Below are 57,671 nucleotides of genomic sequence, written 5' to 3' on the forward strand. Positions count from 1 at the left end.
GGGCCATTAAGAGATGAACCAGCCTACACAAATATAAAAGAAGTGACGGAATCATCCCGTTTAATATACAATGATCAAAAACTGTATTTTATTGGTATCCCTACTTATTTATTAAATAAGCAAAATGATCTCGGATCCGACTGGCATCCCTCCTATCGGGGGCAGCTAAAGATGACGGCACATATTATTCCTACTTTATCCAATATCCTTAATTGGGATTATGACGATTCAGAATTTAGAAATCCGGTTTTAGATATAAACATCCGTAAATCAAAATAGCTTTTGACCTCGATTATATATCGATCCGTAATAGTTGCCTACATTATCAATTCGGCACCCGATAGTCAAAGTCAATTGGTTGCTGCCCTGTTTTAAATGAAAAACATAAAGGTACACGCGCATAAAATGTGATGCCCGAATTGGTTGGCGACACTGAGCTATCCGGTCAATATTACAAAAAAGGCAAGACTTATGAATATTATTTTACTTCCCAAACGCATTTTATGCGGGATATAAAAGCCAATGGAACCCGGGATAAAAATATTAATCCGCGTTTTTATCAGATCTACTCCTTTCCATAAATACGTGCAAAAAGCTAAACTCAAAGGAAAAAACTTAGAATCCCAAACATTTAGTTTTACTACTTTAAAGATGGACGGACCTTAAACATATACATGACCGTATAAAAAGAGTATTGTTCCAAAACGGTCGAAATAGCATTGGTCTGTTACCCTTTCCAATCTTTCCACAGCCAAAAATGTACCATCTGAAATATTCATCGGCAATTTATTTTCTACATAAGCGTTTAAATAAATATCTTTGAACTTTTGTTTGAATTTAATTGGCACAGACAGCGATGAACACTTTGTTTAAATATATTTTTATTTTTCTGTTGGCTGCAAGCTCACAACTCTCTGCTCAAACAGTAAGCATTGTATCTGATAACGCTACGGCCTCTGGCAATGCAGCGTATCCACAAAAAGATACCTTATTTTTTTATGCAGATATAGCATCGGCCACTTTAAGCGTTGCTCCGATTAGTGGAAGTAATGTTACCTATACCTGGGACAAATACGAAAACGGTGGCTGGACTGAAGTGATGACAATAAATGTTCCTGATTTTCCGGCTGTTATCAATGAGGGTGCATACCGGGTTACTGTTAATAATAACGGCGTGTTTGTGGGTCAGGATGTTTGTTGGACTTTTGAACCCAGAATACTAACGCTCGAAGTAGATACTATTTTTAGCGACTGTACCCACATACAGCTCACTACCAACACCACTACCAAACCACTCAATTACCTTAATCCGGCTAACGGAAATCCATACACCGTTAACTACGAGCTTGCCTATGAATGGTCCTCGGAGCCGGCAGGTGATGCAAATACTTATACGGAAGCACAACCAACGATGGAGGCTCCCGTAGAACCAATAACATACGCTGCTACAGCAATAGCATTTAATGGGGCACACAGTTTGGAGGCTAATTTCGTTTATGATGATCCGAAAGCCGTTGAAGCCAATTTTACATTTAACGTAACGGATAGGGAAAATAAGAACGAATTGCCTATTAATACTAAGTTTACTGGAATCACAGAATATACGGGCTCTTCCGAGATTTTGGTATTTATCAATGATTCGTCAAAAGGCCTAAATAAAAGTTACACCATTGACTTCAATACTAATACCGAAGGAGGTGAAGAAAAGCCCACTGAAAACGATTTGATTGAGATTACTTTTGATAAGCTTGGAGAATACTATATGGATGTAAGCGTAAAAAACGACCTCAGCGGATGTACAGACCTAACACCTTTAGGCCCCATAAAAATTGAGGAGATTTACCTGGGCATACCCAACGTTTTTACACCAGATGGCGATGGTATCAACGATGAGTTTATGGCTGTATATTCTTCGATAAAAGAGTTTAAGCTAATTGTGTTTAACCGTTGGGGACGGAAGGTTTTTCAAACCACAGATCCGGGTGAGGCCTGGGACGGTAAAATTGGCGGCAAAGACGCTGCCGAAGGGGTTTACTTTTATGTAGTTACAGCCAAAGGCTACAACAAAGGCGAAGAACGAAAATACGAAGGCCCTGTACATTTATTAAGGGGTAATTAGTACCGGTCGGTCTGCATTTTATACGCCTAAACAATGTACTATTTTGCACCATTGACCTAGCTAAATATAAAAAGCCCCGTTATTTCGTGCATAGCGGGGCTTATTTTTTTATCGCAAATTTTTATTTTTTCACTACTTTTTTTGTCTGGATATTTCCTTCTGCATCTGTTATTTTTACAATATAAATTCCTTTGGCCAGATTATTTGTTGGAATCACCAGCTTATCTGTGCTGTTGCCTTTGGTTTGCGACATCAACTGACCAACTGAATTGATTACTTCAACCAAAACTATTCCGGAATCACTAATCCTTAAACTATTTGCGAAAGGGTTAGGATAAACCAAAGTTGAAGCTGCATTATTCGAACCCATTCCGGTAGCATTGTCCTCGGTAACGCTAAAATCGTCCCAATAAGTAATCGCATCCCTGTAGGTGCGCACTTCCAGATATAAAAAAGCGGCACTTGCAGGTGCAGCAACCGTAGTACTGTATTCCGCCCACTGCCCAAAAGTAGGGAAATACCCATTGTTAGGTCCTTGAAGCTGATCTTCCGTAGCTTCGTCCTTAATGGTAGTTTTTTCACTATCTGCCCATTTGGCCCATATTCTGGAATCTGTTCCATCGGCTTCTATGGTGTAGTACCAGATGCTAACAACGTAGGTTTCCCCTCCTGTTACAGGTAAGTATTGACCAAGGTCTTTTATTCCGCCTGTATGCTTGGCGCTATAGGTTCCGGAATGCACAATGGTGGTTTCCTGCGTTACATTTTCAACATGATCCCAATTCAAGGGTGTAGTCTCATCGTCCCAGGTTTCAAAACCTCCGTTTACAACAAGGTTTTGGGCAATAGAGCCGACAGAAAATAGTACGGCAAGCAAAAGTAAAGTTTGTTTCATGATAAAAGGTTTTAGTAAATGAGTAAAAAAATAACCTCGTCGGATGATAGACAAAGTGACGGGTTAAATATTATGTATCCTCAATTTACAAATAAATTTCCATAAAATAAACTCTCATAGGTTTTTTTGTGTAAAATATAAGCACCCCCTTACATATTACAAATTTCGCATATGAAATATTGATTGTTAGGTTATTGTGAATGTGTTTGCTTTGTCCCCTATATACTTTTGACTTAACCAATAATACCAATATTTTAGAACAACCCTCCATGATGTATAAAGGGCACTATGCTTTTTAAGATTCATTATATGATTACTAACTGAATAGATAACCCCTATCTATTATTAAGCTTTAAACGAATTTTGCAGGCAGCAACACTATCGCCACAAAGCGTACAATAGCTCCGCCTGCCATTATTTTTTATGCCGCCATAAAGTCTTTTTTAATCCCATGCTGTTTATATCAATACGTCATTAAATTAGTGGGTATATGAAATTACCCAATACTACCTAAGGTTCTCGGAGAAATACCCAAACACTCAAGTTAAACTCCATTTTCCATACTTCACAAGCCTTGTTGCTAATGTTATTTGTTTTCGCGTCACTGAAAAACATCCATACTTTGGGTGGCTGGCAATAAAAAAAGCCGGCGCTAACCGACTTCTGAATAATAATTGGGATTATATTTTACCGCTCTTCGTATTGCTTTTGATAATAACTTTCGTAGCTGCCGTCGGTAATATTGTTCATCCATGTTTCATTGGCCAGATACCAATCGATGGTTTTTTCTATTCCCTCTTCAAACTGCAACGACGGTTCCCAGCCTAATTCCTTCATTAGCTTGGATGAGTCTATAGCGTAACGCATGTCGTGGCCGGCGCGGTCTTTAACGTAGGTAATCAGGCCGGCGCAGGTGCCCTCGGGCCTATCCAACTTACGATCCAGCACTTCGCACATTTTTTTTATTAAATCGATATTTGTCCATTCATTGATCCCACCAATATTGTAGGTCTCGCCATTTTTACCTTGATGGAATATAAGGTCGATGGCTCGTGCATGATCAATTACATAGAGCCAATCGCGTACATTTTCGCCCTTGCCATATATAGGGATAGGCTTCATTTTTTTTATATTATTAATAGCCAGCGGAATAAGCTTCTCCGGAAACTGATTCGGACCATAATTATTGGAACAGTTGGAAATAACAACAGGCATTCCATAGGTATGATAATAGGCCCTTACAAGGTGGTCGCTACTGGCTTTTGAGGAGGAATAGGGGCTGCGCGGATCATAGGGCGTTGTTTCAGTAAAAAGCCCCGTTGCACCCAACGAGCCATACACCTCATCGGTACTAATATGGTAAAACAGTTTTCCTTCGTAGTTGCCGTGCCACTGTGCTTTGGCCGCATTTAATAGATTTACCGTGCCCAGAATATTGGTACGTATAAACGAAAGCGGATCTGATATAGAACGATCTACATGACTCTCTGCCGCCAGATGAATGATGGCATCAAATTGATATTCATCAAAAAGTTTATTTATCATATCCTCTTCTACGATATCGCCCTTAATAAAAGTATAGTTGGGTGCGTTCTCTATATCTTTTAGGTTTTCCAGATTACCGGCATAGGTAAGTGCATCCAGATTGTAAATATGGTATTTGGGATATTGCTGAACAAACAGTCGAACCACGTGCGAACCAATAAAACCGGCACCTCCCGTTATAAGAATTTTTTTCATATTAGTATGTTTTTTAAAAAAGTAGGCGTATTTGCTCTTATCTACTGCAATATATCATTAATGCCGATAAAAAAAAAAGGCTACCCATAATGGTGCAGCCTTAAATAAAAAATGCTAATGAGTACTTTTCGACGCTTGATAATTATTTTATTCCACGGATATTCTTCTCCCATTTCCAGGCCGAGGCAAGTGTTTCTTCCAGGGTTTTTTCGGCTTTCCAACCCAACTCTTTATTTCCATACGAGGTATCGGCCCAAATTTTTTCGATGTCGCCTTCCCGACGGCCTACAATCTTATACTTAACATCCACACCGGTCACTTCTATAAACGTTTTTACCAACTGCATCACGGAGTATCCTTCGCCGGTGCCAACGTTAAAATATTCGTAGTTGGCTTTATTTTTATTTTGCAACATACGGTTGATTGCTACCACATGGGCTTTTGATAGATCCACAACATTGATATAATCGCGTATAGCCGTTCCATCCGGCGTGTCGTAGTCGTCGCCAAAAATACTAAGCTCATCGCGCAGGCCAGCCGCCGTTTGGGTGATAAAAGGTAACAGGTTATTGGGCACACCTACAGGCAGCTCACCGATTAACGCCGATTCATGTGCGCCAACCGGGTTAAAGTAGCGCAAAGCAATACTATTGATATCTTTGTTTACCCTGGCAAAATCACGCAATATATCTTCGGCAATGGCCTTGGTGTTTCCGTAGGGCGATTCTGCCTCTTTACGCGGTGTTGATTCCGTAACGGGCAATTTATCCGGCTGGCCGTAAACCGTGCACGAAGAAGAAAAAACCATATGGGCAACTCCATATTTTTTCATTCCTGCCAACAGATTCATTAATGAGTTCAAGTTATTACGATAATATTCAAGCGGTTTTTGAACAGACTCGCCCACCGCTTTATATGCTGCAAAATGAATGATGGCTTCAATGTTACTATATTGCTTAAAGAAGTTGTCGGTTAAAGCACTATCCGACAGGTCAAATTTTTCGAATGCCGGTTTTATCCCCGTAATTTTCTCGATATTATCCAACACTTCTATCTGCGAATTGGATAAATCATCAACGATAACCACATCGAAACCCGAATTTTGTAATTCAACAACTGTATGCGAACCTATGTAACCTGTGCCGCCGGTAACTAATATTTGCTTGCTCATATCCGAAATTAAAAAAGTATAACTTATTATTATTGTGTGCGTAAAATTAACAAATAAACGGCTAATTCAAATATTTATTTTCACAAGCAATTTGTTAATATGCTGTTGTTAAAAGAATTAAACAGGTGGGTACTAGTAGGTATTAACAACTTATCAACATGCTGTTAATATTTGTATGGCCTGTTGTTATGCAAGCCACCTTTTTTTTGCTAATTTTGTTTTATGCTTGACTTAGGAAAAAACATAAACGACTTACTTTACAGCTACGACTGTGTAATAGTTCCGGGCTTAGGAGGCTTTGTTGCAAATCACAAAAATGCTACAGTAAACGAAAAAACCGGTGTTTTCAGCCCACCACGCAGAGAAATTGGTTTTAACAAAAGCCTGGCTCATAACGATGGTTTGCTAATAAGCCATATGGCCAGCTCACAGCGGATAAGTTTTGAGGATTGCAATAAGCGCCTGGCCAAGCACGTAAGTATTTTAAAATATCAGCTTAGTAAAGGCGAGTGTATTGACATAGGCAATGCCGGAGAACTTAAAAATGACGCCTTGGGCAATACCATTTTTATTCCCAAGCACGAGGAGTCTTTTTGCAGAGATTCTTTCGGTTTGTCCACCTATCAATTTAAAACTTTAGATCAGGTAAAGGCGCAAAACGAAAGCTCGCGCCGATGGGTTTGGCGAACCTTACAAACCAAAAACGCACGTCAGATAGCCGCAAGTGTTACCTTGATATTAGGAATGCTGATGGTAACACCCGAATTTGGTAACCAAACACAACAAAGTACTTTTACCGATTTATTTCCAAAAACAGAATACACCATAGCGCATCCAAAAGTAGATGCTACCGTCATCAAAGAAGCTGTAGAGGACTTAAATAAAACAGTGCAAAGCCACAACTCCGAAACAGAAGAAGTACTGCCTATAAGCGCGGAGTTAAAAAACAATTATTTTATTATTGGCGCCAGTTTTAAAGAAGAACATCAAGCGCAAAAGTTCCTGAATAAATTAGCCCGCAGAGGCATTGAGGGAGCCGAAATAATAGCGGCGAACAATCGCTATCGTGTTTCGTTAGAAGGATTCAGCGACAAAGAAATGGCAATTAAAGCCCTGGAGAATCATCGTAAAACGAATGGTTTTAATTCAGCATGGCTGCTAAAACATTGATACAAATAGCTAGTTAATTGTTTTATTATAATCGCAATACTAAAAAAAAATGCTGACCTTAAAAGGTCAGCATTTTTTATTTTATCAATTTCTGTTCAATCATATACTCTGCTATTTGAACTGCATTTAAGGCAGCACCTTTTTTTATCTGATCGCTTACGCACCAAAATGCTATCCCGTTGGGGTTGGAGATATCTTTACGAATACGTCCCACAAAAACATCATTTTCGCCTGCCAGTTCAAATGGCATGGGGTATTCATTGGCTTGGGGATTATCCATTACGGTTATTCCCTTAAACCTTTCACATTCGGCACGGAACTCTTCGGGCGAAACAGGCTTTTCCGTCTCCGCCCATATAGACTCCGAATGGGCCCTCATCACAGGCACACGCACTGTAGTCGCACTTACCTGGATATCGGAATTCATTATTTTACGGGTCTCATGGTACATTTTCATTTCTTCTTTGGTATATCCATTTTCCGTAAAAACATCGATATGCGGAATAACATTAAACAACAGCTGATGTGCAAACTTTTCTACTGTAAGCTCTTTGTTAGCCGCAAAATCTTTTGCCTGCTGTTCTAATTCGGCCATGGCCGAAGCACCAGCTCCGCTTGCGGATTGATAGGACGAAACATGCACCCTTTTTATATGGGATAGATTTTCAAGCGCTTTTAAAACCACCACCATCTGAATAGTTGTACAATTGGCATTGGCTATAATGTTTCGGGGTGCATTTTTACACTCCTCGGCATTTACCTCGGGCACTACCAAGGGTACATCGTCGTCCAATCGAAAGGCACTCGAGTTGTCAATCATGATGGCACCGTACTTAGTAATGGTTGGGGCAAACTCCTTTGAAATGCCACCCCCGGCAGAAACCAACGCTATATCAATATCTTTAAAATCGTCGTTATGTTTTAACTCCTTAACCTTAATTTCTTTTCCCTTAAAGGTATATACCTTACCTGCACTACGCTCCGAACCAAATAATACCAATTCGCTTAGCGGGAAATCACGTTCATCCAGAACTTTCAGAAACTCCTGTCCTACTGCCCCACTGGCACCTACGACTGCTACTTTCATCGAACTTAATAATTTAATAATTAATAAATAATTCACCTCATGTCAAACAATTTAGTTAAATTGTTTACTGATGGTAATTATGACATTTGTCATGCAAAAATATTCAAAATACTCCAATCCTCATGCTATGCACCGATATTTTTTATTTTTCTTTTTAATTAGCGCCAACCTCTCCGCTCAGTTTACCGAAAACTGGGACGACAGTAGTTTTTCTACTCCCCTTGTTTGGCAGGGCGATTTGGACAAATATACCATTAATACGGTGGAACACCAACTGCTGCTAACAGCTCCTTCAGCAACTTCGGAGGCATATATTAGTACTCCCAGCACCGCCCTGATAGATGCAGCATGGGAGTTTACCGTGCATATGGATTTTAACCCTTCGGGCTCAAACTATGCCCAACTATTTTTAGCCTGTAACCAAGCCACCTACAACGATAAAATGGAAGGCTATTACGTTATGGTGGGCGATACCGAAGACGAGGTATCGCTATGGAAACGGGAAGCCGGCAATAACCTGAAAATAATAGATGGCAGAGATAAAATTTTAGATAGCCCATCGGTTACCGTCACCATAAAAGTGCAGCGCAACTCAGTTGGTAATTGGCAGTTACACACAAGGCGCGAGGGCGAGGATTTTACCCTGGAGGGTGAGGTGTTGGACAATAGCATAAGCACGTCCAATTACTTTGGTATTTATTGCCGATACACTTCTACACGCAGCGATAAATTTTCATTCGGTCCGGTTTCTGTTTTGGGTGCAGCTTTTGTTGATACCGTTAAACCACTGGTAACATCACATCAATTGCTTGCCGCCAATCAAATCAGCCTGCTTTTTAACGAGCACCTCGATTCATCTTCCATCTCAAACGGCAAATTTGCGATTGAACCCGATGGGATACATCCCGATAAGGTGGTAAGTAACAACCGTAGGGTGAATGTTTTTTTTAATGCTTACTTGCAAGATACAGATGCGGGACTGCTAAGCGTTAAAGACATCAGAGACAAATCGGGTAACATAATGAATGACACCTCTTTAACCTATCGTTTTAAAAGAATAAAATTACTCCACTCCAAGGTGTTGGATCCCAACAACCTGCAACTCTATTTTAATAAAAATATAGATGCTTCGCTTACAAATATTGCGATAGCAGAAAGCGAATTGAATTTTTCGACTCCTCTATTTGTTAAAGATTCTACTCTACTAATCAGGAGCAACAAGCCCATGTTGCCCCATCAGATTTATACCGTAAAGCTAACCGGCATACTGGCATCTTTTGGCGATATAATTAAGGATACCACCCTAAATATCACCTATCGCCCTGCCCATCGCTTCGATATTATATTTACCGAATTGATGCCCGACGAAACACCTAACGTGGGGCTGTTCCATTCGGAATATATCGAAATATATAACCGGAGAGACTATCCTATTAATTTAGATGGCATGAAGCTAATAATTAACGATAAGGAATCCGTATTGCCCAACTATCTACTTTCTCCCGGTGCGTATGCAATAATTATCAATCAAAAACACCTGGACAATTGGCCAGCGGATCTCCCCGTAATCCCCATCAAAAGCCTGCCTGTATTGACCAACAGCGCAGGTACATTGATCCTCCATCATGCCAACAATCTGGTAAGCGATGTGATACAATATCCCATCGTTATGGACGATGGCGGCTTTAAGGCGAGCGGAGGATGGTCTATTGAGCGCAAGGATCTTAATAACCATCAGCCCGACTATAACTGGGGCTATGCCATGCATTTGGATGGGGGCACCCCCGGAACGGAAAATTCAATTCATGCCCAAAATCCGGATACGATACCTCCCCGGATTAGTTACCTATCCTATATTGATGCGCATACTTTTAAAATTGTTTTTAACGAGGCATTAAAAAACACCGATACTTTTGCACCTTCCATTATTCAGGTTGAACAGGCCACCGTTTCCGAGATAATTGTTGACCCTATTTTTATAAATAGCATAGAATTTTCGTTGGAGGAAGATATACCGGCAGGACAAATTTTTGAAGCCGGTTTTTCCAAAGCAATTAGCGATTTTGCAGGCAATACACTAAATAATAGTGTTAAAGATCAAAAGCTTTGGCTGCGTCTTGGCGTACCCGAAACAATAGACAGTTTTGACATCTGTATAAATGAGGTTTTATTTAACCCACAGCCCGACGATGTTGACTTTGTAGAACTTTATAACCGGTCGGACAAAACACTCAATAGGAGCGACATCTATTTGGCAACACTTAGCCATTCTACTTCGGATATACTTATACCCGATAAACTGAAGCGAATAAACAATAAAAACAGTTTATTCTTCCCCAACGATTACTTGGTAGTTAGTTCAGATATAAAAAAAACCGAAGCCAAGCATGTACAAACCAACTCAACCATGCTTAACCAGGCCAGCCTCCCTGCGATGGGCAACGACGAAGGCAGCATAGCCATAGCCCAAAACAATGGACTTATTATTGATTATTTTATTTATAGCAGCGATATGCACTTTGAATTACTGCGCAACAAGGAGGGGGTTTCGTTGGAGCGTGTAAGCCCTAACGCCCCCTCCAATAATTACCATAATTGGCACTCGGCTTCGCAGCATAGCGCCTATGCCACACCAACGCAGCAGAATTCGCAATATTCCGATTACGCACCAAAAGATAATGGAGATTGGGTATCGTTAGAAAAGGAGGCGTTTAGTCCGAACGCAGATGGAACAGATGACTTTTTAAGAATAAATTATAGCTTGGGCGAACCGGGCTGGACCGGTACGATAAGTATATACAATCGCTACGGCCGTGTTATTAAAACTGTTGTTAGCAACCAATTATTGGGTGTACAGGGTTTTTTTATCTGGGACGGCACAAACCACAACCATCAAAAAGCCGATATGGGCATATATATCGTTTATGCCGATTTTTTTTCGACCTCGGGTAAAAGAAAACAACGCAAAATCGCCACCGTTTTAACGGCAGGAAGAAAGAAATAAGCTAAAACAACGAAAGCCCCCAGGTTGAAATTTAAGCAACTGAAGGCTTTCGTTAATGCTGTTATAAGATGAGCTTATTACACCAAAAATATCTTATTTTCCTTACATTCCTTACGCATGCTCTCGGGCCAAATACTCGCTTGTATTTCGCCAATATGGGCCTTGCGCAAAAAGAACATGCAAAGGCGCGACTGACCAATACCACCGCCGATGGACAAGGGAAGTTCGCCATTCAATAAACGCTTATGAAAAAGAAGTTCTTTCCGCTCAGTACAATTTTCTATTTGCAACTGCCTGGCTAGTACTTCCGGACTCACGCGGATACCCATTGACGACAATTCAAAAGAGTTTTCGAGGATTGGGTTCCACACTAAAATGTCGCCATTAAGGCCATGGTACTTATCGCCTGTTGGGGTACTCCAATCGTCGTAATCCGGAGCTCGGCCATCATGTTTTTCGCCATTACTTAAAGGATGACCAATACCAATAATAAAAACAGCTCCATACTTTTTGGCTATGGCGTCTTCACGCTCCTTGGGGCTCAAGTCCGGATACGCATCAAGTAAGTCCTGAGCCTGCACAAACTTTATTTTTTCCGGTAGAACAGGTTTAATCTGCGGATAACGTTCATATACCACAAACTCAGTTCGTTTTAACACCTCAAATATTTTTTTAACGATATATTTAAGAAAATCCAGGTTATAATCATCGCTTCCCATACTCCGTTCCCAGTCCCATTGATCTACGTAAAGCGAATGTATATTATCCAGCTCCTCATCGGGGCGGATGGCATTCATATCGGTATAAAGGCCATATCCTTCTTCAATATCATAATCGGCCAGTGCCATGCGTTTCCACTTGGCCAGGGAGTGAACCACCTCGGCCGTTTGATCATTAAACTCCTTTATGGGAAAAGCAACAGGACGTTCGGTTCCATTCAGGTCGTCGTTAATACCGGTTCCCTTCATCACAAACAACGGAGCCGTTACACGTCGCAACCTCAGCTCGGCCGACAGCGCTGTTTGAAAATGATCCTTAATCGTTTTTATCGCATGTTCCGTTTGTTTCAGATCCAAAGGAGACTCATAGTTCTTTGGAATAAATAATTTAGCCATTATGATATGATTATATTTTGATTTGCTTCACAAAGATATACAATACTATCAATTAGAAACAACATTAGGGTGAAATATTTACAATTTATAACGATTCCTTGTGGTATAAGTAGGATTTTACTTTTAATTAACCATTACTAATAACAATATGATGAAAATTAAACAATTATTTATTCGCTTAAGCGTTTTACCAAATCAATAAAATCTTGATTCAATCGTGCGACTCCCTTTGTGGTAATTACCATTCGCGGAACATCATCGTTTATCAGCTCCCCATTTTTGTTGAGGAACATATAGTGTGGATACGCATACACATTGAATTTACCCTTCGCCTCCTGTTTTTGTTCCCTGGAAAAAAAATAGTGATCGCCTGTCATATCTAACTTATTGATATAGTAATCAAATTCCTTTTTTGGCGAAAGCGTGCATAAATAAACGGTTTGCACCTTATACTTTTCAAAAATCTTATCCATGCCCAATGCCTTTTTGTGCTTAATATCGTATAGGCAAGCACCACACCAAGCGCCCCATAAGTCGATAAACACAACACTACCTAAATGGTCTTTTCTAATTTTATCGATTAACGCCGTAAATGAAATAAATTCTTCGTGGTGAATTCTGATATCGGTTTTCTTAAGGCCTGACATTTTTAAAAAATCATTACTTTCATTAAGCAGCGTGGCACGTATAGTTTCATTGTAATTTAATGCAACCGGATATTTTTTCATCACTTTAAAAAAATGCCAAGAATCTAAGCTTTTCATTTTTTATAGATATCTTATTTCTTTCGAAATGTGCCAGATACAAAGTCCCAAAATAGGTTTGCGCATCAGTTTTGGCATTGGCAATGTAGTCCTCTATCTTTTGGGTTGAGTTTATTTCAGGGAACGAACCCCCATCTTTTTTACCTAATTCGTACACATAGTTGTCCAATGCAAAATTAGACTTTGAATGGGTTTTTACCCATGCGCTTAAATTATCGTTTGCGCCGGAGCAGTCTATCGCCAGATTTATGGTATCGCCAGGAAACACGGGTAACACAATGGATTGCCCATGCCAACCGATATTGGCAAGCGTTGGATAATCGACTTGCGCTGAATATGAAAATTCACCCTTACTGCTAAATAGGTCGATTTTATATCCATAACTGAATGGCGAAACCGGCGCTAAGATGTGGCAATATACACGATAGTAATCGATATTCCGGAATTCTTCGTAGTTTTTAAAATTGATTTTGATGAATGCGTTATCCTGCGCGCAGAGGGTATTTGCCATCAGGAGGAGGAGGAGGCTAATGGAAGTGGCGACTTTCATAATCACTGTTTAAGTGTAGAGTACGTACTAAAATACTAAAAATTAACGGTATATATAATCTGTTTTTTGTATGCGCCATTACAGTAGTGCGTACTGCAGTAATAACACCGTCCAATAGGTCTTTGATAGCCAACAAAAATAGCGTACGTTAAAGGGAAGTCATTTTTATGTTATGCATACCATCTTCACAAAAATAATAAGATATAGACATCACCCCTCAATCAATCCTTTAACCAGGCTCACGTTTCTCCTGCTCTTGCCGTTATCCAACTTAGTTTTGTGCAATGCGGATTGGCCAATCCCACCCCCTAATAATCTCTGAAATACTGTATTCACTTTATTGATTAGCCAAAAAATAAATACCCGATAATAATGGAAGCAATAATGCCTACAAAGTCAGCAATCAGGCCGCATCCTATGGCATGCCGGGTGTGTTTGATACCTACCGAGCCAAAATACACGGCAATCACATAAAAGGTAGTGTCGGTGGCACCTTGCACGGTAGAGGCTAACTTAGAGGCAAAAGAATCTACCCCAAAGGTTTCAAAGCTTTCTATCATCATGCCGCGAGCTCCACTACCGCTTAGGGGTTTCATAAAAGCGGTAGGCAAGGCATCTACAAAGCGGGTGTCCATACCCAGTTGTGCCACCGTCCATTTAATGCCATCGGTAATATAATCCAGTGCGCCCACTTCGCGGAACACGCCCACCGCTACTAAAATGGCAATTAAAAATGGAATTATGCGGATAGCTATCTGAAAACCCTCCTTGGCTCCTTCTACAAAGGCATCGTAAACATTAACCTTTTTAAAAGTGGCCATACCAATAAACAGAATCATAATAGAAAAGAGTATGACGTTGCTGCCCACATTCGATACCACTTTAACCTGCTCTTTGTCCATGAGCGACACTCCGTAAATAGCGCCCAACACCAATAAAGTCATGCCCCCAAGGTAGGCGATGATGACGGGGTGTGCCAGCCTGATTTTTTGCACATACGATACGGCCAACAAACCGGCGAGGGTAGAAAAAAACGTAGCCAGCAGAATAGGGAGGAAAATATCGGCAGGATTGGCGGCACCATATTGTGCACGATACACCATGATGCTAATGGGGATTAGGGTAAGGCCCGAAGTATTGAGCACCAGAAACATGATTTGGGCATTGGAGGCATCATCCTTCTTTTTATTTTCGGCCTGCAACTGATCCATGGCTTTTAGCCCCATGGGTGTAGCTGCATTATCGAGTCCCAGCATATTGGCCGAAAGGTTCATTATCATGGTTCCAAATGCAGGGTGGCCCTTGGGTAGCGAGGGAAACAGACGATTGAAGAAAGGTGCAATTAGCTTGGAGATGATGCGTATCATACCTCCTTTTTCCCCTATTTTCATCAGCCCTAACCACAAAGACAACACACCGGTAAGTCCCAGGGATATCTCAAAGCCGGCTTTGGCAAAGTCGTAGGTGGCGTTCACCAGGTTGGGGAATACCTCCATATCCTGAAAAACGATTAATTTGACTAGTGCCACAACAAAGGCGACAAAGAAAAATCCTATCCAAATATAATTTAGTACCATTTTTAAATTGTTAGATGATTAGGTTGTTTGGAACGAAGTGATAGCCCGTTGCCTTATTATTATCAAACTTAACAGGAAGATTGTTAAACTAACAATAATTTCATATTGCACTTCACATTTTTTCAATCTCAAATCGCATATCGCATTTCTTAAAACGACCTTTTTACCGTATCATCACCTTGGTATTTTTCGTGCGGAGCACCAAATTCTTTACAACTAACCTTATCGATGGGCACCTCCCATATTTTCACATTGCGAATAGCCGGGTCGGAATACTTGAATTTTTTATCTGAATACTGCTCCATAATAATATTCAACGCCTCCTTCTTTCGGTTAAAATCCTCCTGAAAATTCACCTTTCCCCAGGCCACCACACTTTTCGATTTCATGCGGTAGCTGCAGGCTACTTCGGGATGCTGAAAAGCCAATTCGTGGTCGGTACTGAAGGTGACACAGATATTGCTGTTTTTATTCAGAATGTCAACCACACGACCTTCGGGGGCAGAGTGTAGATAAATGACCTTATTACGATAGCCAAAATTCATGGGTAACACATAGGGCATATCGCCATCTACCACACCAATAAAGCACACATCACATTTTTTAATAATGGCTTCAATTCTTTCGCTGTTTAAATGTTCTACTGTTTTCATAATGATAGATAATAGACTTAGAGATAAAAGATATTAAGAAAAACCTATTGTTTGGTTTTACTGGTAAGGTTTGGTCGATACAGCTTAAACTATAGCTCTGTTTCCCAGCTCCTTACTCAATAAAGATTGTAGTTGTTGCAACTTCACCAGGGTTTGCATTATTTCCAATAGCTTTTCTTCATCCTTATTCTGCTCTATCTTTTTAATTTCCTTTTGATATTGCTCAATAAGTGTTTTTACTTTTTTTAGTTTCAGCTCGTTCATCAATTTAGGCACCAACACATCCAACTTTAGACTTTCGTCCAGATCGCCTGCGCCAAAACGCTGGTGTATTTTGCTTAAAGTATATTCGCGGCTCAATAAATCGGAAGCCAGCTGACTGACCTCTTTATCTGTATGACTCACAAAAAATTTTAGCGAACTGTATCCGGGCTTATCCTTATTTTGATCAAACAAAGTAATAATTTTACTGTACAGGGGATTCTTAAACTCAAGCTCGTCCTCTTTTAACTGAGCCATAACATACTCACCAACTGTTACATGTTCATCCTCAACCTCCTCTCCTTCCTCTTCCTTTTGCAGCATATTTCTATCGCCAAATTTTATAATTAAACGAATCATTTCCTTTTCTATCTCCTCAAAAGGATTTTGCGAAGCAAACGCAGGGCTGGACATATTTACCGGCTGAACAGTACGGGAATCCTGTACACGCATTGCTGCATCTTTGTAGCTTGCCTCCCTTCCTTTACGCGTCAGTTTACCTATTTCGTTGTAAAGCACCTGCTCTTTCACATTCATAAGGGCGCTACACTCTTTAATGTACTCGCCGCGCACAATGACATCCGGAATAACCGAAATGGTTTTTACGATGTCTTGCAACAAACCCGCTCTTTTAACAGGATCTTTTTCGGCATCTTTTAAAAGCAGTCCGGTTTTAAACTTAATAAAATCGCCTTCGTTCTCGCTGATATATTTTTGCAGTTCTTGTGCGTTTCTCCTCTTGGCAAACGAATCGGGATCTTCTCCTTCGGGTAGCAACAGCACCTTAACGTTCATCCCTTGCTCCAGTACCAAATCTATCCCACGTAACGAAGCTTTTATACCGGCAGGGTCACCATCGTAAATAATGGTTATGTTGGGTGTGAAGCGGGCTATCAACCTTATCTGATCCACGGTAAGTGCCGTTCCGGAGGAGGCTACCACATTAATTATCCCCGCCTGATGAAAGGAAATTACATCGGTATATCCTTCCACCAAATAGCAATTGTCCTTTTTGGTTATTTCCGTTTTAGCCTGATAAATACCATACAGTATTTTGCTTTTATGGTAAATTTCCGACTCGGGCGAGTTAAGGTATTTGGCTGCTTTGGCATCTGATTTTAAAATACGTCCTCCAAAAGCTGTCGGTTTACCCGATATGCTATGAATAGGGAAAATAACCCTGCCCCGGAATCTATCGGCTTTATAATCGTCGCGCACGATAGTAAGGCCGGTCTTTTCCAGAAACTCCAACTTAAAGCTATTCTTTATAGCCTCATCAGTCAAGGCCGAACGTGCCTCGGGAGAATACCCTAAATCAAATTTTTGGATGATATCGTCCCTAAAACCGCGCGCTCTTAAATAGGACAAACCCACGGAACGCCCCTCATCCGATTTAAGAAGCATTTGCGAAAAATACTTTTGGGCGAAACCCGATACGGCCATCATACTTTCCCTGTCGTTTTTTACCTGCTGCTGTTCGGGACTCAGTTCAACCTCCTCGATATGAATATGAAACTTATTGCCCAGATAGCGTATAGCTTCTACAAAGGATATTTGCTCTACATCCATTAAAAAATTAACGGCATTGCCACCTTTACCACACCCAAAGCACTTGTAAATCCCTTTGTGGGGCGAAACGGTGAACGAAGGTGTTTTTTCGTTATGGAAGGGGCAGTTACCAATATAGTTGACACCACGCCTTCGCAACGAAACAAATTCCGACACCACATCTACAATTTGTGCCTGCGATGTTTCTACTACCCTGTCAACTGTGCCGTGATCAATCATTTATACTCTTTCTCTAATTTTTTTTGTACAATTAATAAAATCTCTGTTTCAAATATTTCTTTCATCGCCAAATATACATTTTTATAGCCGTTTTTTTATCGGTGAACCCCATGCTTTAAAGCGTATTCTTTTATACAAAAAAATACATTTCATTACATTAATCACCGCTCTAACAATCATTTTTTATTATATTGAGCCGTGCAAAATTCAACATCAATTACACATTGTCGTATAAGCTATATTATTAAAGGCGGATACCGGGTATAAGCTTAAACTTTTCACAATTATTAACGTATCAATACATCGTATCATATAATTACATCCATTAAATCAAAAACAAATTAAATCTATTGTTATTATGGTAACACAATTATTTTGGATCATACCGGTTGCATCGATTGTAGCATTGGTATTTGCATGGTACTTTTTTAAAAGTATGATGAAAAGTTCGGAAGGAACGGACAAAATGAAAGAAATTGCACAATACGTAAGAGATGGTGCCATGGCTTATTTATCGCGCCAGTATAAAGTGGTGGGTATTGTATTTGCCGTATTGTTTGTCATTTTGGCCATTTTAGCCTACATGGGCGTGCAAAACCCATTTGTTCCCATCGCCTTTTTAACGGGTGGTTTTTTCTCTGGTCTCTGCGGATTTCTGGGGATGAAAACAGCTACCTTTGCCTCGGCTCGTACGGCTCAGGGTGCTTCTAAATCGTTAAACAAAGGACTAAAAGTAGCCTTCAGAAGTGGTGCCGTAATGGGTCTGGTTGTAGTGGGCTTCGGATTGTTAGACATCTCCTTGTGGTACCTGCTGCTAACCAAAGTTGTGTATACCGCCGAGCATATGGCATCAGGATTTTCAGCACTGGGGCTTACCTTTGTACATGCAGGTATGGATGAGAGCGAAAAGTTGATTGAAATCACCGCCACCATGCTCACCTTTGGTATGGGTGCTTCTACGCAGGCTCTGTTTGCACGTGTAGGGGGTGGTATCTACACCAAAGCGGCCGATGTGGGTGCCGATTTGGTTGGAAAGGTTGAGGCAGGCATCCCCGAGGATGATCCTCGCAACCCTGCAACCATTGCCGATAATGTAGGTGATAATGTGGGCGATGTAGCCGGAATGGGTGCCGACCTGTATGAGTCGTATTGTGGTTCGATTCTGGCCACAGCTGCATTGGGTGCTGCGCTATCCGTTAGTTCCGGAGAAGATATGTCGGCCAAGGTAATTGCGCCCATGTTGGTAGCAGCCATAGGAATACTGCTTTCCATACTGGGCATATTTATGGTACGTACAAAAGAAGATGCGAACGCCAAAGGCTTATTAAATTCGTTACTGATTGGAACCGGAGGAAGTTCTGTATTTATACTTATAGCCATTGCCATAATGGCTGCATTAAACTGGATTACATGGGGTATTTTTGGTGCCGTTGTAGCTGGTCTTATCGCCGGAGTTATTATAGGACAGGGAACGGAGTATTACACTTCTGACGGTTACAAACCCACGCAAGGCATTGCTAAACAAGCACAGCAGGGCCCTGCCACCACTATTATCGATGGTATAGCTGTAGGAATGTATTCAACCTGGATACCCGTGGTAACTATTGTAGGAGGTATTATTGCTGCGTTTGGTTTTGCCGGTGGCTTCAATAGCTTTGGCGAAGGGGTGTACGGTATTGGCTTTGCTGCTGTAGGCATGCTCTCTACCTTGGGTATAACCCTGGCTACCGATGCTTTTGGGCCTATTGCCGATAACGCAGGTGGAAACGCCGAAATGTCTAATTTACCCAAAGAAGTGCGCGAACGTACTGATGCCTTAGATATGCTGGGTAACACCACCGCTGCAACAGGTAAGGGTTTCGCTATTGGTTCGGCCGCTTTAACAGCCATGGCTTTGATGGCTGCCTATATCGAAGAAATAAAAATATGGTTGAAACGAGGCCTTGCCGAAGGGGAAACCGTACTACAAAACTCCATGCAGTTTGTGCTGGATTCCTCCACTCAGGTAGGCGAAGGTGTTAAAGCAGTTGTAATTTCAGAAGCCACTTTAAAAGATTTTACCGTATTTTACGACTTATCAATATTTAACCCTTTGCTGTTGGGCGGATTATTTATAGGTGCCATGATGGCATTCGTGTTCTGCGCCATGACCATGAAAGCTGTAGGACGGGCCGCAGGCTCAATGGTTGATGAAGTGCGCCGACAGTTCAGGGATATTCCCGGTATACTGGAAGGTACCGGCAAACCGGATTTCGCACGCTGTGTAGCCATATCTACAAAAGGGGCACAGCAAGAAATGATGTTGCCTTCCTTACTTGCCATTGCCGTGCCCATTATTGTGGGGCTGGTATTTGGTGTAGCCGGTGTTATCGGTTTATTGATGGGCGGATTAACCACAGGGTTTACCCTGGCCGTATTTCTTAACAACTCGGGTGGTGCCTGGGACAATGCTAAAAAATATATCGAAAAAGGGAACTATGGCGGTAAAGGTAGCGAAGCGCACCATGCTGGTGTAGTGGGCGATACAGTGGGCGACCCATTTAAGGACACCTCGGGTCCATCGTTGAATATTCTTATTAAACTAATGACCATGGTAAGCGTGGTGATGAGCGGACTCACCGTTGCATATGCTCTTTTTTAATGGCCGATGTTATTATATTAAAGCGAGTTAAGCTTTATATTATTATCCCTGATTATTTCTTAAACGAAAAGAGATAATCAGGGATTTTTTATTGGTATTTATTTGAAAAGGGACTATCGTAATTATGCAAACTACAATTCTTAAGCTTATATTTACACTTAACTATTATAGAATTCATCAACCTTTACTACTAACGCCCCATACACTACCCTTATGCACTTACCTGCTTTCTCCGATATCGAAGATGCTTATGTAAGAATAGCACCTTACATTCATACGACTCCTGTTTTAACCAACTCGGCCATTAACAAGATAACAGGAGCCGAAATATTTTTTAAATGTGAGAATTTTCAAAAGGTAGGTGCTTTTAAATTCCGGGGGGCGTGCAATGCAGTTTTTAGCTTAAGCGATGCCAATGCATCCAAGGGGGTGGGAACGCACTCTTCGGGTAACCATGCGGCGGCTCTGGCACTTGCCGCAAAGCTGCGGGGCATACACGCCTACATTGTGATGCCCGGCAATTCACCCCAAATTAAAAAGAATGCCGTAGGCAGCTATGGGGGCATTATCACCTTTTGCGAGCCTACTTTAGCTGCGCGTGAAACAACCTTAAAGAAAGTACTGTTTGAATCGGGTGCTATCATGGTTCATCCCTACAACCAAAAAGAAGTTATAGCAGGGCAGGGCACTTGTGCGCTGGAATTGATGCAGCAACAAAATAACTTAGACTGCATTGTAACGCCGGTGGGGGGAGGTGGCTTGCTGAGCGGCTCCTCCATAACTGCCCGCTACCTGAACCCAAACATCGAAATAATAGGCGCAGAACCGCAAGGAGCCGACGATGCCTACCAGTCTTTCAAAAGTAAAAAACTAATACCCTCTCAAAACCCCAATACCATAGCCGATGGTCTTTTGACCTCGCTGGGCAGCCTGACTTTTGAAATAATAAGTAAAAACGTGGATACCATAATAACAACTCCCGACAGTTCTACCATAAACGCCATGCGATTGATATGGGAACGCATGAAGATAATTGTAGAACCTTCGAGTGCTGTAGCGCTGGCAATAATTTTAGATAACAAAGCCAATTTCAAAAATAAAAAAGTAGGTGTGATATTATCCGGCGGTAACGTGGATTTAAATAGTTTACCTTTTGGTTAATTAAACGATGGATCTTCGGGAAAACCCGACCATGATTTATAAACATCGCCCAGGCTTTCCAAACTTTCCTTCCAAATGTTGTCCATGTTATTGCTCATTATCATTTGGTCGTCTATTTGGGTAACAACCCATGAATTCTCTTCAATCTCCCGTTCTAGTTGTTTTGGCGACCAGCCTGAGTAGCCGGCAAAAAACTTAACCTGCTCATACGTGGCCTTCCGGTTGTTAAGCATTCTTTTAAGTTGCTCAAAATCGCCACCCCACCATACATTATCCGTAATTTGTAACGATCCGGGCACCTTATCACCTAAAGTATGAATAAAATATAAGGTGTCGGCAGCAACCGGCCCGCCGATATGCAATTCGCCCTTGAATGACAATAGTTCTTCAATTAGCTCATCGGGGTATAAATTATTTGTTTTATTAAGAACAAAGCCCACCGCACCCTGCTCGCTGTATTCCGTGAGTAAAATAATAGATCTGCCAAAATAAGGACCTCTTAAAAAAGGGTCGGCAATTAGTATTCTACCTTTTGCCGGAGCCATTTTTGGCAAGCTGGCTTTAAATATATTGAAGTCTAACTTTTTCATATTTTTGATTTACATAGGCTTAAATTAGTAATTTATTGCATTTATTAAAAATTAATTCTGATTTTTACAGTATTAACGCAAAGGGCATCATGTTCTACGGCAGCACAAATTGATTTATTTTGCCACCCTTACCACCACAGAGCTCAACTTTATGTATAAGATTATAACCTTATTCCTAATATTTTTTACGTCTGGCCTGGCTAATATCGGGGCTCAACCTTATTCTGTTGAAGTAAATATGCCAGAGGTTTTAGTTTCAACCGTTGAAACGGAAGTAAGCCTGGACTTTGTTTCATTACCAGATTCTTTGCGCCAGCAAGTGTCGGTATTAGCCGGTGGTAAGTTGCAGCACCTGAGCTGGAAAGAGCATACCGCCACCTTTGTAACACGATTTGAACAACAGCAGGAATTGAAGGTTGCAGTGCGCGATAAAGTGTTATATAAAAAGGAGCTTAATCCTATTCCTTTGTGGTTCTCGGTGTTGCCACCGCTCATTGCTATACTAATGGCTTTGCTTACCAAAGAAGTTTTTTCTGCCTTGTTTATGGGTTTGTTTGTTGGCACCACCATCCTATGGAAATATAAGGGCTTTTCGTTTTTCATAAGCCTATTTAAAGGTCTTTTTAGCGTAGTTGATACCTACGCACTTTCGGCATTGTTGGACAAGGATCATCTTTCCATCATTATTTTTTCTATGCTAATAGGCGGTATGGTAGCTTTAATTACGCTTAATGGAGGCATGAAAGGTGTGGTTACTATTTTATCGAAATATGCGCAGAGCCCCCGATCCGGCCAGTTTATTACATGGCTGATGGGGCTTATGATATTTTTTGATGACTATGCCAATACCCTTGTGGTAGGAAATACGATGCGTCCGGTAACCGATAAGTTAAAGGTGTCGCGCGAAAAACTCGCCTATATCGTTGATTCAACTTCGGCACCCATTGCGGCTGTTGCGTTTATCACTACCTGGATTGGTGCCGAGTTGAGCTATATTAGCGATGGCATAATCCTATTAGGCTTGGATAAATCGGCTTATCAGGTATTTCTGAACTCCTTGCAATATTCCTTTTATCCCATCTTTACTTTAGGTTTTGTACTGATGTTAATTGTTAAGAAGAAGGATTTTGGGCCAATGCTAAAAGCAGAAAGACAAGCGCGAACAGAGGAAACTGATGAAGAGGATAGACCCAGGGTGCATTTACCGCAAATAGTTAAGGAAATTGAGGTAGGCGGTGATGTGAAAGGCAGGTGGTACAATGCTTTTATTCCGGTTATGGTTGTAATTTGGGGCACTATGGCCGGTTTAGCCTACACAGGTTTTGATGCAGATATTTGGCATGATACTACTTTAAAAACAAGTACAAAATTATCTATAATCGTAGGTAATGCGGATTCGTTTAAGGCTTTACTTTGGTCGTCGCTGGGCGGCGTATTGGTGGCCTTAGTACTTACAACCGCACAAAAAATACTCCGTTTAAAAGAGGCCATAGAAGGTTTAGTAAATGGTTTTAAAACGATGTTTAGTGCCGTACTGATATTGGTGTTGGCCTGGGGCATAGCCCGTATAACGCAGGATATGCATACCGCTGCCTTTATAACTGAGCTGATGCGTCATATTAGGCTGAGCCCGCAATGGATACCTGCCCTGACCTTTGTTTTTTCGGCTATGATTGCCTTCAGCACCGGATCATCGTGGGGCACTATGGCTATTATCTACCCTTTGATACTTCCGGCATCATGGCATATTTCGATGGAGGCAGGAATGGATACGGCGCGTGCACTACCCATTTTTTACAACGTGGTTTCTTCCGTGTTGGCGGGTTCGGTGTTGGGCGACCACATCTCTCCCATATCCGACACCACCATCTTAAGCTCCCTTGCCAGCCGATGCAATCATATGGCTCATGTGCGCACCCAGTTGCCTTATGCATTAACGGTGGGTGGTGTGGCACTTTTTGCAGGTACAATACCAGCCGCATTTGGTGTGTCATCCTGGCTATTGATGATTGCCGGGTTTGTACTGCTTTATCTGCTGATAAAAAATAAGGGTAAAAAGGTGGATGCTTAGGGTTTGTAGCGGAATTCCTCTGGAGTGACTTTAATCACAAGGAAATAAATTTAATGCATGTAAAGAAGCACTTTTGCTTTATTCAATGAATCTATTTCAAAAAAAAACCGATGCAACATGTTGCACCGGTTTTTTTATTACTCTGGCAAATCAATATATCTAATTGCTATGCTCCTTTTTCAAATTAGGCCTCGTCGAGTTCTTTTTGATAATTGTCCAGTAACTGTCCTTGCACATCGTGGGGTACAATTTCGTACTGGGCAAACTTTTGCGTGAACATAGCCCTTCCACCGGTAATGGAACTCAGCGAGGTTGAATACTTATTCAGCTCTTTTAAGGGCACTTTAGCTTTAATCACCTCAAAACCCTTTTCGCTACTCATGCCCTCGATTATAGCCCGGCGCCCTTGCAGGTCGCTCATTACGTCGCCCATCCTGTCCGATGGAACTTTTACCTCCAGATTATAAATGGGTTCCAGAATTTTTGGAGCGGCATTTTTAAAGGCATCGCTAAAAGCATGCCGGCCTGCCAGCTTAAACGAAATTTCGTTACTGTCCACGGCGTGCATCTTACCATCATAAACACAAACCCTGATATCGCGTGCATAGGAGCCGGTCAAAGGGCCTTCTTCCATTTTTTCCATAATACCCTTAAGTATAGCAGGTAAGAAACGGTTGTCGATGGCACCCCCCACTATGCAATTATGAAACATCAAAGTACCTCCCCATGGCAGCTTTACTTCTTCGGTACCTCTCACGTTCATTTTAAATTCCTGACCATTAAACTTATAAACAGTAGGCTCAGGCATTCCCTCTTCGTAAGGTTCGATAACCATGTGTACCTCGCCAAACTGTCCGGATCCGCCCGATTGCTTTTTATGGCGGTAATCGGCTCTTGCCGCTTTGGTAATGGTTTCGCGATAAGGAATTCTGGGCTTCACAAATTCAACCTTTATTTTATCATTATTTTCGATACGCCACTTCATGGTGTTCAGGTGGAACTCGCCCTGGCCATGCACAATTATCTGTTTTAGCTCTTTGGAATACTCCACTACAATGGTAGGATCCTCTTCGTGCATGCGTTGTAATACTTCACCCAATTTTTCGTCGTCGTGCTCATCTAATGGACGTATGGCGGTTCGATATTTATGTTCGGGATATTTTATGGCTTCAAAAACGTAATCACACCCTTTGGTATTTAGGGTATCGCTTGTGGTGGTTTCTTTTAGCTTAACCGTTGCGCCTATGTCGCCGGCTACCAGCTCGGTAATTTTTGAACGCGTATTTCCGGCCACACAATAAAGTTGTGAGAGTCTTTCCCTGGCACTTTTGCTCATATTTACCAAATCCATGCCTTCGCTAATTTTTCCCGACATTACTTTAAAAAAGGAAACCTCGCCAAGATGGGGTTCAATACTGGTTTTAAACACATAGATTGATGCAGGGCCATCGGCAGAGCACTCTACTTCCTGTGCATCTTTGGTAATAGGTTTAGGCATCTCGGATACAAAAGGTACAATGTTACCGAGGAATTCCATTAAACGGCGAACACCCATATCTTTGATGGCGGCCACACAAAATACAGGAAATAAATCCCTTGCTATCAATCCTTTTTTAATTCCGGAGCGCATCTGGTCTTCGTCGAGGGTACCCTTGTCAAAGTATAGTTCCATCAGCTCTTCGTCGTTTTCGGCGGCGGCTTCAACCAAGGCATTATGCAGCTCGTTTGCCTTTTCTTTTTCGCTGTCCGGGATATCTAATATTTCTGGTTCGCCGCCATTGGGTCCCCATTGGTACATTTTCATTTTAAGCACATCCACCAGGGCATTAAAGCCAAGGCCGGCATTTACGGGATATTGCACAATCACCACCTTTTTACCAAATGATTCCCTGGCCTGATCGATGGTTTGCTCAAAGTTGGCTTTTTCGTGATCCAACTGATTGGCTATAAAAATAACCGGTTTGTTATAGTTTTCGGTATATCTAAAAAGGTTTTGGGTGCCTACTTCAACACCTTGTGTGGTGTTTAGCAACATCAGGGCCGTATCGGTAACGTTAAGTGAAGTTATGGCTCCTGTAATAAAATCGTCGGAACCGGGGCAATCGATAAAATTGAGTTTTTTACCTAACCACTCCGTGTATAGTACTGACGAAAAAACGGAATAACCATACTCATGTTCTACTTTGTGATAATCTGAAACAGTATTCCGGTTTTCGATATCGCCACGACGGCTGATAACACCACCCTCAAATAACATAGCCTCGGCGAGGGTGGTTTTACCCGAGCCCGAACTTCCAAGAAGGGCTATGTTCTTGATTTGATTTGCTTGATATACCTTCATAAAACAATTAGAATTGCGGCCAAATCAATAAAATCAAATTTCACATAGCACCCGATGCATGGTCACCTCATAGAGACCTTCAAGCTACCGCAAATGCATGAATATTTGTTTTTGATCCTTGACCATGTTAGTAATTATATGAATTTGCGAAAACAATTCGCACTTGTTATCTAATGAATAAATACAACTTATATCGCACTGCTCTCAAAATTAATAATATTTAAATAACAATCAACTGATAAGCGGCAAAAGTTAAATAATGCAAACAGAAATTTCTGCACATAAAAAAAGAAAATTATTTTTTATGTTGATGGTATGCCTTAATAGTTGTAATTTGAAAGTTCTTAAACGCTTATTGCAAGCTTAACTCAACACAACAACAAATAATTATGCTACTAGAGGGAAAAGTCAAAAAGCTTAAGATAATTATACGGGAAATAGAAACAGTTTACCAACGTTCGCTATACGAAGCCATTATGTTTGCAGCCAAAAAAACTTCATTGGCGGGTGCCACCGCAACAAGAGGCGCCATGGGTTATGGAGCCAATGGCCTGACCAACGCCTCCAAAACCTATCAAATGTCGCAAGACCCTCCCATTATCATAGAAATAGTGGATCGTGCAAAACGCATAGAAGATTTTTCGCTTGTAGTCTCGAACCTTATGGACAAAGCCAATGCCGCCGGCATTATTTACATAGAGGATGTTGAAGTGGTTTCATACAGAAGACATGAGATGGTGAAACCAACAGGTCAGTAAGTACTTGCAAGCCCTTTTTTAAAAAAATATACACTCTACCCATATAATGACCTTTATGGGCAGCCATGCCTCACCTAGTAGTGAGTTTTGAAAGTTCAGTTGCATTAAAGGAAGTACGGAACGGTTCTGTATAAGCACCTTGTGGTACAGAACCGTTCCATATTATTTCTTGAACGGTCTACTAGTGGCAATAAAAAAACGCCAATTATAGCGATAATGAAAAATGCGTACATCTTTCAGGCTAAAACTTATCACTGAATATCAGTAATATATTTGAGATATTGGGTTGTGCTGCCTATTTTTGCGCAAGTTTTAATCAGATTGTATCCAATGAAGTTTTCTTTTGTTTTTTTTCTATCGCTCCTTTTTATAAAAGGGGTGGTGGTTTCGGGTCAAAATTACAAGCCAACACAAGCACCAAAGCTGGTGGTATTTTTAAATATTGACGAATTACGTACAGAACATCTTATTACCTTTAGCCATAAGTTTAGCCAATTCGGATTTAATCAATTAATTAAAAACGGTACTTTTTATCATCGGGGCAATTATAAAACCACCACTTCCTTCAGGGGAACCAAACTATTGAACATACACACCGGCAGTTATGCCTCTACGCATGGTGTTATTGGTTCGGCATGGTACAATGCGCAACAACAAAGCGAAGAAAAAGCCAGTTATTTTTATGCCCCCAATGCGCAAGTTCAGCCCGATTCAGGACAAATCATTTTTCCCCGACTCAATTGTTCAACCATTTCGGACGAATTAAATATTTTTTACAAAGGAAAGTCAAAAGTAGCCGCTGTATCCTTATCGCCCGAAATGTTGGCCTATCAAGGATTTTTAAATGACGAATTAACCTTTTGGCTTAACCGAACCACCGGAAGAATGATAAACAATAGCGATTCTGCACCTCCAAACTGGGCGCAAAAGTACAACGACATGAATTTTGCCGATATGTACATTCAACGGCAGTGGGGCCCGGCAAGCGACTTAAATGATTACCATGAATACATTTCGAAAGGTCCTATGCCACCCCGTCATTTTATGTACGATATGAAAGAACGCGATCCCCTATTTCCTTACCAAAAAATAATTGGTTCGCCCTTCGGGAATGTTTTGCTGCGCGACTTTGTGGCTTCTCTAATCATCAACGAGGAACTGGGAAAAGATAAATATCCCGACCTACTCACTATATCTTTATCGTGTAAACCTTTTGTTGACAGACCCCAGGAAATGTTTGATGTAGAGATGGAAGACATGCTGATCCGGCTTGATGAGCAAATAGAATCTATCATACAATTGGTGCGCGATGATGTTGGTTTAGAACATACTTTATTTGTACTAAGCTCTACTCCCAGCATAGGATGGCTCCCCCAGACTTTAGCAAAGAACAACGTGAGTACCGGTATTTTTAATGGAAAAAAAACTTCGGCTCTGCTTAACCTTTACCTGATGGCTATTTATGGACAAGGCAAATGGGTGGCCGGATACAACGACAAGCAATTTTATTTTAACCATAAGCTACTAAACGAAAAGCAAATAAATCTGGAGGAAATACAAGATAAAGCGGCCAATTTCTTATTAGAGGTAAGGGGTATCGACAAAACAATTACCGCCTATCACCTGCGCGTAAACGAATATACAACCGGCATATTCAACGAGTATCAACAAAATTACTTTCACGGGCGCTCGGGCGATTTATTTATCTCCCTTAAACCCGGCTGGACGGAAGAAATAAACGGCTACAAAAAAGTGAGTCTGGAACAAAATTTTTATACTCCGCTTATTTTCTTTGGTTGGAATGTTAACAGCACTCAGGTGTTAGAACCCGTAAATATGATTGATGTAGCTCCTACACTATCTACCATACTGCAAATACCGGAGCCCAACGGGTGTGTGGGAGAACCGCTGCAAGAGGTGGTGCAGTAGGGTTATGGTTTACTGGTGAATTATATGTCGAAAGGAGGTAACAAACTCCGGGTGATACGATAAGGCGCACTTGTAGTGAGCCAACAAAATCCTAAAAATCCCATTGAACACCTACCATAATACGAGGCATAAACTTAGGCTGATTAATGGCTTTATCCGCATCGCTGTACGAGTATTTTCCATCGACATCTTGTTTATTCCGGGGGTTTACATTATCGTTATCCGGACTGTATGATGTATCGTGCCCCTGCAATGTGGCACCTAAAAAGTAATCCAGTCCGGCGGTGGCTACCAGCTTTAAATTATCGGAGATGTTATACCGGCTCTCAAAGCCTCCCCCAAAGCCAAACTGCTTAGAGGTAACATCGAAGTCCTCGTTTCCGCCCACATATTTAAAGTTACCGTTAAAAAAGGAGTAGCGCGGGCCAAAAAACCAATACGAATTGGAGTTGCCCAGCAAAGTTATACGCTTGAGTAAGTCCATGCGCAGGTCAATGGAACGTCCTTTCTTTTCAGGTGTCCCGTTGGTGGCGTTGTTAATAAAGATACGGCGGGCATCGGAAGATTTACCAGGATTTAAAAGGGTATACCCCACTCCGAATCGGATATCGAAAGGAAATTCAGTTGACAATCCGTTCAGAACCAGGTTGCCCCCAAAACCAAATCCCCGGTTGTAGCCCGTAAGCAATTGCACGTCGGCCATCTCTTTAAATTTGCTTTGGGCACCAGCCGATGGATACAGACATAATAATGCCAAAGCGAGTATCATCACCGATACCCTGTTGCGTTTAATTATAAGCATAGTGTGTTGTGTTGTTGATATTGCATAAAACGGAGGAGGGCCAAAAATATTGTGAAACTAACATTGGTTTCGCTCGAAGCGAAGTCCTCGGGTACAAAACGTAAACAGCCTGAGATAATAAACACCTCAGGCTGTTCGCATTATGACATTACTACAAGATGTGTTTATTCACACCTTCTTTTCTACTATTTTTTGATAATTTTTATCCTTTTGTAGGTTTTGTCGTCATTTAAACATTACACTAAATAAAATCTTTTGTTACCGATTATCGTAGTGTTTAAAATTCCGAGACAAGCTAATTATTTTACAATTAGTTTTCTTGTTTCTGTTCCGCTTTTGGTTTTCATGCGCATGATGTAAACTCCAGGTTCCAATGTGCTAACATTAGCTTTATTTACAGATGCTGCCTTATCATTATACACCAATTTACCCACGATAGAATAGATCGAAACCTTTTGTACATTTCGGAAATAAACCACATCAGTAGCAGGGTTTGGATAGGCGAGCAAATTATTTTCTTCGCTCTCTTTTATTGAAGTACCTGTATCCGATATGATCAAGTCAAAATCGTACACCCCCCCTTTGTCCACCGCATCCTCTGCCGAATGCGTATGACCGGGTGTTTTGTCGTGCCAGGCATCGGTAAAATGAATCCTCATGCGGGTAGTGCCGATAAAGGCATCCGCAGGCACTTGTATTGGAAGTGAAAAGTCGAGCAAGACCGGATTTCCTTGACTGGGCAGACTGGTGTCTTCCCAGGAATCCTTTCCTATTTTTGCTATCTGCTCATTGTCATCGTCGAAAGAAAAGTTTTTATTCCAGTCGATAAACACAATTCCATGGCACCACTTCATATCTTCGGAAGTAGTTACATTCAATGTAACTTCCGTCCCCCGTGCGGCGGTAAAGCCTGCATTAGTTTCTATATAAACTTGGCGCGGATCTGCGCTTTGCGCATAATCTAAATCCACTTCGGCTCCTGTTGTTGCAGCGGAGGTAACGTATCTTGCTTCCGTTGAGTGGATGGTACCTATGGCAGTACTCCAACTATTTTTAAGGATATAAGATGCCGATACAACCACACTCGACGACATACCGTCCTTTACGGCAATGGCTTTTAGGGTTGCCGTTTCATCAATCAGGACTGGCTGATCATAAAGAAGCGACGATGATGTTGGGGCGCTTCCATCCAAAGTATAGTAGATAGTGGCATCTGGTGTGGCACTAGTAATCTCCACTGTCTGATTCTCGAAATAAGTCCCCGCAGGTACGGAGAATACGGGGTCTTCTACCTTTTGGGTAGTATTGGGTTCGGTGTAAGTATCTGTTCCTGATGTAAGCCAGTCCAAGGAAAACCTCAAGAAATACATTTTATAAGGCTTCGTCTCATCCTCTTCCACATACGCACCGATTGTTCCGTCGGGCAAAATGGTAATAGAAGAATAGGCTGATTTACCGGCACACAAGGTTTTTTTAACAGGCCAGGAATCACCTTCGTCGTAGCTTATCCACATACTTACATTGCTTCTGTCGGAAGCGTTGGGCAGCGTATGCAGAATCCGGTCCTTGTCATAGCCATCATTGGTAGATGTATAACGCACCATGTCTCCATTACAGGCATTGCCCCATATATCCGCCCACGATCCGTTGGAGCTCCAGGTCTCTCCTCTATCGGTTGACTTTGCCCATAGACGGTTTCCACCTCTCCGGATACTCATTAAAACATCCCCGTTGTTCAGCTCCACCACTTTGGCTTCGTCGCCACCGTTCAGTGCTTTTCCGGAAACGTTCCATGTTGCACCCTCGTCGTCGGAATAGATCGCATAATTGTTCAGCACATTATTCACTGAACTTTCGCGGATGGCTGCTACGGCCATCAAGCGGCCATCGTTGAGGCAAAGCCCCTGACCCGATCCAAAGAACGAAGCCCGCCATGCTGCGCGTACCGGATCGGCAGCACCGGCGCCAAATATTTGCGAAGTAATGTCTTCCGGTGCGGTCCATGTTAAACCGTTATCGTCGCTGGTACTTACATAAGAGCGGATGGGATTGGTCGGCGTTGAACCCCAAAGGCCTGGGCCACCAACAAATAGAGCTACCAATTTACCACTGTTTGCCTTCATCAGTACCGCATCGCCAAAACCATTATTCCTGCCCGTTCCCTGCGCCATAGTAACTGGCTCCGACCAGGTTACACCATTGTCCGTACTTCTGCGCACCACGATATCAATATCCTCCGGAAGGTCTGTTGAGTTAAACTTTCTCTTATCGGTTACAGCCACAAGCGTACCATCGTCGGCAGTGATAATGGCAGGGATACGATAATTGGTAGAGCCGTAGTCGCCCGGGCCAAAAAGTAGTTTACGACCCAGTAATATTTCGCGCTCAACGAATGGCTGATCTTCGGTGTAGTTGTATATTTCGGTAGTTTTGTAAGTGAGGGAATGAAAATTCAATCCTATCTTCTCACCTTCCACCGCTGCGTCGCTCACGTCGGCCGTTATCCACAGATGGTTGTAGCCGGGTACGAGGTCGCCTGTCAATGTTACCTCAAACTCATTGTCCACCAAATCGGCCTCGCCCAAAAGTGTGGCGCCTTGGGCTGTGCGCGGATCGAAATCATCTGTATTTCCGCTCGTATATATTTTTACTTTACTTACATTGCCAATATTGGTGGCGTCCGTCTTGCTTATCTTTATCTTATTGATTTCGGCGTTTACATCGCCGCCCAAGTTCACTTTTAGTTTGCTGATTACTTCGTTGGCATTTCCCCTTCCGGTATAAGAAGAAACTTTTGTTTGCTCAACATCCGCCACTATGGTTCCCAAAACCGGGAAATTAATGAGCGTGGCGTTATGCATACCTTTTATATCGGGTACAACAACTCCCTCGATATTATTAAAATCGTAGGCCGCCAATAGGTTTGGCGTATCGGCTGTAACCTGGGCAGTCATGTCCGTTTGCATTTCGGTGGACGAAAGGGCTTTATCCCAAAAACGCAGGTCGGCCATCTTACCATTAAAGAAATTTGACGGGTTCATGGCTGGATCGGCAATTCCGGCGCCCACAAATACATCCAGGTCGTTTTCTACCGTCCAGGCATCGGAGCTGTTCGAGGTCATTGTTAAGGAGTTGGACGATTCGCCCACCTTTACACCGTCCTGGTACATATATATTTTGCCAGCATCGCGATCAACCGTAAAGCCCACATGATACCATGTATCAAGAAAACCTAATGCCGAACCATAAGCACTAAGTACGTTTCCGCCACCGGCATAAGGGGTGTTGATGGCGTAAAACTGCCCGGCTGACCCCCCGGTCCACATTTCGTAGCCAGTGGTGCTGGAAATTCCTACACCTCTTTTACTCACAAATCGCATCCCCGACTTATAGCCCGGAGCATTTATCCAGCAAGTAACAGAATAGCTTTCGCCGGTACTGATTTTAAAATCATCATGATTTGTAATTTTCATGTACTGATCCGTTCCATTGAACTCGATGCCGGGTAAGGTCTGGGCTAGCGCATAACTTCCTAACAAGAGGAAAATAAATAAAAGGTAATTTTTTTTCATGTTTTTTAACTTTTAAAAATTTGATAAAAAATATGGAGAGCACAAACTTATGTGCCCTCCATATAGCTCAATTATAAATTACTTTACAATCAGTTTCCCCGATCTTATCACTTTTTCGTTCATCATTCGAACGATGTAGGCACCGGGCGTAAGAGAAGAAATGTCAGCTTTTTCTATAGCCACACCCTTATCGCTATGTACCAATTTACCGTCGAAAGAATAAATCCAAACCTGTTGAACATTTTCGAAGTAAACAACACCGTTAGCAGGGTTAGGATAGAAGCTTGAATAAGCTCCTTCGTAAACTTCCTCACCAACAGAAACCGGTCCGTCGGGGGCATTGGGGTTCTCGTCATAAATTCTAACAGGCTCTTCAGGCATACCCTGATCATGCTTATCTTCTGCTACAATAGGTGGGTTAGTTCCGGTGATATTCATAGTGAAATCAATGGAGAAACCTTTTGCCGTCAATCCACAAGGCCCGGGGTGTGGGAACCATGCGTCGGAGAATACAATTCTTAGACGTACAGCACCTGGAGCGGCACGCTCGGGAACAGTAAAGCTTTGTGTTACCCCAGTGGTTTCAAAAGCCACGGTAGAAGACCTAGCAGTTCCGAGGTCGAACACTTCTTCCGTTGCAGGATCAAACTCTCCATTATTATCCCAATCGATATAAGCTTTAGCAAAGCAATACCTCAAACCATCGGTTTTGGGGCTTCCATTCCACATAGCATCCGAGGTATCAAAGGCTTTAAATGAGAAATCAAAGGTTTCACCCTGATTGGCTGTAAATGAATAGTTAGTTGCATTTTGATACTGCGTTCCATCCTCAACCGGAGCATTCGCTGTAAAGTTTAAATTATCGGCCAGTCCTGTTGTTTTCACTTCTGTAAGATAACGCTGTGCGCGAGCAATATCGACACCCTCGGCAGCAGGATTAATTTCAGAGGAGCAATATCTATCGTCAACAAACTCAGGCAGCTGACCTGCATCGGCACGAGTCACTTTTACCCACGATACTTTCGAGTAGCTTTTACCATCGATAGAGGCTGCACGAACGCCAATATACGGTTCTTCGGGGGTTTCTGAATCGTCAAATACGATGCCGCCGATAAAGTTGGACCATGTTGAAGTACGACCTAACTCTTTAATTCTACCATCGACTCCATTTTTATAAACAATCTCGAAATGATTTACATTGGCCTCGTCGTTATAAACCAACCCTGTTGCTAAAGCACGCGCTGATGTCTCGAAAGGAGAAACTTTCCAGTTGAGCTTAACAGACATGGATTGCTGAGTTTCTTCTTTAACCTCTACCATTAAATCTTCTACACTGGCCACTTTAACCAAACGGTCGTCTGATAGACCAAGTTTACCTACATACAGGCTGTAATCGTTAACAGGCGTAGTGGCTTTTACACGCAAACCAATATACTCGATGAAGTCGCCTGTGGCAAAACCGCTCATATCAAGCGTTTTTTCTTCCCACTCTTTTCCTGTTGTATTTCCTACTGCTATCTCTTCCCAGATATTGCTACCCTTCTTTTTCAGTATAACATATAAATTAGTGGGAGTCTCTTGTTCCTCATACGTTTTTACAGCAATGTTTACTTTCGGGTTGGCATCGCTAATCTCTAAATCGGTCCGATACAAAACGATATCTGTTCCGCCTGCTGTTGCAGTCCCCTCCAAAGCGAGCGTAGAACCACCGTTGTAAGCATCTCTATGGGTGTAGAATGGTTGAATATCAGTTGACACTACCTCGGTATCGGCATTATAAACCAACCAACGGTAGGTGGGCTGATAATCCTGTGCACCCATGTTGTACCATCCGCCAAAGGCTTTTTTACCTTTATAGTTATAACGCTCGCCATTACCCAACTGAAAATTGGTAATAAAAGGTAGTTTACCTTGCACTGTAGGCCTTTCGGCAATCATAGTGGCCAGTCCGCCAAAAGTGGAAAGGGGTTCCTCACCTTCCCATTCGTTGCCTGTGCTGGAAAGTGCAGGCTTGTCAGCCGGGTTACGATTTCCACCTGAAAAAGCCCTCTCCAACAACTTTTGATAATTTTCCTGAATGTCGAAACCATCCGTTCCACTATTATAGCTCATAAAACGGCTCTGCCCGTGCTCGCCCCAAAGACAAAGGTTCATTTTTTTGGCTTCCGGAAGATTCATCATTGGCCAATTTCTGTTCATGGTAACAATCCAAACACCTGAATAAAGATGATCCGTTTGCCCCACCGCTTCAGCTGCCCCTATTGAAGTGGCATAGCCCGAAGAAAAATCACCCGACATATAATTTAACATTAGATCTACTGTCTTTTGCCCGGGGTCATTTCCATAGTAAAGACTTGGAGTATTCCATCCGCTTAGTGTCGAATTCTGGGTATAAAGACCGATGTGGAAATTATCAAAACCTTTTGCATCCGCAATCCGGAACAATTCTTTATGAAAAGCGATTACGTCGGCCTTTGTGTATCCTGATGCTTCCCAATTGTAGTTAATACCGTCCAGCCCCAGATACATTAGGCAGTTGATAAATGCTTCGGCGTATTTGTACGAGCCATCCAACTCCTTAGCAGTTATCAGACCCTGATAGGCGCCCTCGCCACCGTCGTCGTTCCAGCTCTCAAAAAACTTGATGCCACTGAACATGTCTGCACCATGCTTGTGGGCGGCATCGGCCCATCCACCGGGAGCCTGGAAAAGACTATGGTTCCAAGCACCAAACAACTTGGTGTATTGCCACATGGAGTACACATCATTGTTAAACAAATCGCTGGGATAACCACCAACCATTGGGCCAACGCCCGTGGGTAGGTTCATCCACAACTTACGGGAGGGATCAATAGAAGGATCTACCTGTTTGCTTTGATCTATCAACACCGCATTGGGGCGCACGTGCGAACGGGCGAATTCGATATCGAAACCGAAAGTACTTCGGAAAGTCGCATCAGTAGGATAATTTCTGCCTTCCTGGATGGCTTGGTAAAAAAGTTCAACCATTTGAACATCCTGGAAAGGTGTCCAGTCATAAATGTCTTTGGATGCCGTAGGTGACATTTGCGCCGTTGATGGCATAAAAACACCACTGCAAAAGAGGGCTAAAAGCCCAAAAAGTAGATAATTGTTATTCATAACAAATAAATTTTGTTGGTTAATAATTATTTATGTGATCACTTTGATTTTTCCGTCGACGCTTCGGCGGAAAAATCTTTACTTCATTTATTTTTAAAGTGATATCCTTCCCTCATTAAAAATTAGAAGAGGTTTGAACGTCCCACCAAAGTCTGGTACCTTGCAAATCTGGTCCGCCCAATGCTTCCAGTCCTGATTCTGCAATATCAGCCTGAGTTGCTGGATCGTTGTCACCGGGGAACGGTATTCTGCGAATGATATCGCCGGCTTCGATAGAGCCATCCCCATCATCGTGCAGAACAGGAAATATTTTGGGGTAGCCCGTACGTCGAATATCCGTCCATGCTCCAAAAGAATACGGAAAACCGGCAATATATTTTTGGGTCATAATTTTTTCAAGTTTCGTTTCATTATCTTCACCATCATTCCATTTTACACCAATTTTAGTTAGGCTTGTAAGGCTGTAGCGATCATTGTAGGGGTCTTCGTAAACAAAATCAATTGCCTGCTCTCGCGACATATATTCATCTATCTGATTAACATATTGGCTATTGAATCGCTCTCCCTCATATGCGTTTTTAATCCCCTCCTCATAAAAAAACTGAGCGCTCCCACCCATATTCCAGCCTCGAAGAGCTCCCTCTGCTCGCAGAAACAAAACCTCGGCATATTTCATGATGTAGAGCGGCGTTAAGGATATAGTTTGTTGATCAACCCTGGAGTAGGCCGTTCTGAAATTTACGTCATAGGCCTGTCCTTCGAGCATCCTGATTCCGGAACGCAGGCCAATAACCATGCTGTCCGTTTCCAGAAATTTACTTTCATCGTTCTTATTGAATATCCTGCCTTGATTTTTATTAAAAGCAAACTCCAAAAAAGGATGATCCAAACTCTTCATGATGCTCTCGAACGACGCATTCAACCTTGTGTCATTCCAAAGGTTTGAAATGGTTGCTAATGGGTGTGAAAATCCAAGATAAAGCGTATTTAGCATAAATTGCTCCACCGGGCTCTCGATAACACCGGAAGCTACCGCTTCCTCGGCCCACTGTTGTGCCAATGGCGGGTTAACTTTTACAATATGCATGGCCATCCGCAATTTCAACGAATTGGCAAAACCAATCCAATGCCTTATGTCGCGATTATCCAAACTCGAAATTAAATCGTACTGATACATAGCTCCCTGTACGGCCGATTTGTACCAATCCGGCCGATTGTCGAAATTTTTAAGACATGCGACCACCGTATCGATGTTCGATACAATATTCTTGTAGATAAGCTCAACCGGATTATAAGTAAAAGGAGATGTTTGGATGTTGTTTTTGTAATCGGCATAAGGAAAAGGGCCATAGATATCAGCAACCTCCTGGGCTGAATAATTATAGATCATCAATGCCATAGCCTTAATCTCGGGCACCGAATCAATTTGAGGATGGTTTAACACGGGTACGATTGCATTTTTAACCTGAATAAACGATCCCATGGCTCCGCCATTAAAATCCTGACTGTCGTAGTACGTGGAGGTCATACGTCCGCCAAAATTTTGTGGAAGACACATGTAGCCGGCATAATTATCTACCTCCAGGCTAAACTGATATTGGTATGCGTGCGGCCCGGGCAATTCGCCATTTTTGCCGCCTCTCATGTTATATTGTGCCGGGATAAATTGACCTAAGGTTCCCTTTTTACGTAACGAGTCCATAGCCGAATTTAAACCCTCCTGTGTAATATCGATGTGGTAATTAATGCTATCGGCATTGCCGCGGAAAACTTCTGTTTCGCCTTCAATAGTGCCTTCGGTGAGCTCTCCCCCAAACTCTTCGTCTTCGAAGAGGCAGGAGGGAAGTCCTATAATACAGGCCATGGCAACAATGTAGAAATGAACAACTGTTTTTTTCATGATGATTTTATCTATTATCATATTCCTGATTTAATCTTTAAAATTTAACGGATACTGACATACCGTACGAACGTGCCGTTGGCATGTTAAAAATATCGAATCCACCCAGACTGTTTTGCGACGACAGTGAAGTTTCGGGGTCTATCGGCGCATCGTTGTACAAAAAGAATAAATTACGCCCAATAGCAGATAGGGTTAAATCCTTTGTTTTTCCAAACAAGTCTTTGAATCGGTAGCCCAACGAAACCTCCTTCATGCGGAAGTTAGTGGCATCATATACATATTGGGTAGCGTTAATATCGCCCCCAATACCTTCATAATACTTTTGAATGGGAGCCAATTGGCCATCGGGCAAGCGCATGGCCGGATGCTCATCCCCTTCGTCATCCTCGAAAACAAGTTCCGGGTTTTGATCAGCCAGCAACCTGTCGGCACCCGAACGCGTGGAGAGTCCCAGCTTGTCCAAATATGCTTCGGTAAACGAAACCACTTTACCCCCTACTTTACCATCTACCAAAAAGTAGAGCGACCAGTTTTTATAGGAGAAGGTGTTATTCCACCCCAATTGGTAAGGCGAATTCATATTACCGATGAACTTACCAAACTTGTCGGAACTTAACAAAGGTCGCCCCTCTCCGTTAATCACAACACTTCCATCTTCGTTTCGCTTAAAGTCGGTTGCATACAGGTCGCCATAACTTCCGCCTTGCTTGTACCGAATCTGGAATTTACCCCCAAATCCAATTTGCTGGGCAATCAATGCCTCTTTGCCGTCCTCCTTGTATGTTTCCTCAATCTTGTTGCTGTTATAAGCAAAATTTACCCCTGTTTTCCAAAGTAAATCCTTGGTTAGATTCAAGGAGTAGGTCAGGGTGGTTTCAACTCCCTGATTTCGGATAACACCCGTATTTACGGGCTTGGAATATCCGCCCGACCCTACGATCAGGTAACTGTTGTTCAGGGTAGAATTATAATAGGTAACATCCCAACTTAATGCATTTCTGAAAAACGATACGTCAAAGCCGGTTTCGAAGGATTTTGAAACTTCGGGGATGGGGTTGTCAAAAAAAGCATACGGCGATGGCGTAACGCCCCCTGTAACCAGGTTCACATTGCTGGATGCGTACATAATATTTGGTATGGAGTTACCCACCTCACTGTACGAAGCACGCACTTTCAGATAGTTCCAAAATTCTGGTAAGGAAATCATTTCGTGCATCAAAACATTGGCGCCAAACGAAAAATATCCGTAATTATCCGCTACATCCCTATCTTTAAATTGCGTAAAGGCGCGGTACCAGTCTCTCCGGTAGCTTCCTTCAACAAAAGCAAAGTCCTTGTACCCCAACTGTCCGGTAAAAAATAAGCCTTCGTCCCAGTTAATTGATTTAGAGAAAGAGCGGCTGGAACCGGCTCCGGCCCTTGGGTCGAAGATATTTATTGCAGTGGGCACGCGCATCAAAGAATAATCATAGGCTGTTGCATTTTCGAAAATACCCCTTGAGTTGCCCGTGATTTTATGGGCTGAATAACCCGCACTCGCTGAAACGGTGTAATCGCCAAATGTTTTATCGTAATTCAACATTCCATCCAAGTAAAACTCATGCGACTTCCTGTTCCATTCTCCATAAACACCTCTATCCATCATACTGTTAGGATACTGTGTGGTAGCTCCTCGTTCGTCGGTAGTACTCGAGGCCGATCGGTCAATACTAAATCGGGCCTGTGCGTTTAGCCCTTCGGTGAGCTTAACATTGGTTGAGATATATCCATACACACGATCTTCCTGGTCTCTACGGTTATTCTGATTGATTAACCAATATGGGTTGTTCTGGTCGGGTGCATCAAACAACCAGTTTTGTCTTGTTCCGCTCAACTCCACAGGCTCATAAACCCATTTATATAATCCTTTTTCAGGATCTACAAGAACAAGGTGTTTAGAAGACTCAGAATTTGACATCCAGGTGGCATCGTCTATTTTGTATTTATTTTTATAAAAGTTCATGTCCGTATTCCTGGGCGAAGTATATAGGTGATAAAGCGGGTTTTGGTTGGTTCCACCACCAGGTCGGTTTTTCGTTGACTGGTTCACATAGTTGATAGATACATCCACATTCAAGATATCTTTGAACAACGAATAACTTTGGCGGAATGCGATTGTATTCCTTGTAAAATTATTGTTCTCTATCATACCGTTTGATGTGGTATTTCCATAGGAAAAATAAGATAAGATATTCTTGGTACCACCACTTAATGACACGGAGGTGTTATAGGTGCTTCCGGTTCTAAAGAAATCCTTTATATAATCCTGCGGTGTGTTTGTTAAGCCTTCCACCTCCAATTCTTCCGGTGTCATCGAGGATATTTTGTTTCCCCAGCTATTGGCCGATATCTTGGCAGGGTCGGTATTTAAATTGATACCTGCCCCGTATTGATCCTGCAATTCGGGCAAAAGCATGGGATCTTCAAAAGTAACATTTGAAGAAACGCTCACGGACAATGTGCCCTCTTTACCTTTTTTGGTAGTAATCATAATTACACCGTTAGAGGCGGCACTCCCGTACAGGGCTGCCGCATTGGCTCCCTTTAGCACGTTAATATTCTCTATATCGTCGGGGTTGATGGACGATAGGGCATCGGCTCCTTCCGTAGAAAAACCATATCCCATTTCGCTTCCGCCTCCAATTCCTCTTTGGTTTTTTACCGGGTTCGACATGGGTACACCATCCACCACAATAAGCGGCGTGTTATTTCCCAAAATAGACTTGTTCCCCCTGAGCAATATTTTAGAGGCACCACCTGCGCCCCCAACGTTTGGGGTAATTTTAAGACCGGCAGCTTTTCCCTGCAATGAATTGATGAAAGATGCGTCCTGCACCCGCATCAAATCTTCATTATCCATACTTTGGGTAGCATAGGTTAGCGATTTGGCTTTACGTTCGATACCCATCGCTGTAACTACCACCTCTCCCAATTGCTCCGTTGAATCTTGCAGGACAATTTTATAAAAAGATGATTCTCCCACGATGATCTCCTGTTGCTCGAAACCTATAAAAGAAACTACTAAAGTTTCACCCTCCGCTACATCCAAGGTAAACTCACCGTTAAAATTGGTGATGGTACCATCTGTTGTAGTACCTTTTACCATTACTGTTGCACCAACAACAGGTTCTCCATTTTTATCCGTAATAGTTCCGGTTATTGTACGCTTAGCCTGATCAACGCGATACAGCACTACATTCTCGTCTTTTACTTCATAATTGATACCTTTATCGTTAAAAATAATATTGAGCAATTCAGGGATTGTCTTACTTTCGGCATGAACGCTGATTTTACTATCCACATTAACCTGGTTTCGATTGTACGTAAAATAATATCCGCTCTTTTTTTCGATGGTAGATAAGACTTCCCCTAATGATAGATTTTCCAAATCCAATGTTATTCGGACAACCTGTGAATCCAGTATACTGTTATTGGACAGTATAGTACCCGGCAACCACAGGCATAACAGCACAGTTGTTATAACCTTGGATATTGCAGAACAATTAACATTCATAATTTTCACTGTTTAATTTATTGGTGTATTGTAAGTTAGTATTAAGCAATTCAAAAATTATTTTTCCCTAAAAAGGATAACTTGATTATTTTGTATTTCATAATCAAATTCTCCTGTTCTTTTCAAAAGGTCGAGCATTTGGTTTAGTGTAACTCCTGCCTGTGCCCTACTGTTATATCGCTCGGTTTTGAGCGCAGCATCCCTGATAACAATCTGAACATCATATTGCCGTTCAAGATTCTTAACTATTTCCTCTAAAGTTTCATCAATAAATACTAGTTCTCCCGAAATCCAGTTTTCTGTAGCTACAGCGTTGGTCGCTTGTATCGTTGCAAAGCCATTGACATTTGAATAGGATATAATATCGTTAGGGTAAAGAATCATTCGTTCATTTTGGCCGTCCCCGCCATTCCGCGATGCGACCTCAACCTTACCTTCTTTCAAAAATACTCTGGATGCTTCCTTTGGATATGCCTTAAAGTTAAATTTGGTGCCGAGTACCTTTACCTCCAGCTCATCGCTATGCACCACAAATGGATGATTAGTATTTTTTGTGACATCGAAAAAGCCTTCGCCTTCCAATAAAACAAGGCGGGTGTCTTTAGCAAAATTTTGGGGGTATGAGAGTTTACTCTCCGAGTTTAACCATACCTTGGTGCCATCGCTTAGGGTTACAGATGCACGGTTGCCTCTTTGCACTTCTATAACATTAAGCTCTCCGGAGGCGGGAAACACCATTTGCCAAATATTGGCCGTTAAAAGTATAACGATAATGGCGGCTGCCACATTCTTACTCCACGAAATAAACTTGGTACGAGAAAACAAAACACGTTTTGTGGCTTTATTATGGCTGCTATCAAAACTGTGCGTTTGTGAGGTGGTATTATTTTTCTTTTCCAATTCCATTTTAAGCAGGGCAAAAGCTTCGCTTAGCGCTTGTGGCTCCGCAAACTGAAATTCTTTTTTCAATGCCCACATTCTTTCTAATTCAAAAAGCCATTCGGCATTTGCTTTGTTCATCGACATCCACAACTCAATCTCTTCCAACTCTTTAGAAGTGGATTGGCCATTAAGGAAACGAAATAATAATTGATCTTCCATACGTATTATTTTGTGCATACATATGAAAGACACCTGTGCACAAATAAACTACGTAGTAGAAATGCTTATTTATTAAAATATAATAAAAAAAGAAGAAAAAAGATGTCGCTCAAATCTTTTCGTAGAAAGAGGAAGCCTTTGTAGATGTGGGTTTCAACCGTTCTGACCGAAATATCCATTTGCTCGCTAATTTCTTTTTGAGCCAAATCCTGAAATAAAAATAAACGGCATGCTTCGGCAGTGCGTGGGGGAAGCTTTTCCAAAGAGGCTTCAATGGTTTCGTAAATATCTTTTGTATAAAGATTTTGAAGACTCTCGTTATTGTCTGACGATAACTGAAAGGCTTCTATCCGTTTTGTGGCAATACGGGTGAGTACATCACCTGCCACATTGTTGTGCCTAATAATATTAAGGCAGTTATTTTGCACCCATCGGTACAAATAAGCCTGAATATTTTTTGCCTGAATCGTTTTTCTTTTTTCCCAATAATTTACAAAAACTTCCTGAACTACATCTTTGGCGGAATCATCATCTATAAAACGGCATGCGTGTGCCATCAACTTGGGGTAATAAAAATCAAAAAATTCTTTGAAGGAGGTCATTTCAATTTCCTTTGCTATTTCAAGGTTCAGTTCGTCCACCCTCAGCTTTAGATGCGGTGTTTTTTTAATCTCCTCTTCTATCCACGCAAGTTCATTCTTATCGCAAAGCCCCTTGCAATATCTTTTTAATAGTTCATCGCTTATATCAATCCTCTTTTCCATAAAGCGTTATAAAAAATTTAAAACGAATGGATAATTCTTTTAAAGTGGTGCAGCAATCCCATGTCCTTTTCAAACGCATTGCCCACCACAATAACATCGGCCCCTGCCTGGCAGGCATCCTCAACCTTTTGGGCGGTGTCCAGTCCGCCGCCCACTATCAGGGGCACCTCAATATTCTTTTTTACGGCAGAAATCATTTCCTGTGGTACGTGTTCACGTGCACCGCTTCCTGCTTCGAGATAAATAAGTTTTTTACCTAACATTTCGCCGGCCATGGCGGTGGCCACGGCTATTTCGGTTTTGTTTGCCGGAATAGGTCGTGTTTGGCTCATATACTCTACCGATGTTGCTGTGCCTCCCTCTATTAAAATATACCCCGTAGAAATTACCTCGATGCCTGAAGTTTTTAAAAACGGAGCCGAGGCAACATGGTTACCGATAAGCAGTTCGGGGTTACGACCAGATATCAGGGAAAGAAATAAAATACCATCGGCATTGGGACTGAGTTGCAACAAGCTGCCCGGAAACAAAACAACCGGTATGGTCATGCTCTCCTTTAACACTTTTACCACCGCATCCACTTTGCCAGCCACCAAGCTACCTCCTACCAATATTATATCGGGGCTGGCACTCTCCATGGCGGTAATAATTCTGATTATATTTTCATGTGGGAACTTATCAGGGTCAATAAGGACAGCAAATGTTTTTTTACCGCTGTTTGTTCTTCGTTGTATGGAGGATAATATCATGGCGTAAATTTTGAAACCTACGAACAGTTATTCTGCTAAAATTAGATTCAACTGCGAATGTAAGGAATTAGTTTTTCTTTAGGTCATATTAAAAATAGAACTATTAATCAATAGTTCTATCTATACCCCAACCATATTCCATCTTAATATAAAAACGAAACACAATACTTCGCGAAACAACTTCCGGGTAAACCAATTGGAATGCATGTTGTGCATTTTCTACGAGGCTAAATTCAATGTATATCAGCAATGATACACCAAGTAAAAGGCCGGTGTTGTTACATACTCAAAATCCATGGTATGGCAATCTTCAAAGTCAAAAGTGGCACGAATTGCTCCTTGCTTTTTTAATTGAAACGGATGACAGATGAAATTAATAGTAAAGATACTGTTTTTGCGGTCGTACATTTTATACATCGTTTCTTTCAGGCACCACATCATGGTGTAATACTCCACTTTTTTATCTTCCGGAATAAATAGCTCCTCCTGTGGACTCACAAAACGTTTATATACCCGCGCTACCCTTTCGGAGGGATATTCGATATCAATACCAGCAAATTCTCCTCTGGAAAACGCAACGGCCACGTACCCCTTGGTGTGGCTGATACTTATTTTAAAATCGGAGTTTTTAATCACCGGTTTTCCAGAATCAAGATAATCAATAACCGCATCAATGCCAAGGACTTCTTTAATGAGACATCGCGTAGCTAAAAATTCTTTTTTACGGCTTTCCAGTTTATAGGCGTTTACTTTGTCCCGGTCCTTTTGGTGCAAGTTCAGTTTTGAGAACAGCACATCCAAAGACTCTTTCATTTTCCATACCGCCACAGTGCCACCCGTATCTGTTTCTTTGTGAAGTAGTAAAGGCATAATTTATAGTTTGGGCATCTCTTTCCATTCAAAAGTTTCCATTAAATGGACAATATCCGTTTTAACAAAATCTATTACGGGTGCCAGGGAGTCCTTGTTAGGCACAGAATTAAAATATAAGGATCCGCGCACAAAATTGCGGACACTATCGGTTAAGTAAAACTGTACGGGCGAGGCGGCATCTCCCTTTATATCAAAGAGGGTACCATACACATTTTTATCGGCCGATATAAACAAACGCTCTGCTATGGCATCGGCTTTAACGGAATGCTTGTAAGCCAGCTTGCGGCTGTCTTCCAACATCTCATTTAAATTATTATCAACAGCTTTATAACTGATATGCAAAATACCGTTAAGATTTGGATAATTAATATTGTACCAATATTTTTCTCTTGTCTGGGGCTGCGCTCCATCGCCCACCTCGGTATAAACGGGTAGGTCAAAAGTGTAAGGTGATTTTTTGTTAAAAGGCTTATAATCATGTTCCGGAAATGCGATACGGTAATAACCACGCGGTTTGGGGGTACCATGCTGCTTGCATCCTGCCATAAAAATAATAGCCATTGTAAACATGGCTAATAAAACAATCTCCCTCTTCATAAGCATATTTTTAATTTACAGGTTTTTTTTCAAACCTAAGTTTTCGTATCCTGCGCATATCAACAGCCACCACAGTAAACAAATAGTCCCCATAACGGATTCTGTCATTTTTTTCAGGCATCTCTCCTTTTATCTCCAATATCAGTCCTGCCAGAGTTTCCGCTTCGCCTTTTACCTTTTCAAATTCCGCTTCATCGATCTCCGTTACTTTATGAAAGTCGTTAAGCAATATCTTACCCTCAAAAATAATACTCCCATCGGGTTCTACTACATAAAACGATTCGTCCTCATCGTTTTCGTCGGATATTTCTCCCACAATTTCTTCCAAAATATCTTCTAAGGTAACAATGCCCGAAGTGCCGCCATACTCATCTACCACTATGGCCATATGTATTTTATTGAGTTGGAATTCCTCCAGTAAATCATCAATTTTTTTTGTTTCGGGTACAAAATAGGGAGTACGTATAAGCTCCTGCCACTTAAAGTCCTTATCGCAATCCAAATGCGGGAGTAAATCCTTAACGTAAAGTACGCCTTTAACATTATCAGGCGTGTTTTCAAATATAGGCATTCTGCTGTAGCCCCATTCCACAATCTCGGCCAGTACTTTGTTGTAATCGGCCGTTATATCAATATCGATTACATCTACGCGGGCTTTCATAATTTCTGCCGCGCTGATATTGCCAAATTTTACTATACCCTCTAACAATTCTTTTTCGTCGGTAATCTCATCGCTTGTAAGTTGCAGGGCATGCGACAGGTCGTCCAGGGAGATCGTTCCCGTTTTGTTACCCATTTTTTTGTTTACGAAGCTCGTGGATTTAACTAAAATAGCACTTAAAGGACTAAACACTACCTTGAGAATTAAAACAGGATATGACATGATTTCGGCAAAATTACGCGAAAATCGGGATGCGTACACCTTAGGCATTATTTCGCCAAAAAATAATATCAGCGAAGTAATACCAATAACTTCTACTGCAAACTGCACCCATAAAGGTTCGCCGAACTTAATTAAGGAGGGGGTAATAAAGGCCGCCAGTATTACGATACCCACATTTACAAAGTTGTTGCCAATTAGTATAGTGGCCAGCAATTGTTCCGGCTTTTTTAGATGTTTCAATATTAATTTACCACTTCGGGTATTCTTATCTTCGAGATATTGCAGATCGCTTGGGTTAAGCGAAAAGAAAGCTACCTCCGAACCGGAAAGCATAGCTGAGCACATCAGTAAAATAAATAACACCAGCATAGATATGAAGGTACCCAAGGTTAGGGGCAACCATTCAATGGTAGTTATCAACGGAAATACGAACAAGTTAATCAGGTCTGTTTCCAAGAAATAAAAAGTTAGTTAAATATTAAAAGGGTAAATCATCCTCTTCGGGCGAACCCTCGTTTGAGTCATTATTACTATATTGAGTTGGAGATTGCTGCGGTGGTGATGAAACGGGCTGCTGATTTTGGGGCGCCGCCGATGTACCGGTATTTGCTGCCTGACCAGTGCTGGAGGGATTATCCGACTTACGGCCCAACATCTGCAAATTTTCAACAATTACTTCGGTAGTGTACCTTTTATTACCATCCTTGTCGTCCCACGAGCGAGTACGTAACTTCCCCTCTATATAAAGTTGTGTTCCTTTTTTAACGTAGCTTTCTACCACTTTGGCCAGCCCACCCCACACCGCCAAATTATGCCATTCGGTACGTTCCGGAATTTGCTGACCTGAACTGGTTGTAAAGCCTCGTTCAGTGGTAGCCAATGGGAAATTGGCCACAGCTCTGTCATTTTCAAAATATCTTACTTCAGGGTCTTTGCCCACGTTTCCTACTAAAATTACTTTATTTACTGACATGTTTGTTTAGACTGTAAGATTAACAAAAAGGTATTAATTTTTAAAAATATAAAATTACAAAACTTCCTATCCAATGCAAACATTATAATATACGCAAGAACCATAAAATAATAGATGATTCTATTTACAACTATTCCTTTAGCATTTGCCCGCAAAGTTAACAATAAAATTATCGTGAGTTAATTTTTCACTCTCCAATTGCAGCGCCTAATGGTTTGGGAAAAGCATAATCGTCAAGATTACTAATAGGTACAATCTGATAACCTAAGGCTTTTACGCTTTCAATTGTATCAATTTGGATATTTAAGATGGTGAGGTGTAAGATTTGATGGGTAAGTTGATGCTTCACTCGCCTTTCCGAGATAATTTTACATTCCTGATTACCTGATAGCATATTAAATTCATGTAATGCCAGCAGTTTATTTACAGATATATTGGTTTCGGTTTCAATCAGTGGAAATTGATATAAACCTTCCCAAATATCTTTATTGTTACGACGTTGAATAATGGTTTTGTTATTCCTGTCTTCCAAAAACAGATAAAACATATACCGGTGTTTCATCTTAATCTTTTTTCCTTTAACCGGAAGCAAGTCTACTTGCTTATTAACGTACGCCCAACAAGCATCTTTAAAAATACAGGTAGTACATAATGGAAGCTTGGGTTTGCAATGTAAAGCACCAAACTCCATTATGGCCTGATTAAATGTTCCTTTATCGTGCCCATGATTAAGCGTGTGTGCCAGGTCTTCAATTTTCTTTTTGCCTGCTGCAGAATCTATGGGTGTTTTTATTCCATAAATACGCGTGAGCACTCTAAACACGTTACCGTCAACCACCGTTCGATACTCATTGTAGCAAATACTGCTAATGGCAGCCGCTGTGTACGCACCAATACCTTTTAGTTTTAACAGACCCTCGTAGGTTTTGGGAAACACTCCATTTAATTCGTGCGAAACATATTTAGCTGTATGATGCATGTTGCGCGCCCTGGAATAATAGCCCAGACCCTCCCAACATTTCAACACCGCATCTTCACTGGCAGCGGCCAGATGATGTACTGAAGGAAATTGGTCCAAAAATTTATGATAATAAGCTAAGCCTTGATTTACACGCGTTTGCTGAAGTATGATTTCCGACACCCATATACGATAAACATCCTTTGTTTTGCGCCAGGGTAAGTCGCGCCTATTCTCTTTATACCACAAAATCAAGTCAATAACAAAACCTGCCATCTTGTTTTTTTTGTCAAAAATAGAGTTTTTGTTTTTTATTTTTCAAATTCGTTATATCTTTGCAGTCTTATTTTGAGAATATTAATGTAATCAGTTGATAATTAAATAATTTAAAACAAAGATGACAAAGGCTGATATTGTAAACGAGATTTCAAAAGATACCGGAATAGAGAAGGTTACCGTACAAAAAGCGATCGAAGCTTTTATGGAAACTATCAAAGGTTCTTTAGTGGGAGGTAAAAATGTTTATTTGCGAGGATTTGGGAGTTTTATTGTAAAGGAAAGAGCTGAAAAAACCGCTCGCAACATTTCAAAAAATACCACCATTATTATCCCAAAGCATTTTATTCCGGCATTCAAGCCTTCTAAAAGCTTCGTTACCAATGTAAAAGAAAACGTAAAATAATTGGTTATTAACAGTTAAAAATTTTATAGCATGCCAAGCGGAAAAAAAAGAAAAAGACATAAGATGTCTACGCATAAGCGGAAAAAAAGACTTAGGAAAAACAGACACAAGAAGAGGAAATAATCTTCCATATCTTATTGTGAAAACATAATAAAGAACAAACATGAAGGATTAATTCTGCACTGTTTGTTCTTTGTTTTATGTGCTAATAAATTCCCGCACATAGGCGGGATAAAAGTTCTTATTTATATTGAAATACCTACTATTGTGAGTGCAGAACTATTTGTTGATGTATCTCCCGACGAGCTTTCGATTGCATTGCTCGAAGACAGAAGGTTGGTAGAGTTAAGAAAAGAAAAAATCGACATACAGTTTACCGTTGGCGATATTTATCTGGGAAAGGTAAAAAAAATTATGCCGGGGCTAAACGCTGCCTTTGTTGATGTTGGATACGAAAAAGATGCTTTTTTGCATTATTTAGATCTTGGACCCCAATTTCGTACCCTGCAAAAATTTCTTAACATGGCCAAGACCGCTAAAAAGGGAGGTGTTGACTTACACAAAATTAAAACTGAGATGGATATCGATAAAAACGGTTCCATAGCAGATGTTCTCTCCGCAGGTCAGGAAGTAATGGTGCAAATTGCCAAGGAACCTATTTCAACCAAGGGACCAAGGCTCACTTCCGAATTATCTATTGCAGGACGAAATCTTGTATTAATGCCCTTTTCAGATAAGGTTTCAGTAAGCCAGAAAATAAAATCGGCCGAGGAAAGAAACCGACTGAAGAAGCTGTTAATCAGTATTAAACCCAAAAATTTTGGGGTAATCGTTCGAACCGTGGCTGAAGGCAAAAGAGTAGCCGAACTGGATAAGGAACTAAAAACCCTTACCCGTCGTTGGGACGAATCTACTGCCAAAATATTCAATCTAAAGCCACGCGCCCTCGTTGTTGGCGAAATAGGCCGTACTTCGGCCATACTCAGGGATATCATGAGCCCTGATTTCAACAGTATTCATATTTCCGATAAGGAAATGTGCAAAGAGGTAAAAGAATATGTGGGTTTGATTGCGCCCGATCGAGAAAAAATTGTTCGAGAATTTAAAGGGGACACCCCCCTGTTTGACCAATTTGGCATCGAAAAACAAATTAAAGCACTTTTTGGGAAAACCGTATCCTTTAAAAGTGGAGCATATCTTATAATCGAGCATACTGAGGCATTTCATGTTATCGACGTAAATAGCGGTAACCGCTCTAAAAATGCGAGTAGCCAGGAAAATACGGCCTTGGATGTTAACCTCGCTGCCGCCGAAGAAATTGCCCGTCAGCTAAGGTTGAGGGACATGGGTGGTATTATTGTGGTGGATTTTATTGATATGCAAAAGGCCGAACACAGGCAAAAAGTGTTTGAGAAAATGAAGGAAGCGATGACTCCGGATAGGACAAAGCACAATATCCTTCCGTTGAGCAAGTTCGGTCTCATGCAAATTACACGCCAACGTGTACGTCCGGAATTAACCATCGAAACCGATGAATCGTGCCCTACCTGCTTCGGAACAGGTAAAATTGCACCCGCCATCCTACTGGAGGAGAAATTGGAAGACAGCCTGAAAAGAGCTGTCGAACAACAAAAAAATAAAAATTTGACCCTGAAGGTTCATCCTTACGTTGAAGCGTATCTAACAAAAGGTTTCCCATCAATATTTTTGAAATGGAGATTCAGATACGGTTTCGCACTTAAGCTGATCGCTTCCGCCTCATTAAGCTTTTTGGAGTTCAAGATCTTCGATAATAAAAATAAAAACAAAAAGGTTGACCTGTAAGGTCAACCTTTTTTTATTAATATTGCATTTTAGCAATAAAATGAGTTCAGAATGAAACAAACGGTTCGAACGTTGGCCCTTCTATCTATTATCGTAGCCTGCGCCTGCGGCAACGAAACCTCAGATTTTTGTTTGTCCAACCAACAGTCGGTACAAGCTGGTTTTTACTCGGCCTACGCTATTGACGATAAAGATACTTCCGTGGCCAATGTGTTAGTATACAGCCCCACTGTAGATAGTATTCCCTACGATAGCGTAACCGTAAACAATTTGTATTTACCCTTAAGCTTGCACAAAGATACCTCGCAGTTTATAATAGAATTAAACTCCTTGAAGGATACCGTAACATTTGTGCATCAAAAGGAACTCAACTTTGTATCGGGCGAGTGCGGTTTTGTTTTTTCATTATACTTAGATACCATTTTATACTCTGATGTTTCGTTTATTGATACGGTGGTAATTGTTAACGACGAAATAATTTACAACGAAAACTTTGAAAATGTTAAGATATATCTTTATTAATTTATCACTCATTTTGTTTTTGTTACCTGCAATCAGTCAGGATTATTCGCAGCCACGAAGCGATCGTGAACGGCAAAAATTACAAGATGAGGAAGGTACTCCGCTAAAAAAAAAGGAAAAAATTCCCTATCCCGACAAAAAGCGCGGAACCGAGCTGGGTATTGATATTTCCAGATTTTTTATACCCCTATTCGATGACGACAGAATTGCCATTGAAGCTAGCATACGCAGTAATTTAGGTAAACGCACTTTTTTTGTGGGCTCCTTAGGATCGGATCGTGTAGCTTTCGACGATAAATCATACACATATGAATCAACCGGAATCTATGCTACCGCAGGTGTGGATTACGATATTTTTGCGGTAGCAGAAGAAGGCAATAACGATAACATATTGGTAGGGTTGCGCTATGGATATGCTATACAAGAACATGGCGCAAGTTCAATTACCATCTACGAAGGCTATTGGGGTGATTTCACGAGCTCCATTTCGCCCTACACTTTGAGTACCCATTGGGTAGAAGCTGTTGTTGGATTACGAAGCGAAGTGCTCAATAACTTTTATATGAGCTGGATGATACACATAAAAGGCAAAATAAATTCGAGTAACACCGAATTGCTTGAACCGTATACTGTTCCTGGTTTTGGAACAGGTTCAAACAGCTTTAATTTAGGGTTTTCGTATGTGTTGGCTTATCAAATTCCCTGGGGAAACACAAAAAGATAAAATAATAATACACCCGTGATATTATAATATGGAAGCTGCAAAAACGCCTAACATAGTAGCTATTCCGAAACTTAACAAAGTGCCTACCAATATATACTCATTTTTATACGACGATTTATAACGTAGTATTGATTTGGCAGCTATTATAAGCCCCACAGCGGCATATTGCGAAACCAATATTAAAGAAAATACCAGGTACCGCTCCATAATACCTATAAGTTTTCCTGCATTTGGCAAACTTTTTTCATTTGTAATTTCATGTTCCGTATCGTCAATTGGTGTTTCAATCTTAAAAACCATAAATATATTTTTCATGCAAATATTTGTAGGCTTAGACAGTAAAACAAACCCAAAAACAATTAACACTACATTATACGGTATATTTAAATAATAGCTCTGGGGGCAAAAGTTTAGATATAATACCGATATGGTTGTAAGAATGAGTAGATGCATCAACTGATCGTAAAAAAAATAATTAATTGTTTTGTTAGCACGTTTAGCCTGAATCTGCAAATAGCTTTTTAAAACATCGGTACCAAAGTGCAATATGGTTATTGCCAAAGCGGCGCTCCAAAACTGTACATCGAATGACAAGATAAAAGAACAGGCAAACACCACCATAGCATGATAAATATGATGAACCGTAACTACTTTTTGTCGCTTTAAATTGCTCCATCGCTGTGGTTGGAGTAAATAATCGGCCAATAGGTGAGCGGTAACTTGTAGCAGAATTAGTTTAGGAATCATCGCGTAAAGTATTTTTCGAAGTAATTTACTGATTTTTGTATGGATAGCCAACCGGCGGCCGTAGAGTGCTGGCTTATGGTGGATTGGATTTTACCAAGATTATTGCTTATTTCTTTTTCGCTTAAACCCAATAATTTGTAATAGATTACTTCGCATTGTTTAGCAGAACATCGCGAAATGACCGTATCCAATAAAAATACAATGGCATCAAAATTATCTTGTATTTGCTTATCCGGACTACGAAAGTACATCGTTCTTTTAATAGTTACCTTGCTTTTATCAGAAGTGCTAAGCTTTTTAATGGTTCTGCCCGATAGATAAATAGCTTCTCCATCAAGTATAGCATGCTCCACATCAATTTTATTTAATGGTGCAACAGCAATGGCTAATCGAACAGCATATTCCTTAAAATACCGAATACGAGGGTGGTTACTTTCGGTGATTTTATTGGTGAATGATTTTATATAGGTTTTAAGAATAAGTGCAATTCGCAGGGCATACTGAGGCGAATCCATAGCACATTCTATGTAATCTCCTTGCGCCATACGCCCATAAAATTGGTTGCTGCGATATCTGATAGTCAAATCGCTTAACAGCTGTTTGATTTCTGCTCCAAGGTTAATCTTATCCTTGTGATTTAATGCCGTATAGGAAATGATATCGGCCGATATAGTTGCTTTATTGCACATTAAATTAGTTATTAAGCTAATACTTATATACTATGGGCTAATTTACTAATAATTTAATAATATTACTATATTTAACCATATAAATATTGCATGACATAACTAAATATTTGCAATCGCTTTGTTAGTATAATCTGCAATAGTGTATTTTATTAGCTTATTTACTAATAACTAACATCTATCAGCATATTAACCAATTTATGCCAAAATATATTCTCATAAAAGTATCAAAATACATTTGCTTTAAACCCATTCGAATAAATTCATAAAAAAAGGCCATCCGCATAACGAACAGCCCTTCATTTAAATAATACTTAACTTTTACAAATCAAATACGGCTTTAATCTCTTCTACGAAATCAAGTTTTTCCCAGGTAAAAAATTCTACCTCCTTTTCTACGTCTAATCCGTTTTGTTTAACCACCACCTTTTGTTTATATGGCTTACGCCCCATATGTCCATAGGCAGCTGTAGGTTCAAATATTGGATTTTTAAGTCCAAATCTTTTTACAATGGCCGAAGGGCGCATATCAAAAATGGCACTAATTTCATTGGCTATTTGTTCATCCGATAAATTCACCTTAGCCGTACCATAGGTATTAACAAACAAACCTACCGGATCTGCAAGTCCAATAGCATAGGCTACTTGCACCAGAGCCTCTTCCGCAACACCTGCGGCAACCATGTTTTTTGCAATATGACGGGCAGCATAAGCAGCCGACCTGTCCACTTTTGAGCTATCCTTACCCGAAAACGCACCTCCTCCATGAGCTCCTTTTCCACCGTAGGTATCCACGATTACCTTTCGTCCGGTTAATCCTGTGTCGCCATGCGGCCCACCAATAACAAACTTGCCTGTTGGATTGACATGTAAAATATAACTATCGTCAATAAGCGCCTGGTCCTGCTTTTGTAATTTATTTTTCGTTCGTGGAATCAAAATGCTCTGAATATCGTGCTTTATCTTTGCCAGCATGGCTTGCTCCTCATCAAAATCATCGTGCTGGGTAGATATTACAATGGTGTGCACCCGTATTGGTTTGTTGTCGTCACCATACTCCATGGTAACCTGCGATTTAGAATCGGGACGCAAATAAGTCATTTCTTTATTTTCGCGGCGGATGGCAGCCAGCTCAATGAGTAATTGATGCGATAGCTGCAATGGGAATGGCATATAATCCTCTGTTTCCTTGCAGGCATACCCAAACATCATCCCTTGGTCGCCAGCCCCCTGATCTTCCGGGTTTTCTTGTTCTACCCCCCGACTAATGTCTTCGCTTTGCTCGTGTATGGCAGAAATAACGCCACACGAGCTCCCATCGAACATATACCCGGCCTCTGTGTAGCCTATGCGGTTGATTACTTCACGTGCAATTTTCTGAACCGGCACATATCCTTTAGTTTTAACTTCGCCGCTTAAAACAACCAATCCGGTTGTTACCAATGTTTCTGCCGCAACTTTTGATTCCGCATCTTGACGCAAGAATTCATCTAAAAGTGCATCTGAAATTTGGTCGGCTACCTTGTCCGGATGTCCTTCGGATACGGACTCCGATGTAAATAAATATCCCATTATTTTATGTGATTTAATGGTAAAAAAATGTGTGGATAGCTAAAAAAGGGAAAGCATATAATGCGTTTTAGCACTTTTTTAGAGTGGTTGCAATCAGTCAAATCCATCCACTATCTTTAAATTGACTATGCAAAAGTATAAAACATTATTGGTATTGCACAAGTAAAAGTATGTTTTTTCGCATTTCAAATACATATGATATAGTAAAACAAAGGTCGCAAAGCCTTACACGATAAACAATTACCTGCAATAACTCATTTTTTATAGTTTTTTTATTAAAAATATTTGGTGACAATGTTATTTGCTATATCTTTGCATCCGCATTTGAGAAACAAAAAGATCTCAGGTGTTTTATGCTCCGTTCGTCTAGGGGTTAGGACGCCAGGTTTTCATCCTGGTAACAGGGGTTCGATTCCCCTACGGAGTACTTTTAAAAAAATACATAATTTTAGGGTTATACAACATGGCAAATCATAAGTCGGCGTTAAAAAGAAATCGTCAAGCACAAAAGAAGAGAGTACACAACAGGTACTATGCAAAAACTGGTCGTAATGCGGTTAGAAAATTACGCGCTACAGTTGAAAAAGATGCTGCAACAGAAATGTTTCCGAAGGTGGCTGCCATTCTTGACAAGCTAGCCAAAAAGAACATTATACATAAAAATAAAGCTTCTAACTTAAAGTCAAAGTTAGCCAAGCACATAAGCAAGCTTTAAATTAAAGCCTTACATGCTCCGTTCGTCTAGGGGTTAGGACGCCAGGTTTTCATCCTGGTAACAGGGGTTCGATTCCCCTACGGAGTACACTAATACCTCCATGCCACAGGCATGGGGGTATTTTTGTTTATACCCACTTGATTGTTAACAACATGTTGTTTATCTTATACTATAAAATAAGCACCATGACGTATCACAAGCTAAGTATAAAAAAGTGGGCCTTGGAAGATAGACCAAGGGAAAAAATGATTTCGAAAGGGATATCCAGCCTCTCCAATGCCGAGCTAATTGCCATTTTAATCGGTTCGGGCAACAGAGACGAGTCGGCGGTAGATGTATCTAAACGGATATTAAACGACGTAGACAATAACCTGAACGAACTGGGTAAGCTGAGCATCGAGAAGCTCAGGCGCGATTACCGTGGCATAGGAGAGGCAAAAGCTATATGCATAGTTGCCGCCATGGAGCTGGGAAGACGACGCAAACTGGAGCAGGCAAAAGAGAAGCCAAAAATTACAAACAGCAGCGACGTATATGATTTGATGCATCCCCTGCTGGCCGATCTTCCCCATGAGGAATTTTGGATTCTCCTGCTGAACCGCGCCAACAAAGTTATGTCTATCCAAAAAATCAGTCAGGGCGGTGTAGCCGGCACCGTAATGGATTCCAAAATAATTATGCGTGCCGCTATTGATCAGCTGGCTTCGTCTATAATCTTGTGCCACAACCACCCATCCGGTAACATCATGCCCAGCCGTCAGGATAAAAACATTACACAAAAATTAAAGGAAGCAGGTAGCACGATGGACATCCCCATATTAGATCATATTATAGTTACCGACGCAGGTTTTTATAGCTTTGCCGATGAAGGAGATTTGTAATCGTACACTGAACTTTCTTGATAAAATAATAAAGCTTATAGATTCCATACTTTTTAAGTTGACT

Annotated in this window: 44 protein-coding genes, 2 tRNA genes and 1 pseudogene (1 of these 47 running past the window's edge); 18 read left to right on the forward strand and 29 right to left on the reverse strand. The window is 41.2% G+C overall.

Features of this window, described 5'->3' with window-relative positions; genetic code table 11:
• The 3 genes and pseudogenes from FN809_RS06675 to FN809_RS17870 form a co-directional block, all read left to right on the forward strand.
• Positions 1–279, forward strand: a pseudogene (locus FN809_RS06675) (hypothetical protein); the annotation flags it as partial.
• A 131-nt stretch (positions 280–410) separates the two neighbouring features.
• Complete coding sequence (locus tag FN809_RS17720; protein ID WP_185957482.1) at positions 411–581, forward strand: hypothetical protein; 171 nt, start codon at positions 411–413, stop codon at positions 579–581.
• Between the two features lie 275 nt (positions 582–856).
• The gene (locus FN809_RS17870; protein ID WP_221929380.1) at positions 857–2,119 is read left to right on the forward strand and encodes a gliding motility-associated C-terminal domain-containing protein; all 1,263 of its coding nucleotides are present in this window, start codon (positions 857–859) and stop codon (positions 2,117–2,119) included.
• Between the two features lie 121 nt (positions 2,120–2,240).
• On the opposite strand, the gene FN809_RS06685 is transcribed toward FN809_RS17870, so the two are convergent.
• From FN809_RS06685 to galE, 3 genes are all read right to left on the reverse strand, one after another.
• Positions 2,241–3,014: a T9SS type A sorting domain-containing protein gene (locus FN809_RS06685; RefSeq protein ID WP_142532734.1), complete on the reverse strand. Its 774-nt coding sequence runs from the start codon at positions 3,012–3,014 to the stop codon at positions 2,241–2,243.
• Between the two features lie 687 nt (positions 3,015–3,701).
• Entirely contained in the window at positions 3,702–4,754 is a 1,053-nt protein-coding gene (rfbB, locus tag FN809_RS06690) for a dTDP-glucose 4,6-dehydratase (RefSeq protein ID WP_142532735.1), read from the reverse strand.
• Positions 4,755–4,896: 142 nt separating this feature from the next.
• A complete protein-coding gene (gene galE / locus FN809_RS06695; protein ID WP_142532736.1) occupies positions 4,897–5,925 on the reverse strand; it encodes a UDP-glucose 4-epimerase GalE in 1,029 nt (342 codons plus the stop codon).
• A gap of 222 nt (positions 5,926–6,147) precedes the next feature.
• On the opposite strand from galE, the gene FN809_RS06700 reads away from it, so the two are divergent.
• Complete coding sequence (locus tag FN809_RS06700; protein ID WP_142532737.1) at positions 6,148–7,095, forward strand: HU domain-containing protein; 948 nt, start codon at positions 6,148–6,150, stop codon at positions 7,093–7,095.
• 76 nt (positions 7,096–7,171) lie between these two features.
• Here FN809_RS06700 and FN809_RS06705 read toward each other — a convergent pair whose 3' ends face one another.
• Positions 7,172–8,182: an aspartate-semialdehyde dehydrogenase gene (locus FN809_RS06705; protein WP_142532738.1), complete on the reverse strand. Its 1,011-nt coding sequence runs from the start codon at positions 8,180–8,182 to the stop codon at positions 7,172–7,174.
• Between the two features lie 91 nt (positions 8,183–8,273).
• Here FN809_RS06705 and FN809_RS06710 point away from each other — a divergent pair, with 91 nt between their 5' ends.
• Positions 8,274–11,186, forward strand: coding sequence for a T9SS type B sorting domain-containing protein (locus FN809_RS06710; protein WP_185957483.1), 2,913 nt, complete (start codon positions 8,274–8,276; stop codon positions 11,184–11,186).
• Positions 11,187–11,263: 77 nt separating this feature from the next.
• On the opposite strand, the gene asnA is transcribed toward FN809_RS06710, so the two are convergent.
• From asnA to dnaG, 6 genes are all read right to left on the reverse strand, one after another.
• On the reverse strand, positions 11,264–12,301 hold the full coding sequence (asnA, locus tag FN809_RS06715; protein ID WP_142532740.1) for an aspartate--ammonia ligase: 1,038 nt from the start codon (positions 12,299–12,301) through the stop codon (positions 11,264–11,266).
• 170 nt (positions 12,302–12,471) lie between these two features.
• Complete coding sequence (locus tag FN809_RS06720) at positions 12,472–13,065, reverse strand: TlpA family protein disulfide reductase (protein WP_142532741.1); 594 nt, start codon at positions 13,063–13,065, stop codon at positions 12,472–12,474.
• Entirely contained in the window at positions 13,034–13,615 is a 582-nt protein-coding gene (locus tag FN809_RS06725; RefSeq protein WP_142532742.1) for a hypothetical protein, read from the reverse strand. Before FN809_RS06725 ends, FN809_RS06720 begins: the two co-directional genes overlap by 32 nt.
• Before the next feature lie 344 nt (positions 13,616–13,959).
• Positions 13,960–15,192, reverse strand: coding sequence for a nucleoside recognition domain-containing protein (locus FN809_RS06730; RefSeq protein ID WP_142532743.1), 1,233 nt, complete (start codon positions 15,190–15,192; stop codon positions 13,960–13,962).
• A gap of 149 nt (positions 15,193–15,341) precedes the next feature.
• Positions 15,342–15,845, reverse strand: a complete 504-nt coding sequence (locus FN809_RS06735) for a pyridoxamine 5'-phosphate oxidase family protein (RefSeq protein WP_142532744.1) — start codon at positions 15,843–15,845, stop codon at positions 15,342–15,344.
• Positions 15,846–15,929: 84 nt separating this feature from the next.
• Positions 15,930–17,894 (reverse strand): DNA primase, encoded by a 1,965-nt coding sequence (gene dnaG, locus FN809_RS06740; protein WP_142532745.1) that lies wholly within the window; start codon positions 17,892–17,894, stop codon positions 15,930–15,932.
• A 358-nt stretch (positions 17,895–18,252) separates the two neighbouring features.
• Between dnaG and FN809_RS06745 the strand changes: the two genes are divergently transcribed.
• Complete coding sequence (locus FN809_RS06745; RefSeq protein ID WP_142532746.1) at positions 18,253–20,535, forward strand: sodium-translocating pyrophosphatase; 2,283 nt, start codon at positions 18,253–18,255, stop codon at positions 20,533–20,535.
• 213 nt (positions 20,536–20,748) lie between these two features.
• Positions 20,749–21,696 (forward strand): pyridoxal-phosphate dependent enzyme, encoded by a 948-nt coding sequence (locus FN809_RS06750; protein WP_142532747.1) that lies wholly within the window; start codon positions 20,749–20,751, stop codon positions 21,694–21,696.
• On the opposite strand, the gene FN809_RS06755 is transcribed toward FN809_RS06750, so the two are convergent.
• Positions 21,693–22,286, reverse strand: coding sequence for a YqgE/AlgH family protein (locus FN809_RS06755; RefSeq protein ID WP_142532748.1), 594 nt, complete (start codon positions 22,284–22,286; stop codon positions 21,693–21,695). The genes FN809_RS06750 and FN809_RS06755 overlap by 4 nt on opposite strands.
• A gap of 238 nt (positions 22,287–22,524) precedes the next feature.
• Between FN809_RS06755 and FN809_RS06760 the strand changes: the two genes are divergently transcribed.
• The gene (locus FN809_RS06760) at positions 22,525–24,357 is read left to right on the forward strand and encodes a Na+/H+ antiporter NhaC family protein (protein ID WP_185957484.1); all 1,833 of its coding nucleotides are present in this window, start codon (positions 22,525–22,527) and stop codon (positions 24,355–24,357) included.
• A 184-nt stretch (positions 24,358–24,541) separates the two neighbouring features.
• Here FN809_RS06760 and FN809_RS06765 read toward each other — a convergent pair whose 3' ends face one another.
• Positions 24,542–26,698 carry an elongation factor G gene (locus FN809_RS06765; RefSeq protein WP_142532750.1) on the reverse strand — a complete coding sequence of 719 codons (2,157 nt, stop codon included), beginning with the start codon at positions 26,696–26,698 and terminating at the stop codon, positions 24,542–24,544.
• A gap of 389 nt (positions 26,699–27,087) precedes the next feature.
• Here FN809_RS06765 and FN809_RS06770 point away from each other — a divergent pair, with 389 nt between their 5' ends.
• The gene (locus tag FN809_RS06770) at positions 27,088–27,456 is read left to right on the forward strand and encodes a DUF190 domain-containing protein (protein ID WP_142532751.1); all 369 of its coding nucleotides are present in this window, start codon (positions 27,088–27,090) and stop codon (positions 27,454–27,456) included.
• Between the two features lie 330 nt (positions 27,457–27,786).
• Positions 27,787–29,385: an alkaline phosphatase family protein gene (locus FN809_RS06775; protein WP_142532752.1), complete on the forward strand. Its 1,599-nt coding sequence runs from the start codon at positions 27,787–27,789 to the stop codon at positions 29,383–29,385.
• A gap of 91 nt (positions 29,386–29,476) precedes the next feature.
• Here FN809_RS06775 and FN809_RS06780 read toward each other — a convergent pair whose 3' ends face one another.
• The 13 genes from FN809_RS06780 to mutY form a co-directional block, all read right to left on the reverse strand.
• On the reverse strand, positions 29,477–30,187 hold the full coding sequence (locus FN809_RS06780) for a hypothetical protein (protein ID WP_142532753.1): 711 nt from the start codon (positions 30,185–30,187) through the stop codon (positions 29,477–29,479).
• Positions 30,188–30,486: 299 nt separating this feature from the next.
• Positions 30,487–33,759: an exo-alpha-sialidase gene (locus FN809_RS06785; RefSeq protein WP_142532754.1), complete on the reverse strand. Its 3,273-nt coding sequence runs from the start codon at positions 33,757–33,759 to the stop codon at positions 30,487–30,489.
• A 78-nt stretch (positions 33,760–33,837) separates the two neighbouring features.
• Positions 33,838–36,900 (reverse strand): GEVED domain-containing protein, encoded by a 3,063-nt coding sequence (locus tag FN809_RS06790; protein WP_142532755.1) that lies wholly within the window; start codon positions 36,898–36,900, stop codon positions 33,838–33,840.
• Between the two features lie 115 nt (positions 36,901–37,015).
• Entirely contained in the window at positions 37,016–38,821 is a 1,806-nt protein-coding gene (locus FN809_RS06795; protein ID WP_221929381.1) for a SusD/RagB family nutrient-binding outer membrane lipoprotein, read from the reverse strand.
• Positions 38,822–38,837: 16 nt separating this feature from the next.
• Positions 38,838–42,230, reverse strand: a complete 3,393-nt coding sequence (locus FN809_RS06800; protein ID WP_185957485.1) for a SusC/RagA family TonB-linked outer membrane protein — start codon at positions 42,228–42,230, stop codon at positions 38,838–38,840.
• A 183-nt stretch (positions 42,231–42,413) separates the two neighbouring features.
• A complete protein-coding gene (locus FN809_RS06805) occupies positions 42,414–43,457 on the reverse strand; it encodes a FecR family protein (RefSeq protein WP_185957486.1) in 1,044 nt (347 codons plus the stop codon).
• A gap of 65 nt (positions 43,458–43,522) precedes the next feature.
• Positions 43,523–44,221 (reverse strand): RNA polymerase sigma-70 factor, encoded by a 699-nt coding sequence (locus FN809_RS06810; RefSeq protein WP_142532759.1) that lies wholly within the window; start codon positions 44,219–44,221, stop codon positions 43,523–43,525.
• A gap of 17 nt (positions 44,222–44,238) precedes the next feature.
• On the reverse strand, positions 44,239–44,970 hold the full coding sequence (locus tag FN809_RS06815; RefSeq protein ID WP_142532760.1) for a geranylgeranylglyceryl/heptaprenylglyceryl phosphate synthase: 732 nt from the start codon (positions 44,968–44,970) through the stop codon (positions 44,239–44,241).
• A 243-nt stretch (positions 44,971–45,213) separates the two neighbouring features.
• Positions 45,214–45,840 (reverse strand): 4'-phosphopantetheinyl transferase family protein, encoded by a 627-nt coding sequence (locus FN809_RS06820; RefSeq protein ID WP_142532761.1) that lies wholly within the window; start codon positions 45,838–45,840, stop codon positions 45,214–45,216.
• 3 nt (positions 45,841–45,843) lie between these two features.
• The gene (gene gldD / locus FN809_RS06825) at positions 45,844–46,440 is read right to left on the reverse strand and encodes a gliding motility lipoprotein GldD (RefSeq protein ID WP_142532762.1); all 597 of its coding nucleotides are present in this window, start codon (positions 46,438–46,440) and stop codon (positions 45,844–45,846) included.
• 10 nt (positions 46,441–46,450) lie between these two features.
• On the reverse strand, positions 46,451–47,779 hold the full coding sequence (gene gldE, locus FN809_RS06830) for a gliding motility-associated protein GldE (RefSeq protein WP_246095505.1): 1,329 nt from the start codon (positions 47,777–47,779) through the stop codon (positions 46,451–46,453).
• A gap of 22 nt (positions 47,780–47,801) precedes the next feature.
• The gene (locus tag FN809_RS06835; protein WP_142532763.1) at positions 47,802–48,296 is read right to left on the reverse strand and encodes a single-stranded DNA-binding protein; all 495 of its coding nucleotides are present in this window, start codon (positions 48,294–48,296) and stop codon (positions 47,802–47,804) included.
• 187 nt (positions 48,297–48,483) lie between these two features.
• The gene (gene mutY, locus FN809_RS06840; RefSeq protein WP_142532764.1) at positions 48,484–49,530 is read right to left on the reverse strand and encodes an A/G-specific adenine glycosylase; all 1,047 of its coding nucleotides are present in this window, start codon (positions 49,528–49,530) and stop codon (positions 48,484–48,486) included.
• Between the two features lie 121 nt (positions 49,531–49,651).
• Here mutY and FN809_RS06845 point away from each other — a divergent pair, with 121 nt between their 5' ends.
• From FN809_RS06845 to FN809_RS06860, 4 genes are all read left to right on the forward strand, one after another.
• Positions 49,652–49,936 (forward strand): HU family DNA-binding protein, encoded by a 285-nt coding sequence (locus FN809_RS06845; RefSeq protein WP_142532765.1) that lies wholly within the window; start codon positions 49,652–49,654, stop codon positions 49,934–49,936.
• A 267-nt stretch (positions 49,937–50,203) separates the two neighbouring features.
• Complete coding sequence (locus FN809_RS06850; protein ID WP_142532766.1) at positions 50,204–51,760, forward strand: Rne/Rng family ribonuclease; 1,557 nt, start codon at positions 50,204–50,206, stop codon at positions 51,758–51,760.
• A gap of 51 nt (positions 51,761–51,811) precedes the next feature.
• Positions 51,812–52,282 (forward strand): DUF6452 family protein, encoded by a 471-nt coding sequence (locus FN809_RS06855; RefSeq protein WP_142532767.1) that lies wholly within the window; start codon positions 51,812–51,814, stop codon positions 52,280–52,282.
• Positions 52,260–53,006, forward strand: a complete 747-nt coding sequence (locus tag FN809_RS06860; protein ID WP_142532768.1) for a DUF6048 family protein — start codon at positions 52,260–52,262, stop codon at positions 53,004–53,006. Before FN809_RS06855 ends, FN809_RS06860 begins: the two co-directional genes overlap by 23 nt.
• A 21-nt stretch (positions 53,007–53,027) precedes the next feature.
• Here FN809_RS06860 and FN809_RS06865 read toward each other — a convergent pair whose 3' ends face one another.
• The 3 genes from FN809_RS06865 to metK all read right to left on the reverse strand — a co-directional run bounded on the left by FN809_RS06865 (position 53,028) and on the right by metK (position 56,011).
• A complete protein-coding gene (locus FN809_RS06865; RefSeq protein ID WP_142532769.1) occupies positions 53,028–53,753 on the reverse strand; it encodes a DUF3307 domain-containing protein in 726 nt (241 codons plus the stop codon).
• Complete coding sequence (locus tag FN809_RS06870) at positions 53,750–54,442, reverse strand: fumarate hydratase (protein ID WP_142532770.1); 693 nt, start codon at positions 54,440–54,442, stop codon at positions 53,750–53,752. Before FN809_RS06870 ends, FN809_RS06865 begins: the two co-directional genes overlap by 4 nt.
• A gap of 318 nt (positions 54,443–54,760) precedes the next feature.
• Positions 54,761–56,011 carry a methionine adenosyltransferase gene (metK, locus tag FN809_RS06875; protein ID WP_142532771.1) on the reverse strand — a complete coding sequence of 417 codons (1,251 nt, stop codon included), beginning with the start codon at positions 56,009–56,011 and terminating at the stop codon, positions 54,761–54,763.
• A gap of 355 nt (positions 56,012–56,366) precedes the next feature.
• Here metK and FN809_RS06880 point away from each other — a divergent pair.
• The 4 genes from FN809_RS06880 (at position 56,367) to radC (ending at position 57,607) form a co-directional block, all read left to right on the forward strand.
• Positions 56,367–56,438 (forward strand) — tRNA-Glu (locus FN809_RS06880).
• 36 nt (positions 56,439–56,474) lie between these two features.
• Positions 56,475–56,726, forward strand: a complete 252-nt coding sequence (gene rpsT / locus FN809_RS06885; protein ID WP_142532772.1) for a 30S ribosomal protein S20 — start codon at positions 56,475–56,477, stop codon at positions 56,724–56,726.
• Positions 56,727–56,741: 15 nt separating this feature from the next.
• Positions 56,742–56,813 (forward strand) — tRNA-Glu (locus tag FN809_RS06890).
• Positions 56,814–56,911: 98 nt separating this feature from the next.
• Positions 56,912–57,607, forward strand: a complete 696-nt coding sequence (gene radC, locus FN809_RS06895; protein WP_142532773.1) for a RadC family protein — start codon at positions 56,912–56,914, stop codon at positions 57,605–57,607.
• Here radC and FN809_RS06900 read toward each other — a convergent pair.
• Positions 57,561–57,671, reverse strand: the 3' portion of a protein-coding gene (locus FN809_RS06900) for a glycosyltransferase family 8 protein (protein ID WP_142532774.1). The gene runs 843 nt beyond the window's last position; the window shows 111 of its 954 coding nt (coding positions 844–954); its start codon lies beyond the right edge, outside the window — the gene reads right to left on this strand; its stop codon occupies positions 57,561–57,563. The genes radC and FN809_RS06900 overlap by 47 nt on opposite strands.

Source organism: Saccharicrinis carchari, assembly GCF_900182605.1.
Taxonomy (GTDB): domain Bacteria; phylum Bacteroidota; class Bacteroidia; order Bacteroidales; family Marinilabiliaceae; genus Saccharicrinis; species Saccharicrinis carchari.

Bases quoted from the DNA above. Each gene is read 5' to 3' on its own strand.
- FN809_RS06860 (WP_142532768.1), top strand. From the start codon at position 52,260: ATGTTAAGATATATCTTTATTAATTTATCACTCATTTTGTTTTTGTTA.
- FN809_RS06790 (WP_142532755.1), bottom strand. From the start codon at position 36,900: ATGAATAACAATTATCTACTTTTTGGGCTTTTAGCCCTCTTTTGCAGT.
- FN809_RS06785 (WP_142532754.1), bottom strand. From the start codon at position 33,759: ATGAAAAAAAATTACCTTTTATTTATTTTCCTCTTGTTAGGAAGTTAT.
- FN809_RS06835 (WP_142532763.1), bottom strand. From the start codon at position 48,296: ATGTCAGTAAATAAAGTAATTTTAGTAGGAAACGTGGGCAAAGACCCT.
- asnA (WP_142532740.1), bottom strand. From the start codon at position 12,301: ATGGCTAAATTATTTATTCCAAAGAACTATGAGTCTCCTTTGGATCTG.
- FN809_RS06730 (WP_142532743.1), bottom strand. From the start codon at position 15,192: ATGGTACTAAATTATATTTGGATAGGATTTTTCTTTGTCGCCTTTGTT.
- FN809_RS06745 (WP_142532746.1), top strand. From the start codon at position 18,253: ATGGTAACACAATTATTTTGGATCATACCGGTTGCATCGATTGTAGCA.
- FN809_RS06710 (WP_185957483.1), top strand. From the start codon at position 8,274: ATGCAAAAATATTCAAAATACTCCAATCCTCATGCTATGCACCGATAT.
- FN809_RS06870 (WP_142532770.1), bottom strand. From the start codon at position 54,442: ATGTGCAATAAAGCAACTATATCGGCCGATATCATTTCCTATACGGCA.
- gldD (WP_142532762.1), bottom strand. From the start codon at position 46,440: ATGAAGAGGGAGATTGTTTTATTAGCCATGTTTACAATGGCTATTATT.
- FN809_RS17870 (WP_221929380.1), top strand. From the start codon at position 857: ATGAACACTTTGTTTAAATATATTTTTATTTTTCTGTTGGCTGCAAGC.
- FN809_RS06865 (WP_142532769.1), bottom strand. From the start codon at position 53,753: ATGATTCCTAAACTAATTCTGCTACAAGTTACCGCTCACCTATTGGCC.
- FN809_RS06845 (WP_142532765.1), top strand. From the start codon at position 49,652: ATGACAAAGGCTGATATTGTAAACGAGATTTCAAAAGATACCGGAATA.
- FN809_RS06685 (WP_142532734.1), bottom strand. From the start codon at position 3,014: ATGAAACAAACTTTACTTTTGCTTGCCGTACTATTTTCTGTCGGCTCT.
- FN809_RS06760 (WP_185957484.1), top strand. From the start codon at position 22,525: ATGCCAGAGGTTTTAGTTTCAACCGTTGAAACGGAAGTAAGCCTGGAC.
- metK (WP_142532771.1), bottom strand. From the start codon at position 56,011: ATGGGATATTTATTTACATCGGAGTCCGTATCCGAAGGACATCCGGAC.
- rpsT (WP_142532772.1), top strand. From the start codon at position 56,475: ATGGCAAATCATAAGTCGGCGTTAAAAAGAAATCGTCAAGCACAAAAG.
- FN809_RS06720 (WP_142532741.1), bottom strand. From the start codon at position 13,065: ATGAAAAGCTTAGATTCTTGGCATTTTTTTAAAGTGATGAAAAAATAT.
- radC (WP_142532773.1), top strand. From the start codon at position 56,912: ATGACGTATCACAAGCTAAGTATAAAAAAGTGGGCCTTGGAAGATAGA.
- FN809_RS06700 (WP_142532737.1), top strand. From the start codon at position 6,148: ATGCTTGACTTAGGAAAAAACATAAACGACTTACTTTACAGCTACGAC.
- FN809_RS06755 (WP_142532748.1), bottom strand. From the start codon at position 22,286: ATGAAAAAGTTAGACTTCAATATATTTAAAGCCAGCTTGCCAAAAATG.
- FN809_RS06705 (WP_142532738.1), bottom strand. From the start codon at position 8,182: ATGAAAGTAGCAGTCGTAGGTGCCAGTGGGGCAGTAGGACAGGAGTTT.
- dnaG (WP_142532745.1), bottom strand. From the start codon at position 17,894: ATGATTGATCACGGCACAGTTGACAGGGTAGTAGAAACATCGCAGGCA.
- galE (WP_142532736.1), bottom strand. From the start codon at position 5,925: ATGAGCAAGCAAATATTAGTTACCGGCGGCACAGGTTACATAGGTTCG.
- FN809_RS06820 (WP_142532761.1), bottom strand. From the start codon at position 45,840: ATGCCTTTACTACTTCACAAAGAAACAGATACGGGTGGCACTGTGGCG.
- rfbB (WP_142532735.1), bottom strand. From the start codon at position 4,754: ATGAAAAAAATTCTTATAACGGGAGGTGCCGGTTTTATTGGTTCGCAC.
- FN809_RS06725 (WP_142532742.1), bottom strand. From the start codon at position 13,615: ATGAAAGTCGCCACTTCCATTAGCCTCCTCCTCCTCCTGATGGCAAAT.
- FN809_RS06855 (WP_142532767.1), top strand. From the start codon at position 51,812: ATGAAACAAACGGTTCGAACGTTGGCCCTTCTATCTATTATCGTAGCC.
- FN809_RS17720 (WP_185957482.1), top strand. From the start codon at position 411: ATGCCCGAATTGGTTGGCGACACTGAGCTATCCGGTCAATATTACAAA.
- FN809_RS06750 (WP_142532747.1), top strand. From the start codon at position 20,749: ATGCACTTACCTGCTTTCTCCGATATCGAAGATGCTTATGTAAGAATA.
- FN809_RS06805 (WP_185957486.1), bottom strand. From the start codon at position 43,457: ATGGAAGATCAATTATTATTTCGTTTCCTTAATGGCCAATCCACTTCT.
- FN809_RS06735 (WP_142532744.1), bottom strand. From the start codon at position 15,845: ATGAAAACAGTAGAACATTTAAACAGCGAAAGAATTGAAGCCATTATT.
- mutY (WP_142532764.1), bottom strand. From the start codon at position 49,530: ATGGCAGGTTTTGTTATTGACTTGATTTTGTGGTATAAAGAGAATAGG.
- FN809_RS06770 (WP_142532751.1), top strand. From the start codon at position 27,088: ATGCTACTAGAGGGAAAAGTCAAAAAGCTTAAGATAATTATACGGGAA.
- FN809_RS06775 (WP_142532752.1), top strand. From the start codon at position 27,787: ATGAAGTTTTCTTTTGTTTTTTTTCTATCGCTCCTTTTTATAAAAGGG.
- FN809_RS06765 (WP_142532750.1), bottom strand. From the start codon at position 26,698: ATGAAGGTATATCAAGCAAATCAAATCAAGAACATAGCCCTTCTTGGA.
- FN809_RS06810 (WP_142532759.1), bottom strand. From the start codon at position 44,221: ATGGAAAAGAGGATTGATATAAGCGATGAACTATTAAAAAGATATTGC.
- FN809_RS06815 (WP_142532760.1), bottom strand. From the start codon at position 44,970: ATGATATTATCCTCCATACAACGAAGAACAAACAGCGGTAAAAAAACA.
- FN809_RS06780 (WP_142532753.1), bottom strand. From the start codon at position 30,187: ATGCTTATAATTAAACGCAACAGGGTATCGGTGATGATACTCGCTTTG.
- FN809_RS06795 (WP_221929381.1), bottom strand. From the start codon at position 38,821: ATGATAATAGATAAAATCATCATGAAAAAAACAGTTGTTCATTTCTAC.